Source organism: Denitraticella aggregata (assembly GCF_048158365.1).
Lineage (GTDB): Bacteria > Pseudomonadota > Gammaproteobacteria > Burkholderiales > Rhodocyclaceae > Azoarcus_F.
The window spans coordinates 1-56,755 of the sequence record NZ_JBLLNL010000002.1 but is presented as its reverse complement, the minus strand read 5'-3'; the positions used below and the strand labels follow the sequence as shown (position 1 = coordinate 56,755).

The following is a 56,755-nucleotide window of genomic DNA, read 5'->3' as shown; positions in this document are numbered from 1 at the left end:
ACCGGGCGGACGTCACCCACGACGGCTCAATGGCCGGGCATACTGGTCCATCCCGATGTCAATCCCAGCATTTCCGCAGCATGCCTGCGCGTGGTATCGGTGATATTGACGCCCCCCAGCATGCGGGCGATCTCCTCGACCCTTCCGTCGCGATCGAGCGTGGTCACGGTGCTCAGCACCTCGTCGCCATCGCGGGTCTTGGCAATGTTCCACTGCCAGTCGGCACAGGCGGCGACCTGGGGAAGGTGTGTCACGCACAGCACCTGGCGGTGCTGCCCGAGCTTGTGCAGGAGCTTACCGACGATCTCGGCGACCCCCCCGCCGATACCGACATCGACCTCGTCGAAGATGAGCGTCGGTGTGGCCGAATCGCGACTGGTCATCACCTGGATCGCGAGGCCGATACGCGACAGTTCGCCGCCCGACGCGACCCGGGCCAGCGACCGCGGTGACTGGTTCGGATTCGCGGCAACCCTGAACTCGACCTGCTCGAGTCCGTGCGCGCTGCCCTCGGCGAGCGGTTCCAGCGCCACCTCGAAGCGTCCGCCCGACATCGCGAGCGCCTGCATCGCGTCGGACACCTCGCGCGACAAGGCCAGCGCCGCCGGGCGACGCATGTCGGACAAGCTTCCGGCCGATTCGAGATAGACCTTCCGCGCCCGCGCTTCCTGCTCGGCAAGGCGCACCGGATCGGCCCGTTCGACCAGTTCCGCCAGGGTTCGCTCGCAGGTTTCACGCAGATCGACCAGTTCCTGAGGGTTCACCCGATATTTGCGCGCCACATCGGTCACGGCGCCGATGCGTCTATCCACAGCGGCCAGTCGCGCCGGATCGAGGTCGAGTCGGTCACGATAGCGCCGCAGCGCATGCAGCGCTTCGTTCGCCTGGATCGCGGCGCTGGCCAGCAACTCCGCGGCATCGGCGATCGTGTGGTCGATCTCGGCCATCTCCTCGACCCTGCCCGACACCTGACGGAGCTGCGATATCACGGCGAAATCGCCTTCGCCCAGCATCGCCAGCGCCGCCTCGGCGCCGTCGATCAGGCTTGCCGCATGCGCGAGCCGACTCTGCTCGGCGTTGATTGCCGACCATTCGTCGTTGTCGAACGCCAGTTCGTCGAGTTCCTTGAGCTGCCATTCGAGCAGGTCGCGCTCGCGCTCTGAGGCGGCCGAATCACGGTCCGCCTCGCGCCGCAACTGGACCAGTCGTTGCCAGTCGCGATAGTGATCGGCGACCTGCGCCGCAAGGCGCTGCGCGCCGGCATGCGTGTCGAGCAGCGCGCGCTGAGCCTCTGTGCGCAACAGGGCATGATGGGCATGCTGGCCATGAATGTCGGCCAAGCGTTCGCCGGCCTCACGCAATTGTCCGAGACTGACTGGCACACCGTTGATCCAAGCACGCGAGCGCCCGCCCGCCTCGACCACGCGGCGCAGCAGCACCAAGCCTTCCTCGAGCGGAATGTCCTGAGCAGACAACACCCCCACCAGAGGGCTGCCCGCGGCGAGATCAAACTCGGCCGCGATATCGGCCTTGCCCCGTCCGCTGCGCACACTGGCGAAGTCGGCGCGCCCACCGAGCGCCAGACCGAGCGCATCCAGCATGATCGACTTGCCGGCGCCGGTCTCGCCCGTAAGCGCGCCGAAGCCAGGCCGAAACTCGAGTTCCAGCCGGTCGACGATCACGAAATCTCGAATGGTCAGACGTCTGAGCATGGGATGGGTCTGGTCGGAAAGAAGTGCGAAGCTGCGGCGTGACTCAGGGCAGGCGGGGCACCGCGCTCCAGTGCAGCTTTTCGCGCAGCATCGCGAAATAGCTGTAACTGTCGGGGTGGAGCAGGCGCACGTAATGCGGTGCCCGGGTGATACGGACACGGTCGCCAGCGCGCGCATCGAAACGGGTCTGGCCGTCGAAGTGCACCCGTGCATCATGTGGCGGGAGCAGGTCGATGTCTATGCAGCAGGTGTCGGGCAGCGTGATCGGCCGCGCGGTCAGTGCATGCGGACACAGCGGCACGATCGCGATTCCACCGACCTTGGGGTGAAGAATCGGCCCGTTCGAGGACAATGCGTAGGCGGTGGAGCCGGTCGGCGTGGACACGATCATGCCGTCGGAACGTTGCGTGTAGACGAACTCGTCGTCGATACGCAGACCGAATTCGATCATGCGTCCGATGTCGCCCTTGTTGACGACGACGTCGTTGAGCGCGAGCGTCTGGAACACCCTGTTGCCGCCACGCAGCACTTCGGCAGCGAGCATGACGCGACACTCCTCGACGTAAGCGCCATCGAGCATCGCGGACACACCGTCGATCGCGTCGTCGCGCGCGACATCGGTCAGGAATCCGACCCGCCCCTGATTGACGCCCACCAGCGGCACGCCATGTTCGGCGAGTCGCCTGGCGGTATTGAGCATCGTGCCGTCGCCGCCCAGCACGATTGCGAGGTCCGCGCCCTCCCCGATCTCGTCATAGGTTGCCACCCGAAAACCGCCGGCCATACCGATGGAACTCGAGGTACCCTGTTCGATCCATACCGTGTGAGCGCGACCGCGCAGAAAATCGGCGATGCGAAGCACCGCCTCGGCGACATCCGGGCTCTGGAACTTACCGACCAGCGCGATAATCTGGAATTTATGACCCATGGACCCGATTAAACCATAATGATCGCTCGTCATCGACGAAGCGCTTCTCGCACCCTGATTGCCCGCGTTTGTGAATCGGCCCGGCTCCTATAGAATCCGTGATGAAATGACGCCCCTCGACGCACGATCACAGATTCTGCTCAAGACGCTCATCGAGCGATATATCGCCGAAGGTCAGCCTGTCGGCTCGCGCGCACTGTCCCGTCATTCCGGTCTGGAGCTTTCGCCGGCCACGGTGCGCAACGTGATGAGCGACCTCGAGGAAATGGGCTACATCGCAAGCCCGCATACGTCGGCGGGCCGAATGCCGACCGCGCAGGGCTACCGGTTCTTCATCGACTCTCTGCTGACGGTCCAGCCGCTCGAACGATCGCGAATCCGGACCCTGCGCGGCCAGTTGCAGCCGGATCAACCCCAGCGGCTGATCAGCACCGCCTCGCATCTGCTGTCGGATCTCACCCACTTCGCCGGTATCGTGGTCACGCCTCGCCATGACAGTGTGCGCATCCGCCAGATCGAGTTCATCAGCCTGTCCGATACGCGCATCCTTCTGATCATCGTCACGACCACCGGCGATGTCCAGAACCGCATCCTGATGGCGCGTCGCAAGTATTCGCCGTCCGAGCTGACCGAAGCCGCGAACTACCTGACCGCGCATTTCGCCGGCTATGCGCTGGACGAAATGCACACCCGCCTGCAGTCGGAACTGCAGCAGCTGCGCAGTGACATCACCGAGCTGATGACCGCAGCGGTCGAGGCCAGCAACGACGCGCTCCAGGCGCGCGACGACCAGTACGTGCTGTCCGGCGAGACCAACCTGCTCGACGTCGAGGACCTGTCGTCGAACATGACCCGTATCCGGGAACTGTTCAAGCTGTTCGAACGCAAGACCGGTCTGATGCAATTGCTCGAACTGTCGAATCGGGCCCAGGGTGTCCAGATCTACATCGGTGGCGAATCCGGTCTGGCCGAACTGGACGGATGCAGCGTCATCACCGCCGGCTACGAGGTCAACGGCAAGGTCGTGGGCTCGGTCGGCGTCATCGGCCCGACCCGAATGGCTTACGACCAGGTCATCCCGATCGTGGACATCACCGCCCGCTTGCTTTCCAACGCGCTGTCCAGCAAGGACTGACCGAAGCGCTGCAAACCTCTCTCGCAAAAGGATGCCCATGGCCCGATTCCGGCCCGAACCCCAATACACGCATGGCACAGCACCCCGAACCGGGATCCTGCTGGCCAACCTCGGCACCCCCGCGGCACCGACCGCGTCAGCGCTGCGCCCCTATCTGAAGCAATTCCTGTCCGATCCGAGGGTGGTGGAAATTCCGCGTCTGGTGTGGTGGCCGATCCTGAACGGCATCATCCTGAATACCCGGCCACGCAAGTCGGCCGAAAAGTACGCCAGCATCTGGACCGATGACGGATCGCCGCTGAAGGTGCACACCGAGAAGCAGGCCAAGCTGGTCGCCGGCTATCTGCACAAGGACGGCCTGCCCGACCTACGCGTAGAGTGGGCGATGCGCTATGGCGCACCATCCATCCCCGACACCCTCGAGAAGATGAAGCGCGAGGGCTGCACCCGCATCCTAGTCGTGCCGCTCTATCCGCAGTTCGCAGCCAGCACCACCGCGAGCGTGATGGACGAGGTTGCCGACTGCATGCTTCATTGGCGCAACTTGCCCGAGATCCGCTTCGTGCGCAATTTCCACGACGATGCCGGTTATATCGCTGCGCTGGCTCAGAGCGTGCGCGACCACTGGAAGGAGAATGGCGAGGGCGACAAACTGGTGATGAGTTTTCACGGCGTGCCGCGACGATCCCTGGATCTCGGCGACCCCTATCATTGCGAGTGCTACAAGACGGCGCGTCTGGTCGCGGAGAAGCTGCAACTGCCGGCAGAGCGTTGGCAGCTCACCTTCCAGTCCCGCTTCGGCAAGGCGGAATGGCTCAAGCCCTACACCGAGCCCACGCTGGAAGCCTTGGCGCGTCAGGGTCTGAAGCGGGTCGATCTGATCTGCCCGGGCTTCGTGTCGGATTGCCTCGAGACGCTCGAGGAAATCGCACTAGAGTGCAAGGCGGCCTTTCTCGGCGCGGGCGGCGAGACCTTTCACTATATTCCGTGTCTGAACGAGCGTCATGACTGGATCAGCGCCCTGACCGGCATCGCACGCGCTCACCTGGGAAACTGGCTGGACATCCCGAAACCTTCCGCCAGCGAACTCGAGTCGGCACGCCACCGCGCGCGGGAGCTCGGCGCCACATCATGACCGATATGCTTCACGCCGTCTGTCCGCATTGTGATGCGGACTAGGCGGCTGGCGGGCGATCCTGAAGCACGGGCGCGAAGTCGCGCGACAGGGCCGGTGCGATGGACACCGGTCGTCTGCGGGGCTGGATGGAGTGGTCGCTGTGAGCTTCGGCGATCCATCGCAAAGCCGCTAAAGTCCGGGCGAACGCTGCCGTTATCACGCGAGAAGACTGGCAGTCCGTCCGAGCGGTGACTGGCCGCTCTCCCCAGCATGCGCTCGCGTCGCGAGCGCGCTTCCCGCCGCAGAGCCCCGGTCATGATCATCGCTTCGTCCGAAATCCAGATGCAGTCGTCCCACCTCAGTTTCAGTCGGACCGAGGTCTCGGAGCGGCTGGAGATGTGGTTCGGCGAGCGTCCTGGCGGAAACAGGTCTGACGGTCCGCAGGCCTCTCCATCCGCCCGGGTCACGATCTCGCCCGAAGCCTTGGCGGAGAGCGCTACCGGCACCGTGACGGACGAGGTCGATCCGCTCGACACGGATCCGCACCTGAGGTTGATGGCGACGATGATCGCGATGCTCACCGGTCGGCCCGTGCGCCTGCTGCGGCTGGACGATCGGGCCGACCCTACCCTTCCCGCTGATGGCCAGCCGGCGGCGGCACGCGATACCCGTCGCGGCCCCGGGTTCAGTATCGAGTACGAATTGAGCGCGACCCGCATCGAGTTCGAGCAGACGACCTTCCAGGCGAGTGGCGTCGTTCGCACCGACGACGGCCGCGAGATCCGCTTCGACGTCGGTTTCATGATGGCGCGCAGCTACATGGAGTCGGTCAATGTGAGCTTCCGGGCCGGCGAAGCACGCCTGAAGGATCCGCTGGTTCTCGATTTCGGCGGACCGGCAGCCAGCCTCCAGGACACCCGCTTCGCCTTCGATCTCGATGCCGACGGTGAGCTCGACCGGATTCCGCTGCTCGGCGGCGGTCGCGGTTTTCTGGCGTTCGACCGCAACGACGACGGACGCGAACTGTTCGGTCCGACCACAGGCAATGGATTCGCCGAGCTGTCGGCACTCGACTCGGACGGCAACGGCTGGATCGACGAGGCCGATCCGGCCTACACGCAGCTCAGGTTGTGGCGACCATCGGCCGACGGACAGGGCGTGCTTCAGACCTTGAGCGAAGCCGGCGTCGGGGCCCTGTATCTCGGCCGGGTGGCCACCCCGTTCGACCTGCGCAACCCGGCCAACCAAGCACTGGGGGTGATGCGCAGCAGCGGCGTCTATGTCGGGCAGGATGGCCGCGTCGGCACGGTCCGCCAGATCGACCTGAGCGTCTGAGCGACCGCTCCTCAGTCATCCATAAGGCGCAGGTCGATGCCATCGGTCTGGGCATGGTCCGCTTCGATCGCGGCCGCGCCGGCACGCGCGAGCTGGCGGGATACCGCGCCGAGTCGTTTCGCGACCGTGGTCGCGACCCGCTCCCGAAACAGCGCCTGCACCTCCTCGGTCGCGAGCGCCAGCGCCGACGGGCTGACCTCGAGATAAGTCGTCGCCGTCGTGGACACGACTGTGCCCATGTGGCGATGATCGTCCGCATCCAGCCAGGCAAGTTCGCCAAAAAGTTCGCCGTCACCCAGCGTGCAGACCCGCCTGCCCTCGACCGAGATCTCGACCTCGCCGTCGAGAAGCACACCGAAACGCTGGTCGGCATGATTCTCGAGAAAGATCAGCGTTCTCGCCTCCACCTTGCGCCACGACGAGATCCGTAGCACTTCCCACAGTTCGATGTCGTCGAATTCGGTGAAGAAGGCATGCTTGCGCAGGCTGGCGAATCGACTCGTGTCCGGTGGCACGTAGCTATCGTCGACGATCTTGTAGCGAACTGCGGACAGGTCCTTGGCGAACTCCGCCCCGTTCTTGTAGCGCGAGTACAAGTCCTTCTCGAGCGCCTTGCGAATCACCGCATCCATCTGCGCCGGCACGTCGGGGTTCAGCATCGAGATCGATGGTGGGTCGGCATTCAGGATCTTGTAGATCAGCTGCGCCGGATTGGTCGCACGGAAGGGCAGGCGTCCGGCCAGCAGATGGAACAGCACGACCCCGAGCGAATACAGGTCGGTCTTCTGGTTCAGCGGGTAGCTCTTGATCTGCTCGGGGCTCATGTAGGCCGGCGAGCCGACGCCCATGATGAAGGTCGAATCGGTATCGATCTTCTTGTTGATGTTCAGTGCGAGACCGAAGTCCGTGATCTTCACGTTGTCGTCGTCATCGACCAGGATGTTGGCCGGTTTGATGTCGCGATGCACGACGCCCTGCCGATAGGCGTGATCCAGCGCCATGCAGCACTTGAAGACGATGCCTATGGTTCGATGGATAGGCAGCAGCCGCTCGAAGCTGCAATAGCGCTCGAGCGACTGACCGGGGAAGTACTCCATCGCCACATAGGCTTCCTCCGGGTCCAGAACCGCCTCGAAGATCCGGATGATGCCCGGATGATGGAGACGTCTCGCGACCGCCTCCTCCGCCTTCAGCAGTTTCAGCAACCGCCGATTCCACTTTGCTTCGTCCTTGGACTTGTCCTTGAACCGGACATGCTTGATCGCGACCGGATCCCTGTGGTCCGGATGCTCGGCCAGATACACGATCGCAGTGGCACCGCGCCCGACTTCCCGGATGATGCGGTACTTCCCAATTTTTTCCGGGATGTCAGTCATGCTGCGATCGAATGTCTCCGGACGCACGGGATGCCGCTTTTACACGGACGATGCCGAATGTTAGCGCCTAAGTCGATCGGATGACCACAGGCCGCTCGCGCGGACGCCAAAAAAATGCGTATGCGCTCTTGAAAATCGTCAACCTGGCCCCAATATCCACCCAAATTCAGAGATACAAGGAGTTGCAAACCGATGCAGGACAAGGACCAGGCGGCGACGCCGCAAGACGAACTCGAAAACCAGTCCGCCCGCTCCGGCGACGACGGCGCGATCTCCGCCGACCCGACCGTTACGGAAGGTCCGGACGTTTCGCCGAGCCTCGCCGAATCGCTGCGCATCGCCGAGCTCAGGGCGGCAGAGCACCACGACGCATGGCTGCGTGCGAAAGCCGAGACCGAGAATGTGCGCCGCCGCGCGCAGGATGACATCGCCAAGGCTTCGAAATTTGCCGGTGAGAAATTCGCCGGGGCGATGCTGCCAGTGAAGGACAGCCTCGAGGCGGCACTGGCGGTCGACAATCAGACGGTCGAAAAGCTCAAGGAAGGTGTCGAACTCACGCTCAGGCAGCTCGTCGCGGCGTTCGAGAGTCAGGGACTGGCCGAGGAGAATCCGATGAATCAGCGCTTCGATCCGAATCGCCACCAGGCAATCAGCGCGATCGAAGCCGACGCGGAGCCGAACACCGTCATCAACGTACTGCAAAAGGGTTATCTGTTGCATGAACGGGTGATCCGCCCAGCGATGGTCGTCGTATCCAAGGCGCGGTCGGGCTGACCAGCTTCGTGACCGAGGCTTGAACTGAGGCTTTCACACCCCATATTCGGAACAGTAACGGGTCGGCACGGCATGCGGCCCACGACAGACTTCAGCGGAATCGACAAGAGGAATTCATATCATGGCAAAAATCATCGGGATCGACCTGGGCACCACCAATAGCTGCGTGTCCGTGATGGAAGGCGGCAAGCCCAAGGTCATCGAAAACTCCGAGGGCACCCGTACGACACCGTCGGTCGTCGCCTATGCCGAGGACGGCGAGATCCTGGTCGGCGCCCCGGCCAAGCGCCAGGCCGTCACCAACGCCAGGAACACGCTATTCGCGGTCAAGCGCCTGATCGGCCGCCGCTTCGAAGAGAAGGAAGTGCAGAAGGACATCGCGATGATGCCCTTCACCATCGTCAAGGCCGACAATGGCGACGCGTGGGTCGAGGTTCGCGGCAAGAAGATCGCGCCGCCTCAGGTGTCCGCCGAAACCCTGCGCAAGATGAAGAAGACCGCCGAGGACTACCTCGGCGAACCGGTCACCGAGGCAGTCATCACGGTGCCCGCGTATTTCAACGACAGCCAGCGTCAGGCCACCAAGGACGCCGGCCGCATAGCCGGTCTGGAGGTCAAGCGCATCATCAACGAGCCGACCGCGGCCGCGCTCGCCTTCGGCATGGACAAGAAGCCGGGCGACAGCAAGATCGCGGTGTTCGACCTCGGCGGTGGCACCTTCGACATCTCCATCATCGAGATCGCCGACATCGACGGTGAACACCAGTTCGAAGTGCTGGCGACCAATGGCGACACCTTCCTGGGTGGAGAGGATTTCGACCAGCGCATAATCGATTACGTGGTCACCGAGTTCAAGAAGGAACAGGGCGTCGATCTGAAGAACGACGTGCTGGCACTGCAGCGCCTGAAGGAAGCGGCCGAGAAGGCCAAGATCGAGCTGTCCTCCGGCAGCCAGACCGAGATCAACCTGCCCTACATCACCGCCGACGCTTCCGGTCCGAAGCACCTCGCGATCAAGATTACGCGTGCCAAGTTCGAGTCGATGGTCGAGGACCTGATCGAGCGCACCATCGAACCCTGCCGCGTCGCGATCAAGGATGCCGGCATCAAGGTCAGCGAAATCGACGACGTGATCCTGGTCGGCGGCCAGACCCGCATGCCCAAGGTGCAGGACAAGGTCAAGGAGTTCTTCGGCAAGGAGCCGCGCAAGGACGTGAACCCGGATGAAGCGGTCGCGATCGGCGCGTCCATCCAGGGCGGCGTGCTGCAGGGCGAGGTCAAGGACGTACTGCTGCTCGACGTCACGCCGCTGTCGCTGGGCATCGAGACGCTGGGCGGCGTGATGACCAAGCTGATCCAGAAGAACACCACCATCCCGACCAAGGCGAGCCAGGTGTTCTCGACCGCGGACGACAACCAGAGCGCGGTGACCATCCATGTGCTGCAGGGTGAGCGCGAGATGGCGTCCGGCAACAAGAGTCTGGGTCAGTTCAATCTTTCGGACATCCCGCCCGCACCGCGCGGCATGCCGCAGATCGAGGTCACCTTCGACATCGACGCCAACGGCATCCTGCACGTGTCCGCCAAGGACAAGGCCACCGGCAAGGAGAACAAGATCCAGATCAAGGCCAACTCGGGCCTGTCGGATGCGGAAGTCGAGCGCATGGTTCAGGACGCCGCGGCCCACGCCGAGGAGGACAAGAAGCTCCATGAACTGGTCAACGCGCGCAATCAGTGCGACGCCCTGATCCACTCGGTGAAGAAGGCGATGACCGATTACGGCGACAAGGTCGATGCCGGCGAGAAGGAGGCGATCGAGAACGCCCTCAAGGCGGCCGAAGAAGCGCTGAAGAGTAACGACAAGGCCGAGATCGACGCGAAGAGCGAGGCGCTCGCAACCGCGAGCCAGAAGCTGGGCGAGAAGATGTACGCTCAGAGCCAGGCCGAAGCGCAGGCAGGCACGGCAGGCGCCGGCAGTGCGGACACATCGGGCGCGCAGGCCGCCGACGCGGATGTGGTCGACGCCGAGTTCACCGAGGTGAAGGACAACAAGTAACCGGCAGACCGGGGCTTGTCAGAGTCGGGGGTTGCGCCGGATGGCGCACTCCCGACTTTTTGCCGATGGTGATTCGACCGTCCCGATTCGGGATTCTCAGGACTGACAGATGGCGAAACGAGATTATTACGAAGTACTGGGCATCAATCGCGATGCAGGCACAGACGACATCAAGAAGGCCTACCGCAAGCTCGCGATGAAGCATCACCCGGACCGGAATCCGGACAGCAAGGAAGCCGAAGGGAAGTTCAAGGAGCTCAGCGAAGCCTACGAGGCCCTGTCGGACCCGCAAAAGAAGGCCGCCTATGACCGCTACGGTCATGCCGGCGTAGAACAGAGCATGGGCGGCGGCGGTCCCGGTGCGCAGGGATTCGACGGTTTCGCGGACGCCTTCTCGGACATCTTCGGCGACATCTTCGGCGGAGGTGGTCGAGGCGGCCGATCCAACGTTTACCGCGGTGCCGACCTGCGCTACAACCTCGAGATCTCGCTCGAGGAGGCCGCGCGCGGATCGGAGAAGACAATCCGCATTCCGACCGTCGAGGAGTGCGACACGTGTCACGGCAGCGGAGCCAAACCCGGCACCCAGCCGCAAACCTGCTCGACCTGCGGCGGCGCGGGCCAGGTCAGGATCCAGCAGGGTTTCTTCTCGATCCAGCAGACCTGCCCGAAGTGCCACGGAACGGGTCGCATCATTCCCGACCCGTGCAGCAGCTGCGGCGGCGCCGGCCGCGTGAAGAGCCATAAGACGCTGGAAGTAAAGATTCCGGCCGGCATCGACGAGGGCATGCGCCTGCGTCATGCGGGGCATGGCGAACCCGGCGTCAATGGCGGCCCGCCCGGCGACCTCTATGTCGAGATCCGGATTCGCTCGCATGCGGTCTTCAAGCGCGATGGAGATGATCTGCACTGCGAAATGCCGATCAGCTTCACCACCGCCGCGCTCGGCGGCGAGATCGAGATTCCGACGCTGGACGGCATGGCGAGGCTGAAGATCCCGGCCGAGACACAGAGCGGACGGGCATTCCGTCTGCGCGGCAAGGGCATCCGCAATGTTCGCTCCCACACACATGGCGACCTGATGTGCCATGTCGTGGTCGAAACGCCGGTCAAACTGACCGAGCGTCAGAAGGAGCTGCTGCGCGAGTTCGAGGAGGTATCCAGCTCGAACGTCGACCGCCACAATCCCAAGGCCAAGTCCTGGATGGACAAGGTCAAGGACTTCTTCTCGGCCTGAACCCGGGTCCGGTCCGGTGCGCCGAACGTGCGGACCGGACCCCTTAGCCGCTCAGTGCTTCCGGTGCGCCGCCAGCTTCAACCAGGTGTCGACCACGGTGTCCGGATTCAGCGATATCGTCTGAATCCCCTCGTCCATCAGCCATTCGGCGAAATCGGAATGGTCGGATGGCCCCTGCCCGCATATGCCCACATACTTGCCGAGGCGATTGGCAGAGCTGATCGCCATGGACAGCAGCAGCTTGACCGCCGGGTCGCGCTCGTCGAACGCATGCGCGACCAGGCCGGAATCACGGTCCAGACCGAGTGTCAGCTGGGTGAGATCATTGGACCCGATCGAGAAACCGTCGAAATGCTCCAGAAAGGCATCGGCCAGCAGCGCGTTCGAGGGGATCTCGCACATCATGATCAGCTTGAGTTCGTTCTCGCCGCGGCGCAGCCCGTGCTGGCTCAGCAGTTCGACCACGCCCTCCGCCTCTTCGACGTTGCGCACGAACGGGATCATGATCTGCACATTGGTCAGTCCGAGCTCGTTGCGAACCTTGCGCATCGCCGCGCACTCCATCTCGAAGCAGTCGCGGAAGCTGTGCGCGATATAGCGTGACGCGCCGCGGAATCCCAGCATCGGGTTCTCTTCCTCGGGTTCGTAGATCTCGCCGCCGAGCAGCTTGCGATATTCGTTCGACTTGAAATCGGACATGCGCACGATGACCGGTTTCGGGTAGAAGGCCGCACCGATCGTTGCGATGCCCTCGACCAGTTTCTCGATGAAGAACTGCTTCGGCGTCGCATAGCCGCGCGATCGCCGCAGGATCTCCTCGCGCAGGCTGGCCGGTACCTGGCCCAGTTCCAGGATCGCCTTCGGATGGATGCCGATCATGTTGTTGATGACGAACTCCAGGCGTGCCAGACCCACGCCGCCATTCGGAATCTGCGCGAATTCGAACGCGAGCTCGGGATTGCCGACGTTCATCATCACCTTGACCGGAATCTCCGGGAGATTACCCATGTCGGTGGTGATGACCTCGTAGTCCAGCTTGCCGCGATACACGTAGCCGGTGTCACCCTCGGCGCAAGACACCGTTGCCGAATCGCCCTCCTCCAACACCTCGGTCGCATTGCCGCAGCCGACGATCGCCGGGATACCGAGTTCGCGCGCGATGATCGCCGCATGGCAGGTGCGTCCGCCGCGGTTGGTCACGATCGCACTCGCACGCTTCATCACCGGCTCCCAGTTAGGATCGGTCATGTCGGTCACGAGCACGTCGCCGGCGTGCACCCGGTTCATCTCGGACGCATTCGACACCACACGCACCGTGCCGACCCCGATCTTCTGGCCGATCGCGCGACCGTGGGTCAGCGCCTTGCTGTACTGCTTGAGCCGGTACTTCTCCATCACATGTCCGCTGGACTGGCTCTTCACCGTCTCGGGACGGGCCTGCAGGATGTAGAGCTTGCCGTCGACGCCGTCCTTGCCCCACTCGATGTCCATCGGTCGTCCGTAGTGCTGCTCGATGATGACCGCGTAGCGCGCGAGCTCGAGCACATCGGCATCGGTCAGCGAGAACCGGTTGCGATCGGCCTCGTCCACATCGACGGTGCGCACCGACTTGCCCGCTTCACGCTTGTCCGCGAACACCATCTTGATCAGCTTCGAACCGAGATTGCGCCGGATCAAGGCCGGTTTGCCGCGTGCCAGCGTCGGCTTATGCACATAGAACTCGTCCGGGTTCACCGCGCCCTGCACGACCGTTTCGCCCAGACCATAGGACGCGGTGATGAACACGACCTGGTCGAAACCGGATTCGGTATCGATCGTGAACATCACGCCGGACGCACCGGTGTCCGAGCGCACCATTCGCTGCACGCCGGCCGACAGCGCGACCTCGGCATGCGTGAAGCCCTTGTGAACCCGGTACGCAATCGCCCGGTCGTTGTAAAGCGACGCGAACACCTCTTTCATCGCATGCAGGATGTGCTCGTAACCATGGATGTTCAGGAAGGTTTCCTGCTGCCCGGCAAAGGACGCATCGGGCAGATCCTCGGCGGTGGCCGACGAGCGCACCGCGAAGCTCCCTTCGCCTTCGGCCGTCAGCGCGTTGTAGGCGGCATGGATCTCTTCCTCGAGCCGGGACGGGAAAGGCGTGTCGACGATCCATTGGCGGATCTCCGCACCCATGCGGGCCAGTGTCACGACGTCATCCACATCCAGCGTCGCGAGGGCCTTCTCGATGCGGTCGGCCAAGCCCTGGTGCGCGAGAAAATCCCGATACGCGTCCGCAGTCGTAGCAAAGCCGCCGGGCACCCGCACGCTGGACGGCAACTGGCTGATCATCTCGCCGAGCGAGGCATTCTTGCCGCCGACCAGTTCGACGTCGGTCATGCGCAGCTCGGTGAAGGGAATCACGTAACGAGTCATGAATTAGCTTCCGGAAATGTTGGAGACGACGCAAAATGCCATTTTACGGTTTTTGCTGCCCTGCCGCACGAATCGAATTGTCTGGAAACCAGTATTTTCACCGGAAATACGAAAACCCGATCATGCGCACCGCGTTCTTCATCTCCGACGGGACCGGCATCACCGCCGAAACCCTCGGTCACAGCCTGCTCACCCAGTTTCCCGCACTGAAGGCCCACCAGGTCCGCATCCCGTTCGTGGACGACCTCGACAAGGCCATCGACTGCGCCCGGCAGATTCGCGAGGCCTTCGTGCGCGACGGCGAACGGCCGATCGTGTTCAGTACGCTGGTCAACCCCGAGACCGTCGCCGGCCTGCGCCAGGCCGACGCCTTGTTCATCGACCTGTTCGAGCAATTCATCGGCCCGCTCGAGGACGAACTGGACATACGCTCCAACCATGCGGTCGGCCGCTTTCATGGCGTCGCCGAGAGCAGCGACTACAAGGCGCGCATCGAGGCGATCAACTTCGCGATGGCGCATGACGACGGCGTCTCCTCCGATGGCGAACTCGCCGATGCAGACGTAATCCTGGTCGGCGTATCCCGCTCGGGCAAGACACCGACCAGCCTTTATCTCGCCATGCAGTTCGGCGTTAAGGCCGCCAACTACCCGCTGATCCCGGAAGACTTCGAGCGCAACAAGCTGCCCGGCGAGCTGCACAAGCACCGGCGCAAGCTGTTCGGACTGACGATCTCGCCGGAGCGCCTCGCGCAGATCCGCCGGGAGCGCCGTCCCGACAGTCGTTATGCGTCGCTCGGAAACTGCCTTTACGAGATCGACGCCGCCCAGAAGCTGATGCGTCGGGAGAACATTCCGTGGCTGGACTCGACCGCGAAATCGATCGAAGAGATTTCGGCTACCATCATGCAGGCGATCCGGCTCGACAAGCCGGCCTATTGAAGCTTCGTCCGGATGGTTCCGGATACGCATGCAGGGACCCGGGCGACCTCGTTCGCCGCGCCCTCCCCAAAAAGGACGACCATGAAAAGAATCCGTCAGAAACGTCGCAGCGGAGTGAACCGCGAAACCGAACAAATCATCCGCATGGCGGTCGGCCTGAGCGAATCGGGCAGCCGCGCCGAAGACGCATTCTGGGACCGCCAGCTGTCCGCAACGATCGACCTGATGCTGCAGGAACAGGACGAGGAAGGACTCAATGCGGCACTGGACGCACTGCACGGCAGCAACCCGGGAGCATACGAGGAACTGGCCGACTTCATAGAATCGCGCGCCGAGAACGCGTCGGCCCTGTCGACGACACATGACGTGCTTTTGATCGGGGCGCCGGTGCTGGCCTGGTCGCGCTACCAGATTCCGGCGAACAGCATCCCGCCGGCCGTAATGTCCAATCTGCGCGTTCATCTGCAGGCACACATCTTCGCCGATGATGCCCGGATCGCGCTGGCTGATTACCTGTTCAGCCCCGATCAGCTTCCACAGGGCTATTGCGCGACCGCCGACTTCGCACAGGCGCTCGGTCGCGCCGCACTCGACAATCACGACCTGCAGCTCGAAACCCGCGGGATGCCGGAAACCGCGCATTTCCTGTCCGACACCCGCTATCTGCTGGCGGCCGTTGCGGTTCCGAAGGGGCATGCCCTGTTCACCTGGCAGCAAGAGGGGGGCAGCCGGGAACAGGCACTGATCCAGTGGCGCAATCAGGGCGGTGCCTGCCTCGGACCCATCCTGCCAGGCGCCACGATCGAGGTCGTTCTGCCCGAGACCTATTTCGCCGCGAGCCGCCAATCCGATCGGAGCAGCCGTCCCTATGCGGTCCGGGCATCAGTGGCCTTTCTCGGCGTCGAACTCGAAACCCCGGCGGCCAGCCTCCGCGCGGTCATCGCCCCGTTTCACGATCGCGAGCTGGAAGAATACCGGATCGGCTTCTCGGTCAATGGCGGCGACCAGATCGTGCATGGCGTCGTCTGGCCCCTGCTCGGCCCGGAGGACGAACACAGCGACATTCCCGCGCAGATCGAGGCCGTCCTGCGCGACTGCGGCGTCACCGACATCGTGAACCTCGAGCACCGTTTTCCGCTCGAATACTGCGACGATTGCGGCGCACCGATGTATCCAACCGCCGATGGTGCAACCGCGCATGCCGAGATGCCGGAATCGCCCGGCGAGCACGCACCCCGGCATCTGCACTGAGGTCCAGCCTGATGACACGCAAGATCGACAAACCGGACGCGCAGTGGCGCACTGCGCTCACGCCCGAGCAATTTCACGTGACCCGCGAGAAAGGCACCGAGCGGGCCTTCAGCGGGGAGTACTGGAACACCTGGGACCCGGGCGAGTACCGCTGCCGATGCTGTGGTGCGCCGCTGTTTCATTCCGAGCACAAGTTCGACGCGGGCTGCGGTTGGCCCAGTTTCTGGACCGCCGCCGCAGCCGAAAACGTCGAGACCGCAGAGGACCGCAGCCACTTCATGCGACGCATCGAAGTGCTGTGCCAGCAATGCGGTGCGCACCTCGGTCATGTCTTCGAGGACGGTCCCCAGCCCACCGGCCTGCGCTACTGCATCAATTCGGCTTCGATCAAGTTCTTGCCGCAGGACGACGCCTGAGCCCGGCACACGATCACGATGCCAGCAGGAAGTCTCGCACGATACGGGTCTGCGACTCGTCCATGAACATCGGCGCATGCCCGACGCCCGGGATTTCGACGATCTGGGCGCAGGGTCCGGTTTCGGCCATCTTCAACAGCGTCGAATGCTCGAGAAGGTCCGATTCGGCACCCCGGATCGCCAGGGTGGGGCAACGGATGGCCTTGTAGGCATCCCATAGCTCGTAGTCCCCGAGTATGGGCGTGCTGCGGAATACATCGCCGATCCCGGGGTCATAGACCATCACGAATCCGCCTTCGACCGGACGCACCGAGTAACAGGTGAGGTGCTGCCACTGCGCGTCGGTCAAGGGTCCGAACGGCGCACTGACCTCGCGGATCCAGGCCTCGGCCGCGGCCATCGTCGGAAACTTGGGCGCACGACCGACGTACTCCGCGATCCGGCGCAGCGATGTCGCGGTGATCACCGGCCCCAGGTCGTTCAGCACCAGCCTGGACACCGGTGTATGCGGCAAGCCCGCCAGCATCATGCCGATGATCCCGCCCATCGACGTGCCGACCCAATGCACGGTTTCGGCATTGAGTCGCGCGATCAGCGTCACCATGTCCGACACGTAGAGCGCGGGGTTGTAGTCGGCCTTGACTCCGAGCCAGTCGCTCCTGCCGCGTCCGACCACGTCGGGACAGACCACCCGGTATTCGTCCATCAATGCCTGGGCGAGAAAGTCGAAATCACGACCGTTTCGGGTCAAGCCATGCACGCAGATCAGGACCTTGCGGTTTTCCGGATCGCCCCATTCCGTATAGGCCATACGATGCAGTCCGTGCGGCCCGATGCACTGCACCGAGCGTTCGCGCACGCCGGCATGGCGTCGTTGCACAGCGTTTGGCGGTTCAAAGAAACTGCGCACTGCGTCGAGCAAACTCATTCCCGGTCCTCGCAAGTCAAGCCAGTCTGCGCGCGAGTGTAACCCGCTTTTCCGCCGACTCTGCGAACCGGAGGGTCGATGAATCTGGAATTTGCCGGGAGGCGCAACGGTTCAGCGTCCGTGCCAGTAGCGCGGCGCGCGCGTGCGCTGCGACGCGACCTTGAGGCCGCCCTCGCCAACATCCACCGTGATCGCGCCCTGTGCATCGGTGCGCCAGTTGCGCGCACCGGCGACCGCCCAACGCGCCCACACCTCCGGGTGCGGGTGCCGGAAGGGATTCAGATTGCCGACCACGTGAATCGCGTGGCGCGCAGACACCGCTGCCACGAAGGGCGCGGTCGAAGAGCTTCGACTGCCATGATGCGGAACCAGCACGACATCGCTGGCCAACGCCGGCCCCCACCTCGCAACGAGCGCCTGTTCGGCCGGCGACTCGATGTCACCGGCCAGCAGGACCGAGCCTGCAGCAGTCGAGATGCGGATCACGCAGGAGTTGTCGTTCGGCTTGCGAAACGGCGGTGTGTCCCGAGACGGATGCAAGACCTCGAACCGCACACCGTCCCACGCCCAGTCCCTGCCCGCGACACACGACACCGCATCCTCGGCCGCGGCGGCCAGGGCCGCGTGATCCTCAGCCGGTGTCGTCATTAGTCGCGAGACCGGCATGCCGGCCAGCAGGGTCGCCGCGCCGCCGGCATGATCGCCGTCTCCGTGAGAGATCACCAGCTTGTGCAGCCGCGATACGCCCGTCGCCACGAAGTACGGCAACAGCACCCGACCCCCGGCATCGGCCGAACGACCGAAGGATGGACCTGCATCGAAGAGCAGATCGTGCGTCGCGGTCTGCACGTGAACCGCAAGCCCATGTCCTACATCGAGCGCCACCACGCGAAACTGCCCGAGCTCGGGTCGGGGCGGTGACCACCACAGCAGGGGCAGCATCGCCAGCATCGCGACATGGCGGGCTGGTTGCCCCCGCGGCAACAGCAGCCAAGCGACCGCGACCACGGCGCACAGCGTCAGCAGCGGCGGTTGCGCCGCCTGCTGCCACATCGCGTGCGGTGACGCGGCGAGCCAATCCAGCCATCGCATCATCCATTCGGTCACCCAGTGCGCGATGTGCAGCACGGCCGGGGCCGGCACGACGATCGCGAGCAGGCTCAGCGGCGCAATCACGAAGCTGACCATCGGAATCGCCAGCGCATTCGCGAACGGGGCCACCAGCGAGAAGGCGTTGAACAGGACCAGCAGCGCGGGAACCGTCGCAAACGTGATCGCAAGCTGGATCCTGACCGCCGTCGCCCACGCCGAAGGCCGTCCCAGCCGTCCGCTCATGACGAAGATGATGACCCCCACCGCACCGAAGGACAGCCAGAAGCCGGCCGACAGAACCGCCCACGGGTCAAGCACCAGCACCCCGAGCAGCGCCAGTGCGAGCACCCGACCCGGACGCGCTTCACGGCCCGACAGGATCGCGAACCCAGCCACCGCCAGCATGATCAGCGCGCGCAGGGTCGGCAATCCGAGCCCGGCGAGCAGCGCATAGACCGTCGCGAACAGCAGACCGGCCAGTATGGCAGCCTTCTGGGTCGGCATCGCCAGCGCAAGCCGGGGCACCCGTCGCCAGACCGCACCCACCAGCCCTCCGGCCAGCACGGCCACCAGCGATACGTGCAGACCCGAAATGCTGACCAGATGCGCGACTGCGGTCCGGCGAAAGACCTCCCAGTGAGCGGCTGGGATCGCACGCTGGTCGCCGATCGCCAATGCGATCGGAATGCCGGCATGCTCTTCGTCAGCCAGCGTATCGGCGAAGCGGCCGCGAATCGCGTCTCGCGCGCGGTGCACGAGGTTCATCGGCGCCAACACGAATGCCGCCAGGCGCCGATTTTCGCCGTGCTCCCGGACATAGCCGGTGGCCCGGATGTTGCGTTCCAGCAACCATGCCTCGTAGTCGAACCCATGGGGATTGACGAGTCCATGCGGACGCTTCAGGCGCACCGTCAACCGCCAGCGCTCACCCGGCCGAAGATTCGGCAACACCGGTGCGTCCGCACGCCTGGGCAGGTACCAGGACAGCTGGATGCGTCGCGGTACCGGTGCCGTCGCGGCATCCACCAACAGCTCGAACCGGACCGACCGCTCCAGATATCGAGGCAAGCCGCTGATCACGCCGGTGACCTCGAGGTCGCGCGACTCCCACTGCATCGGCAACGCGTCTGCCAGCCGCCATTGCGCGCGCCATGCCGACCACGCAAATCCGGATACAACGGCGATCAGCACGATTGCGATGCGATAGCCAGCGCCGACTCGGGCATCGCGCGTTGTGCCGGCGATCGACCCGATGGCCAGAAGGGTCACCAGGAGTAGAATCGTTCCCCCGAGCAACAGGGGCCTGCCCGGTAGCGCTGGAAGCATCTGCATCGCAGCGACGCCGCAGGCGAATCCGATTATTGGCATCGACATGATATCTGCATAATGCCTAATGCATAATGCGGTGACAAGCGAACCGATCGGGTAACCCTCCGCTCAGATGAACTACGTTCTCGATTCAGGATCACTTCGTGCATGCGTAACAGACTGCGACGCTTTCTCCCGGACCATGAAGCCGTGCACTCCAATCGCTGGCTACGTCCGTTCGCGAATACGCTGCTCCATCCGCGCCTGTGGCACCTGAACCGGCATTCGGTCGCCGGCGGGATCGCGACCGGCCTGTTCTGCGGTCTGATCCCTGGACCCTTTCAGATGCTCAGTACCGCGATCGCGTGCGTCGTGTTTCGCGTCAATCTGCCGCTGGCGCTGATCACCACGCTGTATTCCAACCCCTTGACCATCGTTCCGCTGTATCTGGCAGCCTATGCGATGGGCGCGCTCGTGCTGGGCGAGAGCCCGACCAGCTTCGTGCCCCCGCCGGACCTGGAAGGGGTCGGGCTTTTCGAGTGGGCGCACTTGCTGCTGCCCTGGGTGCTGGATCTCGGCAAACCGCTTGCGGTCGGACTGGTGCTGCTCGCCGGGGCACTGGCGCTCACGGGCTACTTCAGCGTGCGCGCCGCATGGCGGGTCTGGTTGATCCGCGCCTGGCGCGCCCGGGCCGTCAAACGCGCCAACCGGCCGTGACGCCGGATCGGGCAGTCGATCGCCTGCAAGGCCGACATGGGGGCGCACCTGCGCGTTGCCCTGCCCCGGGCTCGCCTGATGCTCCGGAGCGTCGCGCCGCCGGGCCCGGTCCGGCTGACAAGTGACTCAGGAAAGCAGCATGCCATCCTCGATTCGCACGGTGCGCATCACGCGCCGTCCGATGGTCTCGTCATGGGTAACGATGACGAAGCTGGTGTGGAGCCGCTCGTTCAGGCTCAGCATCAGGTCGAACACGCCGTCGGCGGTGCGGCGGTCCAGATTGCCGGTCGGCTCGTCGGCCAGCACGCAGGCCGGTTCGGTCACCAGCGCCCGCGCGATCGCGGCCCGCTGACGTTCCCCGCCCGACATCTCTCCGGGCGCGTGGTCGAGCCTGTGAGCCAGGCCCACTTCGGCCAGCATCGCCGACGCCCGCTCATCGGCCTGCGCCTTGTCCATACGGCGGATGTACAGCGGCATCGCAACGTTCTCGAGCGCGCTGAATTCCGGCAGCAGGTGGTGGAACTGATAGACGAAACCCAGCGCCACGTTGCGCAGTCGCCCGCGCTCCGCGTCCGACATGCGCGAGAAGTCCCTGCCCTGCAGCGCGACCGTACCCGACGTCGGCACGTCCAGCCCACCCAGCAGATGCAGCAGGGTGCTCTTGCCCGACCCCGACGCGCCGACGATCGCGAGCCGTTCGCCGCGCTCGACGACGAGCGTCACATCCTTGAGCACGGTCAGTGCGTCCGGCCCCTCGCGAAAGATCTTGGTCAGTGCGCGGCACGCGAGCACCGGCGTTTCGACGACGTCATTCATAGCGCAGGGCCTCGGCGGGATTCACGCGGGACGCGCGCCAGCTCGGATACAGCGTCGCCAGCAGCGTGAGCACGAAGGACAGTGACGTAATCGTGATCACGTCGCTCGCCAGCACCTGCGACGGCAACTCGCTGATGTAATAGACCTCCTTGTTCCACAACGTCGCGCCGGTGAGCGCCTCGATCGCCGGAATCACGACATCCAGGTTGCTCGCGAGCAGCAGGCCGCCGACCACCCCGGCCACCAGGCCCACCATGCCGATTATCGCGCCCTGAAGCACGAATACCGTCATGATCGAGCTCGGACTCGCACCCAGGGTGCGCAAAATCGCGATGTCGGCGTATTTCTCCTGCACCGCCATGACCAGCGTGGACACGATGTTGAACGCCGCCACCGCGACGATCAGGAACAGGATGATGGTCATCATCGTCTTCTCGAGCTGCACCGCCCGGAAGAAATTGGCGTGACTGCGGGTCCAGTCGGTGACCAGCGCCGGCACGTCGATCATGCCCGCCAGCTCGCGCGCGACGCGCGGCGCTGCGAACAGGTCCTCGAGCTTGAGCCGAACGCCGGTCACCAGGTCGCCCATGCGGTACAGGACCTGAGCGTCCCGCATGTGGATCAGCGCCAGACCGGAGTCGTACTCGAACATGCCCGCCTCGAAGATGCCGACCACTTCGAACTGCTTCACGCGCGGGATCACCGCAGCCGGCGTCACCAGACCCTGCGGCGCGATCAGCGTGACCTTGTCGCCCATGCCCACCCGCAGCGCGAACGCGAGATCGCGCCCCAGCACGATGCCGAATCCACCCTGGCGCAACGCGTCCAGCGAACCGGCCTTCATGTAGGCGGCAAAATCGGCGACCTGCTCCTCCTCGGCGGGCAGCACTCCGCGCACGATCGTGCCGCGCACATTCTGATCGAAGGAGAGCATGCCCTGCTCCTGCACATACGGTGCGCTCGCCACCACATTGCGGTGCTGGGCCGCCTGCCCCGCTACCCGCTGCCAGGCATCGAGCTCGCCTTCGTAACCCGACACCTGGATGTGCGAGGCCACGCCCAGGATGCGGGTGCGCAACTCCTCCTGAAAACCGTTCATCACCGACAACACCACGATCAGCGCAGCCACGCCGAGCGCCGTTCCGAGCATGGAGACGAGCGAGATGAAGGAGATGAATCGGTTGCGCCCCTGCGCACGCTTGCGCGAGCGGGTGTAGCGCAGACCGACCAGGAATTCGTAGCGCATCGGCTGGCGTGATGACGAAAAGCCGACATTCTGCCGCAAGCGTGCCGACAACGCGATCCCGCTGGCTGCGCTCGCGTTCGTCGACCGGCAGGCCGCGGCCGCTCGCCCGGGCGGCGTCAGCGGGTCCATGCCCCTCCGGGATCGGCTGGTCCGGACCCGCCCCTGCTGTTAGACTCGACACGCCCGACGAACCGTCGCACCCATGCTGCACCCATTTCCACGACGCCCCTCCCGATGAATCTCCAGCTTGTCCTGCCCGGCCTGATCTGGCCGAGCCCGAATGCGGTCGGCCTGACGAGCGGCCTGCAGCTTCCCGCCCTCGAGCGACTGATCGGTCTCGCGCACGTCAGGGCCGGCCCGCAGACGACCCTGTTCCATTGCCTGCAGCGGATCTTCAGGCTCGATAAAGACTGCCCGGTCGCCGCGCTGCGACGCCTGGGAGAGACCGACGGTGCCGATCGTGTCGAGGATGGTGCCATCTGGCTGTGCGCCGACCCGGTTCATCTGCACTTCGCGCGCGAGCACATGCTGCTGTCCGACGCATCGGGACTAGGCATCACCGAGCCGGAAGCGACCGAGCTGAGCGCGACGATCAACGCATTCCTGGCCGAATCCGAACCCGCGCTCGGCCGCATCGAGGCGGCCACGTCGCAGCGGTGGTACCTGCATCTGGCCGAACCGACCGCAACGCGCTTTCATGCGCTGGATGACGTGGTCGGACGACCGATATCGCATTTCATGCCCGAAGGCGACGACGCCCGCTCCTGGCGACGCGTCGCGAACGAGATTCAGGTGCTGCTACATGCGCATCCGGTCAATCAGGCGCGCGAAGCCGACGGCCGCCCTGCGATCAACAGCGTCTGGTTCTGGGGCGCAGGGCAGCTTCCGGTCGACCGATCGGCACGCATCACGGCGCCCGCGCCGCTGGTCTGCGCAGACGACCCGATCGTCCTCGGACTGGCTCGGGCCGCCGGCGTGCAGACACGGGCATGCGCGGAGCTGCCGTCACAGGATGCGTTGGTGGTACTTGACCGTCTGCATCGGGCCGCGCTCCAGCTCGACCTGGATCGATGGCGCGACATCCTGGCGGAACTCGAGCGAGATTGGTTCGGCCCCCTGCTTGCGATGCTGAAATCCGGACGCTTGCGTGAGCTGCAACTCGTGTTGCCGGGCGACCGATTGAGCCTGGACATCGCCGTGACCCGCAGCGACACGTGGAAGTTCTGGCGACGCCCCCGCACGCTCGACTCCTTCACGCAGGCACCGGCATGACCCGAATCCTGACCCGCCCGACCCCGCCTCGCGCGGTGCAGGCCCTGATCGACAGCGGCGTGCATCCGCTGCTCGCGCGCATCTACGCCGCACGCGGCATTCGGCGCCGCGACGAACTCGACTATGCGCTGAAGACGCTGCTGCCGCCGGACGCGCTGCGCGGCACGCGCGAGGCCGCCACGCTGCTGGCCGATGCGATCGGGGCCGGCGCGCGCATGGTGATCGTCGCCGACTACGACTGCGACGGCGCCACCGCCTGCGCGGTCGGCATCCGCGCGCTGCGCGCCTTCGGTGCGGACGTCGGCTATCTGGTACCGAACCGCTTCGAGTACGGCTACGGGCTGACCCCGGCCATCGTGGAGCTGGCCGCGCGCATGGAGCCGGACCTGCTGATAACCGTCGACAACGGCATCGCCAGCGTGGAGGGGGTCGCGGCCGCGCGCAGCCATGGCATGGCCACGCTGATCACCGACCATCACTTGCCCGGCGACACACTGCCCGAAGCGGACGTGATCGTGAACCCGAATCAGCCGGGCTGCGACTTCCCGAGCAAGGCACTGGCAGGTGTGGGCGTGATGTTCTACACGATGCTGGCGCTGCGCGCCGAACTGCGCGAACGCGGCATGTTCTCGGAACGGCCGGAACCCAGGCTCGGGGATCTGCTCGATCTGGTCGCGCTCGGCACGGTCGCCGACGTGGTCAAGCTCGACCACAACAACCGCATCCTGGTGTCGCAGGGGCTCGCGCGCATTCGCGCCGGACGCATGCAGGCCGGCGTGCGCGCCCTGTTCGCCGCCGCCGCGCGCGAAGCCGCCCGCGCCAGTACCTTCGATCTCGGCTTCGGACTCGGCCCGCGTCTGAACGCAGCCGGTCGGCTGTCGGACATGAGCCTCGGCATCGAATGCCTGATCACCGACGACCCGGGGCGTGCGCTGAACATCGCTCAAGAACTCGACAAGCTCAATCGCGAGCGGCGTGGCATCGAACAGGAGATGCAGCAGGATGCCTTGGAGCGCCTGGCCGGCTTCGATCCGGGCAACACCGCCAGCGTGAGCCTGTTCGAACCAGACTGGCATCAGGGCGTGATCGGCATCGTGGCGGGTCGCATCAAGGAGAAGCTCCACCGGCCCGTGGTCGCGTTCGCACGCGGCCAGGACGGGGAGTTGAAGGGCTCGGGTCGCTCCATCGCCAGTCTCCACCTTCGCGATGCGCTGGACCTGGTCAGCAAGCAACAACCCGATCTGATTCTGCGCTTCGGCGGGCACGCGATGGCCGCCGGCCTGAGCATCCGCGAGGAAGACTACCCGCGCTTTCAGTCCGCCTTCGAGGACGTGGTCCGCGCGCTGGTCGATCCGGCCGAGCTGACCCGCAGCATCGAGACCGACGGCACGCTGGAGGGCGGCTGGATGAGCCTGGACTCGGCCCGTCTGATCGAACAGGACATCTGGGGCCAGGGTTTCCCTGCGCCGGTCTTCGACGATCGCTTCCGCGTGGAGCGCCAGCGCCTGCTGAAGGACCGCCACCTGAAGCTGCAGCTTTCGAAGAACGGCGTGCGCTACAACGCCATCCAGTTCAACTTCGCCGAAGGCGCACCGACCGAGATTCATGCTGCGTACAGGCTGGCACCGAACGAGTTCAACGGCGTCACCAGCCTGCAGCTGATGCTGGAGCATTTCGAACCGGCCTGATCCGGGGCCGGCTCAAACTGCGCCCCGACGTAAACGCAGCGTGTATACTTTCGGGTTTTCCGAACTTTGCCGGAGCAGTTCCATGGAAGCCGAACGCCTCAACAGCCTGTCCGAAAAACTCGACGACCTGCGCGCCCGCGCTCGTGAACTGCGGAGGTATCTTTGACTACGCTGAAAAGGCCAGCAAACTTCAGGAATTGAACCTCGCGCTGGAGGATCCGGCGATCTGGAACGACGCCGAGCGCGCGCAGGAGATCGGCAAGGAGAAGCGTCAGCTCGAGAATGTCGTGGACGCACTCGATGACATCGAGCAATTATCCAACGACCTCAAGGACTTGTTCGATCTGGCCGAGGCCGAAGCCGACGAGGACACGCTTGTCGCGGTCGAGACCGACGTGACGGTGCTCGAAGAGAAGGTGCATCAACTCGAATTCCGGCGCATGTTCTCGCACCCGATGGATCCGAGCCACTGCTTCATCGAGATCCAGGCTGGCGCCGGCGGCACCGAGGCCCAGGACTGGGCAGGCATGCTCGAGCGCATGTATCTGCGCTATTGCGAGCGCAAGGGCTTCGACGTCGAGATCATGGAAGAATCCGAGGGCGACGTCGCCGGCATCAAGGGCGCGACGATCAAGGTCAATGGCGACTATGCCTACGGCTTTCTGCGCACCGAGACCGGCATCCATCGCCTGGTGCGCAAGAGCCCGTTCGACTCCAACGCACGCCGCCACACCAGCTTCTGCTCGGTGTTCGTGTATCCGGAAGTGGACGATTCGATCGAGATCGAGATCAACCCGGCTGATCTGCGCGTCGACACCTATCGCGCGTCCGGCGCCGGCGGCCAGCACATCAACAAGACCGATTCCGCGGTGCGGATCACGCATGAGCCCAGCGGCATCGTCGTGCAGTGCCAGAACGACCGCTCGCAGCACAAGAACCGTGCCGAAGCCATGTCCATGCTGAAGGCCCGGCTGTACGAGATGGAACTGCGCAAGCGCCAGAGCGAGCAGCAGGTCCTGGAAGACAGCAAGAGCGACATCGGCTGGGGCCACCAGATCCGCTCCTACGTGCTCGACCAGTCCCGCATCAAGGACCTGCGCACCAACCACGAGGTGGGTAACACGCAGGCGGTGCTGGACGGCGACCTGGACGATTTCATCGCGGCGAGTTTGAAACAGGGAGTTTGAACGCTGACATGTACGTACTATACTTTTTAACGTACATAAGCTGTTCACCGGATTCGCCATGGAACACATCACGCTGACTGCGCTCAGGCAGAACATATTCCAGATCGCCGACCGCGTGCTCGCCACCGGCGAGCCGGTCTTGATCGAGCGTGATGGCCAACGACTGGTGCTCGCACCGGAACCGATGCCCGCCCGCCTGGACCGTCTGCCGAAACGAACGGCGATCGCTGGCGATCCGGAAGAACTTGTCGATGTGTCGCCCTGGGACGAACGCGAATGGCGCAAAAACCAGTCGCTCCGCTGATCCACCTCGATACCCATGTCGTGTGCTGGCTCTACGCGGGCGACGTCGAACGGCTCAGCGTAGATGCCCATTCGGCGATAGAAGGCGGACGGCTGGGGATTTCACCGATGGTGGAACTCGAGCTGGAATACCTGCGCGAAATCGGGCGTCTGCTCGTTGACCCGGCGATCGTGGTCGGCTCGCTCGCGAACGAACTCGGACTCGCGGTCAGTCAGACCTCGTTCCCGGCCGTGGTCGCCAGGGCGCGCGAGATCGACTGGACCCGCGACCCCTTCGATCGCCTGATCGCCGCCCAGGCGCAGGCCGACGGCGCCCGGCTCGTCACCAAAGACAAGCACGTCCGCGAGTGCTTTGCCGCGGCATTGTGGTAATCCCGGGCAATCCAGGACGCCTTAACGAATCTTGAACCCAGCGCCAAACGACTTCGCGGAGTTTCTCGCCCCGGGCGTCGCCGCCGACGACGTGCTCGAGCTGGCACCGTTGGTGGCGGCGCGGCCGATACTCGACGCGTTCATCACTCTGTTTCGTGGCTCCGAGGCCGAGGTATTACTACGCCTGCTGGTGCTGCGCGAGATCGGCCGCGAGTCGGAGAGTCCGCGCTTCACGCCCGAGGCGCTGCGCGCGCGTTTCACCTATGTCGAGCCGGTCAAGCTCGAGACGGTGCTGAAGCGCCTGCGCGACAACACGCTGCTCACTTTCGCCGAGGACGGCCACTATCACCTGTCGGACATGGGACGCAACGCGGTCGCGGCGATCTCGATGCTGCTGCGCTTCAGCGAGGAAGAGGACGCCGAACTCGGCTTCCTGACCGCCCAGCTCGCCGGCCTGCAGGCGGTCGGCAGCATCACGTCGGACGCGCTCGGCCACCTGCTGTCCAAGCTCAACGACCTGACCTGGCATTTCGAGCAGGCGATCGCGTCGGGTTCGGAGTTCAACATCGTCGCGTCGCGCCGCCGCCTGTCGGCCAACGAACGCTGGCTCGCACGCGGCACCGACATCATGAACCAGTTGCTGTCCGACCCGGATGTCGATTTCGACATCGCACGCATCGCGCAGCGCATCGGCCTCGCGCAATCCCGCCTGGCGCGGGTGGACGCGAGCTTCCAGCGCGCGCTGAACAAGATCGAGGCGCAGCGTGTCACGCTCGGCGCCTCCGGCATTTCGTCGTCCGATGTGGCGGCCTGGCTGCGTGGGTTCGATATCGACCAGCTCGCGGACATGGCCGTTGACGCCGTCGCCGCGGTGCCCGACCTTCCGCTGCTCGCCGGCGGCCATGAACTGCTCGACCGCGCCGAGGTGGTGCTCAGCGAGGAGTTCCGCGCCCGCGAGGCCGACCAGGCCCTGCCACCTCCGAGCGATGCGGATGTCGATACCCGTGCCGAACATGAGGACCTCGCGCTGCTCGAACACTTCACCCGCCGCATCGAAGCCCTGCCCGAACCGGCGCCGCTCGCGAGGGTCGTCGCCGGCGGCGGCTTCGCACCGGCCTCCTATCGCCTGTCCATGCTCGCGCTGCTTGCCGACGGCGGCGAAGGGCCCGCCGAAGGGCCGGTCGGCGCCTTCATGCGCCTGCCAGTCGAGGTGCGGTTCGGCGACGAGCTCATGCCAGTCGGCGACGACGACATCGCGCTGATCAGCCACGGCGAAGTCGCTCCGCACGCATCCGGTCCGACTGCCACGGAGAATCCCCGATGATCGAACACGACGTCAAGGCACTCACCGCACGCCTGATCGCACAACGCTGGCTGCCTCGCAGCGACCGTCTGGTGCGCCGCGCTTTGGTCGACGAGGCCTTCCGCATCGACCTCGACCACCGCCTCGCCGCGGTCGGCCTGCAACTGCAGGACAACCCCTATGCCGGCCATGTCGCGGTAGCGCTGGCACCCAACATGATGGAGCCAGTCTTCGGCGCCCGCCGCGAATACGCCGCGAGCAACGTCGGCCTCAACCGCGACGAAATCGCACTGCTGGTCGTGATCTGGTCGCTGATCGTGCTGCCCAAACGCGAGCGGCAGGTCACCCGCCGCGAGGTTGCAGACGACGGTCAGACCGACCTGTTCGGTGGCGACAAGCCGGTCGCGCACGACGCCACGGTGTCCGCCGGCCTGTCCGAAGCCTCGCTGATCGCCGACTTTGGCCCCAAGCTGGGCGGGCGCAGCCGGGTCAAGGCCTTCATGCTCGGCAAGCTCGCGCGCCTCGGCTTCATCGAGCGGCGCAACGGCATGATCCTCGAGGGCCCGCTGCTGGACGTCGCGCTCGACTACCGCGTCATGGCCGACCGCATCATCCACGGCACGCTGGCCGACGTACTCGCGGGCGCCGGCCATCCGGTGCCCGAGGCCAACGCCTTCGAGCAGGCCGACCGCCTGCCGGACCACGATCCCGACGAAGAAGAAGCCTGATGTTCCACATCAAACGACTCGAACTGGTCCACTGGGACTACTGGCGCCGCTTCTCGCTGCCGCTGGACGCGCAGATCATCACCATCGTCGGCCCGAACGGATCGGGCAAGACCACGCTGCTGGACGCGCTGCGCACGCTGTTCGCGCTGCGATGCTCCGGCAAGCGCGACTTCCGCCGCTACGTGCGCCGTGCCGATCGCAGCTTCGCGTGGATTCGCGCAGTGGTCGCCAACCAGCCGGGCAACACCGGGCGGCGCCCTTTCTTTCCGTGCCTGGCCGACGAGGTCACGCTGGCCTGCCGCATACGCCGTGCCGGCGGCGAATGGACCCGCGACTACACCATCATCGACGGCGATCTCGAGATCGAGGCGCTGGAGCGGTCCGAGGACTGGATCGGCCTACGCGACTACCAGAACCGGCTCGCGTGGGGCGGCCTGACACCGGCCATCGCCAAGGTGCTGGCGCTCGAGCAGGGCGATACCGACAAGCTGTGCGAATATTCTCCGCGCGCGCTGCTGGAGCTGGTGTTCGACGTGTTCGGCGACAAGGAAGTGCTCGACAACTACCAGGCCGCCCGGGAGGAACAGCGCAATACCGAGCGCGAACTCGACGATCTCGGCCTGGATCTCGACCGCCTGCGTGCCCAGGCCGAGGCCCGACGCCTGGAAGCCGACAACTATCTGCAGTGGAAGCAGATCGCCGACGAGGCGCGGGCGCTGGAAGCCGAGATAGTGCCGCGGCTCGAAGCCGCCGAGCTGACCCGCGACATCGACGACGAGCGCGCACGGCTGGCCGCCGAGCGAGGCGAGCGCGCCGCTCGCCTCAACGCACGCCGCGACGCGTCGAGCCGTCTCGAGACCGTCGAAGCCGAGAAGGCCGCCGCCGAGGCCAAGCGTACCGCCCTCGCCGCCTTCGCAACCGACACCGAAGCCCGTCATCTCGCCGCCCACGATCGGTTGCGCGACCTCGAGAAGCTGCTGCAAGAGCGCGACCTGCTGCGCGCCCAGCTGGCTGCCGAACACGGCGCCGACGCGGTCGCCCTCGAGACCGAGCACGAGGCGGCCGAGGCCGAACTCACCCGTCTGCGTGCCGCCGAGCGCGATTGCGTGGCTCACCTCGAAGACAAGACCCAGAGTCTGCGCAACGCGAAGGCCTGCAGCGGCCCACCGAGCGCCCCGGAGGTCGCCCGCTTCCGCACACTGCTTGCCGACGAAGGCATCGCCCACTGCGGCCTCGCCGACATCGTCGAGGTCACCGACCCGCTGTGGCAGACCGCAGTCGAGGCGGTGCTCAGACCCTACCGCCACATCGTGTTACTGGAGCGCGAAGGGGACCGTCATGCCGCGTGGGCACTGGGCGAACGCGAACGCTTCCGCCACTTCGTCGTACCCGAGCGAGAGGAAGCCGCCCCCGTTCGCCCGCAAAGCCTCGCCGAAGTCGTGCGTTTCTCCGCCCCTGTTCCGCGCTGGCTCGCGGACCTGCTCAATCGCATCCGACGGGTCGACAGCGTCGAATTCGCGCGCAAGCTGGATCGCGACGTCGAATGGATCACGCGCGACGCCTACCATCGCGAGCGCCGCGGGGCGCGCCACCTCGGCCGGCCCACCGAGTTCCACTTCGGCGAACTTGCCCGCCAGGCCCGCATCGCACAGCTCGAGGAAGACATCGGCACGCTCGACGCCGAACTGCTCAGGCTGCGACCCACGGTCGCGCAGGCGGCCGAACGCCTGACCGCGCTGCGCCAGCGCCTGCTCGGCCTGCAATCGGCACAATTGCTCGCCGCCAAGGCTGCACAATACGCCGAAGCCGAGACCAGGCTACCCGAAGCGCGCAGGATGCTGGCCGACGCGACCGCCGAACGTCACAGCGCCCGCGCGGCCTCCGACGCGCTCGCTGGCAGGCTTTCCGGCATCGCGATCGAGATCGACCGCCGCAGGCGCGAACTCGGCGCCATCAACACCCGCCTGGCCGAACTCGAACGCGAGACCGGTCCGCGCCGCCACGCCCAGGCCCAGCGCATCCTGCGCCTGCGCGCGCTGCGCCGCGGCATGCCAACGCAGTGGCGCGACCCGGCGGACATCGCATTGCTCGCCGAGCGCTATGAGTCCGCCGCCGGTGCGCGCCGCGAGCGCGACCGCCTGCGCACACGACTCGCAGAGGGCGACTGGATCACGGACGCATCGGTGCTGACCCTGTCCGAACGCCTGAAGGCGGATGTCGCCAAACGCGAGCAGGACTACGGCGACCGCCAGGGCTATTGCGCAACCGCCCGGCGCCTCACCGAGGACGCACGCAACGCGTACATCGCCAAGCTGCGTGCCACCGTGCGCCAGTACGGCAAGAACCTGAAGGCGCTCGGTGATCTGGCCGGCGTCGGCGTGGACTGCCCGCCGCCCGCCCTCGGCCATGATGATGTGTCGCTCGCCCAGGCCGGACTTGAAGTGCGCTTCGACTTCGACCGCAAGGGCGCGGTCGGCCTAAACGACGGCGAGGCCTCCGGCGGCCAGCAGGTCATGAAATCGCTGATCCTGCTCATCGCACTGCTGATGGACGAAGCCCGTCCCGGAGGGTTCGTGTTCATCGACGAACCGTTCGCCCACCTCGACGTCGCCAACATCGACCGTGTCGGCACCTTCCTGCGCGCCACCCGCGCCCAGTACCTGATCACCACCCCGGTCACCCACAACGCCAACGTCTTCGCGCCGGCCCAGCTCACGCTGGTCACGCGCAAGAAGAAACCCGGCGACGACTGGGCGCCGACCATCGGCGTGCTGGCGCGCGCGGTCTGAGCCAGGCAGATCGTCCGAATGAGCGCACCAACGCCTGAGTGGTAGCCGCCGGACGCGGACGGAATCTCCATCGCCTGGCCCACCGACCCCGCGCGCTCCAGTCTTCGCGGCAAGCATGTTGGCACAGGGGAACAGGAAAGCCTGTTCTGGGCCGAAGCCTGAGCCCCGGGTCGGCCCGTTCGAACGAACTCAGGCGCCGTGCGGCAGGCCCATCCGCTCCATCAGGTAGCACAGGCAGTCCTGACGGATCACGGTCTCGTCCAGTGTCAGCATGGAGGGCATCACGCTGCGCTTCAGGCGCACGCAGCCGTGCTCGAACGTGAGGTAGGCATCGCTGACGTCGCGACCGCCATCGTCCATCGCGAGCAGTCGAGGCGGCTGGCCGGCAGGAAAGAAACCGAGGATGGTGCCGGCCGGCATTTCGCGGAAGTTCATGCGTTCGAGGTCCGGCAACAGGTCGAGCATCAGGTCGTTGCGCCCGAACCCGAAACTGATGTCGTCCGGCACGCGCACCTGTACCACGGTGTGGAACAGGTGAAGGTCACTGTCCCGGACCTCATGGCGGGGAATGTCCGTCAGGTGCAGGCACGCGTCGAGGAACTCGGCCGAGTGCTCGATGCCGTGCTCGTCGCCGGGTTTGCCGCATTCGAGCGTCACCGCCGGACACAAGCGCGCCATCGCCGCGCTCTGGGTGCCGCACGGCGTCTCGAAGAACACCGCGGTACGTCCGAACAGCGCCGCGAGCTGCAGGCACGCGGTATCGAGCACATTCACGCACGCGTAATGCGGATTCAGGCCGGTGTTGTTGTGCACATCGATGCTGGCGAACAAGGCCCGGCCCTTCATCTCGTCGAACACCGCCTGCATCAGATCCGTCTCGGCACAGGATGCGATGGTCGTGCCCGGCCACACCCGGTTGTAGTCCGGTTGCCCGGCCAGGCGCCGCATGCCGACGCGCGCGGCATCGATGTTGCCCACGAACAGGCTCAGCTGGCGCGGCAGAGGTTGGTCCCGATACCTGCGCAACAGCCGCTGTGCGGCGAGCAGCCCGGTGGTTTCGTTGCCGTGCAACATGACGCTGACGAACAGCGTGTCCGGCCGGCGCCCTCGCAGATGGATCAGGGTCGGAGCAGGCAGAATCCGATGCAGGTCCTGGGCAGAGACATCGAGAAACGCGGCAGGCAATGCGTCGAGCTGATGCAGTCGGGGCAAGTCATCACTCCCATAGATGGACCGGTATGTCGTGGCGCTGATAGTCGAGCATCGCGGCGGTGAGCGCAGCGAACGCGCCCGGGTACCGTGCGATGAAACGACGCTGCCACACGGCTCCATTCTGCCCGCTCTCGAGCCGACGTTCCAACACGCCCAGATAACGGTCGGCATCGCCGCGATTCACGCCCAAGGCTTCGAGCCCTGTCACAGCGTGGGGTAACAAGGTCTTCAGCAACAGTCGCCCGAGCGACTGTCTTTGTCCGTCCAGCCAGTCGACGCGCGCAGCAAGGCCGAGACGCGCCGCCTCGTAGAAGTTGCTGCGGCTTCGGGCAAACTCCAGCGATTCCACTGGTTGGTCCATGTAATGACGGACCAGCCCGAGGAAGAGCGCCGTGTTCGCGACCATGTCCGCCAGCGTCGGCCCCGCCGGAAGCGTGCGGTGCTCGAGCCGGATGTGCACGCCGCCTCCATCGTCGAAACCGACGATCGGTCGGTTCCAGCGCCAGATCGTGCCATTGTGCAGCCGCAGATGGGCGAGGCGGCCGTGCGCATCGTCCAGGATCGGCAGCAGCACCGGAAAATGGATCAGGTTCTCCTCGAAGCATTCGAGGATGCTGCGACGGGCGTAGCCCGACCCGAACGAGACCCGGCGCAGCGGGCCACGGCACGCGCCCGCGATACCGCCCAGGCCGACCGCCTGTTCGAACAGCGGTATCCGGGTCTCGTCCCACAACTCGTGTCCAAACAGGAACGGCGCGTTCGCGCACGCGGCCACCATCGGCGCCGACACCAGGATGGCCGCATTGTAGGCGCGTCTGATCAGGTGGGCCGGCAGGCGTAGATGAATCTGCAGCGACGTGGCGGCCGCCTCGGGCATCACGCTGTCCAGATCCTGGATCAGGTGCTCGCGCCCCTTGATGTCGAGCCTGAACGGCGCACCCCGATGCGCACGCATGACCTGCCGGTTCAGCGCCAGGTATCGGTTCAGCGGCGAGATGTTCGCAAGCGACAGCGCCGCGCGGTCCAGCGTGGGCAGGATGCCGAACAGTCCGATGCGCAAGCCCAGCGAAGCGGCCACCCGCTGCGCATGCGCCCACTGCTTATCGAGGGCAGCATGCAGGCTGGACAGCACATCGTCACGGATTGGCAGCGGCTCGAAGTTGAACTCGACGTTATGCTGCGCCAGTTCGGCCGACGCGAGCGGGGAGTCCATCGCGACCAGGAAAGCCTGATTGCGCATGGCCGGCGCGAGACTGTCGGAGTCGACCAGACAGGTTTCGAGCTCCAGACCGAGCAGCGCGGTGTCATCGGTCGTCCCACGCGCGGTGAAGTCGGCGACCAGCGACGTCGTCTCGTCGGCCAGCCGCCGGGCGAACTCGTCGAAGTCGCGGGCGGTGAATACGACATGGTCGATCTCCTGGCCCATCGCGTCCTCCCGGCAGCTGACATGCGCTCGATTCTAGCAGCGAGTGCCGGTCGCTGCGCTGCAGCGCGAACGGCAAATTGTCGCAAGCGGCCGCCGGTGCAGTCGCTACAATGCGTACCTTGCCGTATTCACCACCACAGGTCCGCCCCCGCCAGCGGCACTCGCGTGACAAAGGACGATTGAATGAGCGGTTTCGGACACTTCGACCGCAACGCGGACGATATCGAGCACGAGATCTTCAAACGCGGTATCGCGCTGGGTATCGACTGGAGCGATCACGCCAGGATGCATGCGTTGGCACGCCGGGCGCTCAGTTGCACGCCGTCCTGCATGATGGGCATGTTGCGCAGCCCGATCCGCAGCGAAAAACTGACCGGCGAGTTCTTCATGCTGTCCGGGCTCATGCTGGACAACATGCGCCAGAGCGCCGAGATCGGCGTGCATACGCACGGGGGTCCTGCGTGGAAGGCCTTTGGCCACGCGCTTTACGAGGAATATGAAGCCGGCGTGCGGCCGACCGAGAAGGAAACGCCCTGATCGACGCATTCGAGAGATTGTCGCCCCGCGCATCTCAGGAGCACGGACAGGTCTCGGCGATGTATCGGGACAAGGTCTCGACGGCCGGTTCCTGCATTTGCTGCGGGTGAGTCCTCGGCCCAGCGCACGAAGTCGTTCATGACATCGCTGCCGCTCGGAGCGGGATCCGGTGCGCAGGTAAAGCGCGACTGTTCCGGCACTGCGGCGTAGTAGTAATGCACCGCACCCGCCAGAAAACCATGGCAGGATGCCAGCGCGGTCGGGGCGTCGGGAGCGGCGCTCGACTCACAGACGGCAACCAGGTCTCCCGTTTCCCGAATCTGATATTTCACATCCGCATGGGAAACTGTGGGGGCCAGCATCACAATGGCTGCGGCAGCTAACAATGAGCGCATGAGCAATCCTCCAGTGCTTGGGGTCGCCTGGCCGGTCCGCGTCAATGACGTGCTTAAGACCCTGGCCGGACACGAATGCTCATGAACCTTGTGATCACTTGAAACTTTCCCGCTCCGGCCCCATCATAGGTACATGGTTGTAATTCCGGCAACCCGGAGGCGTTCTGGACAGGGGTTCGATTCCCCTCACCTCCACCTAAGCGTATCGGGATGCGCTTAGGTGGGGGTGTCCCGGTTTCGACAGGGCGATTGAAGGTGAGCAGGCAACCCGAGAGGCGACGGACGTAATCCGCGCAAAACCACAAACGCCAACGATGAGCGTTTCGCACTGGCCGCTTAAGGCCTATGCCGAGGCTGCTTGAGCCTTGTTACCAAAGAAAAGCCGGCGGGGACTTCGGTCCCCGTCGTCATTTCCGGTTCCGCTTTCCGAACGAGGGCGCACACTGACATGCAGATCTGGGTCGACGCCGATGCCTGTCCGGGCGTGATCAAGGACATCCTGTTTCGCGCGGCCGAGCGCGGCGAGATCATCACAACGCTGCTGGCGAACCACTTCGTGCGCGTGCCGCCGTCACGCTTCATCCGTTCGATACAGGTGCTGCAGGGCTTCGATGTCGCCGACAACGAGATCGTCAGGAGGCTGGCCCCCGGGGATCTCGTGATCACGGCCGACATTCCGCTCGCGGCCGAGGTCATCGCCAAGGGTGGGCATGCGCTGAACCCGCGCGGGGAAACCTACTCCAGCGAGAACATCCGCTCGCTGCTCAGCATGCGCGATTTCATGGACACGCTTCGATCGACCGGCATCGACACTGGAGGCCCGCCCGCGCTGAGCCAGGGCGAACGCAAGGCCTTCGCGGCGGCGCTCGATCGGTTCCTGAGAAGGAGACCGACATGAAGTTCATCTTTCAGGTGCGCATGAAACCCGGCTACACCGTCGAGCAGTATGCCGAGGCGTGGGTCGAGGCCAGCGAGATCATCCAGCACACGCCCGGCGCACTCGGCACCTATCTGCATCGCAAGATCGGCGAGCCCGAAACGCTGCTCGCGATCGCGCACTGGCAGTCCAAGGCGCATCGGGACGCCAAGGACGACGACAGCCACGAGACCGTGCGTCGCATCCTTGCGCGGCATGCCGAAAAATGCGAGATCAGCGTGATCGGCGAATTCGACGAGCCCGACTGGTCGGTGATTCCATCCCGGTCTACTTCCCCATGAGTCGGGAGGCGTCCATGGAGGCGCTGTTCCGCGCGTGAGCCAAGGCAGTTTCAGAAAACGCCGCTACTCCGGCAGAGCGTTCAGTTCGTAGCTGGTGCTGCGCCCGCCCGCACCCAATTTCCGCAGCATGCCCCGCGCAAGCAGGCCGTTGATGTCGCGCAGGGCCGTGTCCGGCGAGCACTTGGCGATGGCCGCCCACTTGCTGGTGGTGAGCTTGCCTTCGAAGCCGTCGAGCAGCTTGTTCAGCAACTTCACCTGTCGCTCGTTGAGTGGGGTGGTCGCCCAGCGCTGCCAGAACCGCGCCTTGGTCAATACGGCATCGAGGGTGTGCTGTGCCTGATCGACGGCGCGATGGAGGGTATCGAAGAACCAGGTAAGCCACTCGGTAACATCCATCGACCGGTTCTGCGTCCGCTCCAGGATGTCGTAGTAGGCCTTGCGGTCGCGCTGGATCTGCGCCGACAAGCTGAAGAAGCGTTGAGGGCTGCCATCGACGCGGGCCAGCAGCAGATCGCCGATGGCCCGAGCGATACGGCCATTGCCATCGTCGAACGGGTGCAGAGTGACGAACCACAGATGGCCGAGCCCCGCTTTGATCAGTGGCGGCTCGTTTGATGCACCATTGAGCCAGTCAAGGAAGCTGCTGGTTTCCGCCTCCAGACGCTCAGCCGGCGGTGCCTCGAAATGTACCCGCTGGCGGCCGATCGGACCGGACACCACCCGCATCGGTCCGCTGGCATCGTCGCGCCAGCTTCCGACCTTGATTTTGGAGAGCCCGGAGTAGCCGGTGGGAAACAGTGCGGCATGCCAGCCGAACAGACGCTCCCGTGTTACCGGTGCCTGGCAGTTGGCCGTGGCATCCAGCACCATCTCGACCACGCCCTCGACGTGCCGATCGACCGGCTCAAGCGCGCCGATGTCCACGCCCAGCCTGAGCGCGATGCTCGAACGCACCGATTCGACCTCGAGCTGCTCGCCCTCGATCTCGCTGGTCTTGACAACGTCTTCGGTGAGCGCGGCCAGGCTGGCCTGATCTCGCAGCACCATGGCCACGTCAGCCAGCCGGCCCATTAAAAACCCGTGGGCGCGACTGACCTCAGCCATAGGCGTAACCAGTGCCGCCAGGTCGAAGTGCCAGTTCGGCCAGTCGTTGAACTGCCAGATGTACTTGTAATCGCCGCTTTTCATGCGGAGATTATGGGATGAATTCTTCGAATGCGTAAGTTATTCGCCGCACATCCTGCGGCGTTAGAGACTGCGATTCGCCGCATAACGCCCTGCCGCACCCAGGAATGGGTGTAAGTGACACTGGTTCGCAGCAGCCCGCAGCGCTTCGATTTCGTACTTTCAATAGTCGATTGATGCGCGGTACCATCCCATCGGCAAGACGTATCGGGATGAATTCAGGTTGAGGGGGCATTCCGGTCCCGCTTGCCGGACGCTTAATCCTCCCGACGCGTTCGCAGAGATGGTCTATGAACAAGCGACTAAGCGCAAGGCGCGCGGACATCACCACGCTGAACGTGGATGCGATCGTAAATGCGGCCAAGTCGTCGCTGCTGGGCGGCGGCGGCGTGGACGGGGCGATCCACCGTGCAGCCGGCCCGGCGTTGCTGGCCGAATGCCGAACGCTGGGCGGCTGTCGGACCGGAGATGCGAAGCTGACCGGCGGCCACGGCTTGCCGGCGAGATTCGTGATCCACACGGTAGGACCGGTGTGGCATGGCGGGGACAGGGGCGAAGCAGCGGCGCTGGCTTCATGCTATCGCCGCAGCCTCGAACTGGCGGCCGAGGCCGGCGCACGTACGATCGCGTTTCCGGGCATCAGCACCGGCGTCTATGGCTACCCTTTCGAAGCGGCGGTTCGCATCGCGATTGGGACGGTACGCGAAGCCCTCCGCCGGCTCCCGCAGATCGAGCAGGTCGTGTTCTGTTGCTTCTCGGACACCGATCTCGACACCTGCCGCCGCCTGCTCGCGGAGGAAGAGTGATCGACAATGCCTGGAGGCCCGGGTCGGCACAGGCCATGAGACTGCAGCTCGTCGACTGCACGCATGATGCGCATGCGCAGCAGATCCTGTTCATGCTGAATCACGCGATCGCACATTCGACCGCGATCTACGACTACTACCCTCGCCCGCTGTCGGCCATGCAGGCGTGGTTCGAGGCCAAGGCCTCCCATGGCCATCCGGTCATCGGCGCGGTATCACCCCAGGGCAAGCTGCTCGGCTTCGCGAGCTGGAGCGCCTTTCGGCCCTTCGCCGCCTTCAAGTACAGCGTGGAACATTCGGTCTATGTGCACCCGGAACATGCCGGCAAGGGCATCGGCAGCCTGTTGCTGCAGACCCTGGTCGAGCGCGCGCTCAAACACGACCTGCATGCACTGATCGGCGCGATCGACGCGGACAACGCAGCAAGCATCCGAATGCACGAACGGCTGGGATTCACGCATGCGGGCACGATCCGGCAGGCCGGTTACAAGTTCGGGCGCTGGCTGGATCTGGCCTGGTATCAGCGCATTCTGGATACGCCCGCACACCCGCAGGACGGCTGAGGCGGGTAGGATATGAATTCGATCGGGGTTTGACGGGTGGATGATGAGCAAGCAGCACAGGAAGCACAAACTGGCGACAGATGCAAAACAGGCCCACGCCGAACGCATTCGGCGTCGTGACCGCCGCTTGCTGATCCGCGGCGGACTCGCGCTCGCGGTCGCGGTGCCGCTGGCCGCGGTCGGCGTCATAGCCTACGAACGACGCGCCAGCGCACGCCAGGATCTGTCCGTGATCGGCAACGGCAAGCCTACGGTCGTGCAGGTATTCGACTATGGTTGCGCCGAATGCCGGCAACTGCGCGACAACGTGGCACCGCTGCAGCGCGAGTTCGCCGAGCGGGTGCAGTTTCGCCTGGCGGTGCGTTCGCAGGCGGACGGCGGACTTCTGGCGTCGCGATACAACGCCGAACACACGACGCTGCTGATGTTCGGTCCAGACGGACAACTGCGAAACACGCTGACCGGCGTGCAGGACACCGCGACCATTCGCACCGCGATCTCGTCGTCTTTCCCGGGGCTCAGGGCGTCGAACTGAACCGGGTCACGTTTCGCGTAGACCGGTCGCCTCTGCCCTCACCCGAATCGAACTCGGCGCGATAAATGAAGTCACAGGCCTGTCCCCTGGAGGAGTTGCCATGTACCGCGCCCTGATTCTGAGTGCCGCCCTGTTGGTCGCACTGCCCCAAGCCACCGTCGCTGCAGACGACACCACCGCGCAGTTGTTCGACCATGAACTGCGTCGCCTACATTCGAGTGAAGTCGTGAATCTGCGCGAGCAGTTCGCCGGCCATCCGCTGCTGGTGGTCAACACCGCCAGCCACTGCGGTTTCACCGGACAGTTCGAGGGCCTGGAAGCACTGCACCAGCAGTACCGAATTGCGGGACTGAAGGTCGTCGGTTTCCCGTCCAACGATTTCCGCCAGGAAGCCGCAGACGAAAGCGAAACCGCCGAGGTCTGCTTCGTCAATTACGGCGTGACCTTCGACATGTTCACGCCGATCAGCGTGCGTGGAGCGGACGCACATCCGATCTTCCGCGAGATTGCCCGACAGTCCGAAGCCCCGCGCTGGAACTTCCACAAGTACGTGGTTGACCGGGATGGACGGGTCGTGGCCGCGTTTCCGAGCCGAATCGCACCCGATGCCGCCGAACTGCGCGAAGCGATCGAACGCGTGCTTTAGCTGCAAGGCGCGTCGCGGATGCCGGTGAAAATGCGGTGTCGGCGCAGTCCTGATCCGCCCGTTCCCTTCGAACTACTCCCTCCTTCGGCACATCCTCGGCCTCCGAGTCTGACCGGAACTTCGGCCCAGATGTGTCCGGCGTTTCGTCGCCGAGACCACGAACCGGTCATTGCGCATGCAGTTTAGAATGGGAAAAATGGTTCAAGCTGAACTGAACCATCGACCGCTTGCGGCCGAACCATGTTCTCCGCGTTCAATTTCTCCCATCGCCAGGAACAGCCGATGACCATCAAATCCCGTGCAGCGGTCGCTTTCGCGGCCAATCAACCACTTCAGATCGTCGAGGTCGACGTCGAACCCCCCAGGGCCGGCGAGGTGCTGGTGCGCATCGTCGCCAGCGGTGTCTGCCATACCGACGCGTTCACATTGTCCGGCGAGGATCCGGAAGGCATCTTCCCCGCCATTCTCGGCCATGAGGGCGGCGGCATCGTCGAGGCCGTCGGCGAGGGCGTGACCTCGCTGGAAGTCGGCGACCATGTGATCCCGCTTTATACCGCCGAATGCCGCGAATGCAAGTTCTGCAAGTCGGGCAAGACCAACCTGTGCCAGGCGGTGCGCGCGACCCAGGGCAAGGGTCTGATGCCCGACGGCACCAGCCGCTTCTCCTACCAGGGGCAGCCGATCTTCCACTACATGGGCACCTCGACCTTCTCCGAATACACCGTCGTGCCCGAGATCTCCCTGGCGAAGATCGCCAAGGACGCGCCGCTGGAGAAGGTCTGTCTGCTCGGCTGCGGCGTCACCACCGGTATCGGCGCGGTGCTCAACACCGCCAAAGTCGAGCCCGGCGCGACCGTCGCGGTCTTCGGGCTGGGGGGCATCGGCCTGGCTGCGATCATCGGCGCCACGATGGCCAAGGCTTCGCGCATCATCGCGATCGACATCAATCCGTCCAAATTCGACATCGCCAAAGGCCTGGGGGCGACCGACTGCGTCAACCCGAACGACTACGACAAGCCGATCCAGGACGTGATCGTCGAACTGACCGACGGCGGCGTAGACTACTCGTTCGAGTGCGTCGGCAACGTCAAACTCATGCGCGCCGCCCTGGAATGCTGCCACAAGGGCTGGGGCGAATCGACCATCATCGGCGTGGCCGGCGCCGGCCAGGAGATCAGCACGCGCCCGTTCCAGCTGGTGACCGGCCGGGTGTGGCGCGGCAGCGCCTTCGGTGGCGTCAAGGGCCGGACCGAGTTGCCGAGCTATGTGCAGAAGGCGCAGCGGGGCGAGATTCCGCTCGACACCTTCATCACACACACGATGCCGCTCGAAGACATCAACCGGGCCTTCGACCTGATGCACGAAGGCAAGAGCATCCGCACCGTCATTCACTTCTGATGCACCCCGGCGAACCGGATCCAGGAGAACCGCCCATGTCCCTCGAGACCCTGTCCAGCCAGAAGAGCTTCGGCGGCTGGCACAAACGCCTCCGCCACCGTTCGGAGACGCTGGACTGCGACATGGTGTTCGCCGTGTATATTCCACCGCAGGCGGAGTCAGGCAGGAAACTGCCGGTCGTGTATTGGCTGTCGGGTCTGACCTGCACCGACGAGAACTTCATGCAGAAGGCCGGCGCGCACCGCATGGCGGCCGAGTTGGGGCTGATCATCGTCGCGCCCGACACCAGTCCGCGCGGCCCGGACGTCCCGGGCGACCCGGACGGCGCCTGGGATTTCGGCCACGGCGCCGGCTTCTACCTCAACGCCACCCAGGCGCCGTGGTCGCGCCACTACCGCATGCACGACTACGTGGTCGACGAGTTGCCGGCGCTGATCGAAGCCCATTTCCCCGCGTCCGGCGCACGCGGCATCAGCGGTCATTCGATGGGCGGCCATGGCGCACTGGTGTGCGCGCTGCGCAATCCCGGCCGTTATCGTTCGGTGTCGGCTTTCGCGCCGATAACCCATCCGATGGACTGCCCGTGGGGCGAGAAGGCTTTTTCGCGTTACCTGGGCGAGGACCGGGCACAGTGGCGCGCGTGGGACAGTTGCTCGCTGCTTGCCGACGCGCCGGAGCGACTGCCGCTGCTGGTCGATCAGGGCGGGGCCGATGGCTTCCTGGCCGAGCAACTCAAGCCCGAAGCGCTTCAGGCCGCTGCCAGCGCCGCAAACCACACGCTGACACTGCGTGTGCAAACAGGTTACGACCACAGTTATTACTTCATCGCCAGTTTCATCGACGACCACTTGCGTCATCATGCGCAGGCGCTCACGCGCCTGCCGGACGACCGCTGAACGTCGCGTCGGGGCGCCCGCGACAGTGTGGCGCCCCACATTCAGGCCTTCAAGCCGACGCGAACGGCGATTTCCCGACAATATTCGCGTTCCGGTCCATGCAATCAGGCAACCCGGCGCGCGTATTCGGTAGCATAGCGACTTGCCGAAGCCTGACCGCTTCCCGCTTGCCCTTCCCTCTTCCCTTCTCGCGGAAGATGCGCGTTCCGACCGGATGCGCCGTGTTGACCGCCTAGACGATGACGCCCCATGGACAGTTTCCAGCAACTCGACCTCGCCCCAGCGATTCTCGAAGCCCTCGCCGATGTCGGTTACGAGACCCCCTCGCCGATCCAGGCCGCCTGCATCCCGCATCTGCTGGACGGGCATGACATTATCGGCGAGGCCCAGACCGGCACCGGCAAGACCGCCGCGTTTGCGCTGCCGTTGCTCAGCCGGCTCGATCTCAGCGTCAAGAACCCGCAGGTGCTGGTGCTGACACCCACCCGCGAACTCGCGATCCAGGTCGCCGAGGCCTTTCTGCGCTACGCGAAGTACCTGCCCGGTTTCAATGTGCTGCCGGTCTACGGCGGGCAGAGCATGGTGGTGCAGCTGCGCCAGCTCAAGCGCGGCGCCCATGTGGTCGTCGGCACGCCCGGACGGATCATGGACCATCTCGAGCGCAAGAGCCTCGAGCTGGGCAGCCTGCAGGCGATGGTGCTGGACGAGGCCGACGAGATGTTGCGCATGGGCTTCATCGACGACGTCGAATGGATCCTGGAACACACGCCCGCCACCCGGCAGACCGCGCTGTTCTCGGCGACCATGCCCGATCCGATCCGGCGCGTCGCGCATCGCTATCTGCGAGATCCTCACGAAATCAAGATCAAGAGCAGCACCTCGACGGTTGCCACCACGCACCAGCGTTTCTGCCAGGTCAATGTCGCGCACAAGCTCGACGCGCTGACCCGCATCCTCGAGATCGAGGCGGATTTCGACGCGGCGATCGTGTTCGTGCGCACCAAGACCGCCACGGTGGAACTGGCCGACAAGCTCGAGGCGCGCGGTTACGCCGTCGCGGCGCTCAATGGCGACATGACCCAGCAACTGCGCGAGCGCGTGGTCGAGCAGCTCAAGCGCGGCGCGCTGGACATCGTGGTCGCCACCGATGTCGCGGCCCGCGGTCTGGATGTGGCCCGCATCACGCATGTGATCAACTACGATGTCCCGTACGACACCGAAGCCTATGTTCACCGCATCGGCCGCACCGGCCGCGCCGGTCGTGCCGGAACCGCGATCCTGTTCGTGACGCCGCGCGAGATGCGCATGCTCAAGGTCATCGAGCGCGCCACCCGACAGAAGATCGAAGCCCTGCCCTTGCCGTCCCGGCAGGCGGTCGCCGACCGCAGGGTGGCCCTGTTCCGCGAACAGGTCGAGTCGGTGCTCGCGTCCGAGGATCTCGATTTCTTCGCCGACGTGGTCGCCAGCCTGGAGGCCGACAGCCAGGCAGAACTGCACGAGATCGCGGCCGCGCTCGCGTTTCTCGCGCAGCGCGAACGGCCGCTGCAGGTGGCCTCGGCAGGGCCGGACATCGCCGATCTTCAGTCTCCGCGGGCGGAGCGCCCCCAGCGCGGCGATCGATTCGAGCGCGCCGCGCGACCGGAACGCACCGATCACCCCGAGCGTCCGGGTCGTCCCGAGCGACAGGATCGCGGGGAACGCCCGCCGCGCGAAAACCGCCCGCAGATCCTCGAGCGACGCCGCGACTACGCCGAAGGCAAGCTGGCGCGCTACCGCATCGAGGTCGGCCGCAATCAGGAGGTGTCCCCCAAGGACATCGTCGGCGCGATTGCCAACGAAGCCGGCATCGATAGTCGCTACATCGGTCAGATCAACCTGTACGAGGACTACTCCACCGTGGAACTGCCGGCCGACCTGCCGAACGAGATCCTGGCGGTACTGCGCAAGGTGCGCGTGCGCCAGTGCAAGCTCGAGATCCGCCTGCTCGATACCGATGAGGCCCGACAGGACGCGGCACGTCGGCCGGGCGGCAAACCGCCGTCACGCAAACCAGCCGAAGCCAGGGCCCGACAGCCCTACGCAGGTGACGAACGGGCCGGCAGCACCTTTTCGCGCGCGAAACCGAAACCCGATCGCAAGCGCTGATGGCCACGGCGTATCGATGAAAACGGACCCAGGCCCGACCAGACCAGGAATCGTGAGACGCGCGGCCTGGCGGGTACGGTAGAATGCGCGGCCAATCCGTGTTCGACGCAATCGGACCTGCCGGGGTGGTGAAACTGGTAAACACAGTGGACTTAAAATCCACCGGCGAAAGCCTTACGGGTTCGATTCCCGTCCTCGGCACCATTCATTATCCAAGACTTGCGGGGCATCATTCGGCGGTCGGTCCGGGTGGATGGGTTTTCCGGCATCAGCCTCGAATGGGCGCCTCGGCTCATTGATTCAGGATGCGGCGCCCATACGTGCCACGCAGGCACTCAGCGCGCTCGAATCGGTAACCGGGGCTGCCAGGCGGCAACGCCCGGTCTCCACCAGACGCCCGTTTTCCAGCGTGATCGCAACGACGCTGGTGCGTCGCAGATCCGGTACCAGGAGCTGCATCCGGCCACCGATGGTCGCGGGGCGCGACAGATCCAGCTCGGGCGATCCATACACGTGGTTGGAGAAACCGGACAGCGAGGCGAGCTCGGTCAAACGTTCCCCGACACGACGATAGACCCTGAGCACGCCACCGATGTGCGGCGTGGTGACCGCAGCCACCTCGGCCACGCCGTCGCCGTTCAGATCGGCGACACCCACCGGGTTGAGCCAGCGATTCGGAGTACCGATCGGCGCAGACTGCGCGACGATCCGAAGCGCGCCATCGTCGAGCCCGATCAGAGCCAGGCGCGCGCCCGTGCCGCGCGCACTCACGATCACCAGCAACTCGGTCGGTCCATCAGTCGTGAACCCGACCAGACGCGGCACGAGGTCCTCGAAGACCTCGTCCGCCGGCAGTTCCAACGCCAGCTCACGCCCGGCATCGGTCGTCGCAACCACGCGTGCGTACTCATGCGGCCGGCCCAGCGCAAAATGCCCGTAACGCTGCACCGGCTCGACGTAGCGCGCTTCGACGATCCGCTCAGCCCATGCCGGCGCAACCAGCGCCGCGACAAGCGCAGCGAACACTACGATGAATCGCATGATTCCGATCTCCCAAACATGCAGCATATCCTGATGATCGAACGGCGACCCCTCACCTGCCCGGCAATCGGACCCGAACCGACGCGCCTCCGTAGCCCGCCTTCTGGTCGCGCCCCTGAACCACGACGTGGGTCACGTCGCGCGGAATCGTCACCGAGTAGAGGTCACGCGTGAAAGGCTGTTCGTACTGGTGATCGTGCCAGAGCGTGCGCTCGCCGAGCACCTCACCCGATTCGGCCACGACACGAAAGCCGTCCGCGTAACGTGCCGGCGTATCGTATGACGAAGAAACCGTGACGTCGAAGTCGAACGTGTCCGCACCCGAGGCGCGCACCTGCACGGACACGATGTCCGGAAACATCGGATCTTCATTGCCATGGACGAGACTCGTGCCGGCGAACCACAGGACGAAAGGTGCGAACACCAGGGTTCGCCTCAGAATACGATCAAAACGAGACATCCTGCCCTCCCCTGACTCGGCCACGGTTGAAATAACCACCTTACGACCCAACTGGCTACAGACAGTTCAACCCGCCTCCACAGTCGATTAGGCGGTTCCCCGACCAGGCTGTAGACTCTTCGGCATGAGCGGTAACAGCTCGATGTTTTAGCGCCGGCACCCGCCGTGACTTGGCTGCGCGCAACCGCGAGCAAAACCGCCTTCGAGGCGGTCCAATACCGTATTGATATCCACATCCGAAAGGGTTCGACGTGATCGTTCTGAATCTCAGCTGCGACGAGGAACACCTCTTCGAGGGCTGGTTCGCTTCGGCGAGCGCCTTCGAGGATCAGTGCGCGCAACGGCAGGTGGAATGTCCGGTATGCGGTTCGACCGACATCGCGCGGCGTCCGACCGCACCCTATGTAAAGACCGGTGTCGCCACCGGCGCGGACGACCGAACGAAGGCGCCGTCCGGTGCCAAACCGCAAATTTCTGCCGACGCGGTCGCCACCGCGATTTCGATGTTGCGCATCGCGGCGAAGAAGTCCGAGGACGTCGGCGAGCGCTTTGCCGAGGAGGCGCGCCGGATCCATTACGGGGAAACCGATGCGCGCAGCATCAAGGGCAAGGCATCGCCGGACGACGTCGGCGAAATGCTCGAAGAAGGCATTCTGGTGCTGCCGGTTCCGCCGGACGAGAGCGATCTGCACTGACCCCGGTTCAACGCAAGACCGGTCGGCCGTTCAGCAACGCGCGTGGATCAGCGGCACCCACATCTCGTCTGCACTCAAACCGCCATGCACGCCCAGCATGCAGTGCTGGTGTTCGTCCGGGCGCGGATCCCACACCGTCCAGCCGGGTTGCATCAACAGTGCGTGCGTGCCGACCCGCTCGCGCAGGCGTGGATGACGCTCACCCGGTCCGAACACATCATGCTCGACCAATGCGTCGGAGCGCACCACGACAGTTGACGCCGACAGCACCTCGGCGACGAATCGCTCGAACTCGGTCTGCGCCCCGGGCCGGACCTCGCAGAAGGCCGCCCGCCGTTCGCCCCATAGCGGTTCGGCCAGCATCGCCAGCACGTCGGGCCATGCGTCGAGCCGCACGAATTTTTCCTCCGGTGAGTCGATGAAGCCATGGTCCGCACACACCACGACATCGGCCCCGGTGCCGGCGAGCCGATCCACAACCTGTCCGAACGCGTCGTCGACACGCCGAAACTCGGCGATCGCTTGCGCGGAACTCGCGCCAAAATCGTGGCTCAGCGCATCGAACTCGGGGTAGTACGCATGGACAAAACCGCCACCGGAGCGTTCGAGCCAGTTTGCAGCGGATACGACCGCGTCGGCGAAGCCGGCGAGATCGTGATACGCGATCAGGCCCGCGCCCCGGCCGTGCCGGCGCGAGAACGGCGAATGCGCGATCTCTGCCGGCGACACCAGCATGGACTGGCGCTTTCTCCGCTCGAACAGCGTGTGATACGGAAACAGACGGCGCGTCGGGAACATCCCACCCAGCGCCTCGCCGGTACGAGCGCACAATGGCAACGGCGCGACGACGCCACCGAAGCGTCGATCGAAGATGTACCAACCAGTCAGGCCGTGTGCGGCCGGCGCGAGGCCGGTCAGCGTCGTCGTGACCGCACTCGCGGTGGTAGAGGGAAAGACCGACGTGATCCGCCCGCGGCGATGCGCGAGCAGCCGGCTGCCGGCACCATGACGGGACAGAAAGGCATCGCCGAGCCCGTCGATCAGCATGAACACGAGCACCGGTGACGAAGATGGCGCGTTCGGCAGGGTCTCTTCGGCCACCCACGGTGCCCAGGCTCCGCCGTCCAGAAAGCCGGCGATCGACCGGATCAGACCCAACAGGCCGCCGTTGCCGTAGTCGGGCAGCACCGCGTCGCGCGGCAACATGGATGGCGGGAGTGCGGTACCGGGCATCCGCATCAGTTCCGGACGACAAAAAGGGAAGGTGACGGACACCTTCCCTTTTTGCTGCAACTGGAGCGGGAAACGAGTCTCGAACTCGCGACCTCAACCTTGGCAAGGTTGCGCTCTACCAACTGAGCTATTCCCGCATATCCGTGGGCAGACAAGCTACGCAACGCAATTCGGCTTGACGGGACCGACTGGTCCATGCACACCGTCACTGCCCTCACCGGACCACCGGCCTCCGGAATCGCCACCTGTACGCCCCTCACGACGGGTGCGAAAGATACCGCACCCCGACGCGGGTGACAAGCCCATCGTCAGCCCGACCTACCGACCGACCGACCAGCCATTCATACAACTGCCCTCGGTTATGCCACCGCAAAGTCGGGCGCTTCTGCTATCTTCGGTGCGATGCACCCTATCATCTCCATTTCCGGCCTGGGCAAGTCTTATGCGTCCGGTTTCGTGGCGCTCCGCGACATCGACCTCGACATCCGCCGTGGCGAGATCTTCGCGCTGCTGGGCCCCAACGGCGCCGGCAAGACCACGCTGATCAGCATCGTCTGCGGCCTGGTCCGGCCCAGCGAAGGTCGGGTGAGCGTCGACGGCCACGACATCATCACCGACTTTCGCGCCGCACGCGCGCTGATCGGCTTGGTCCCGCAGGAACTGACCACCGATTCCTTCGAATCCGTATGGGGGACCGTTTCCTTCAGCCGAGGCCTGTTCGGCAAGCCCGCCGACCCCGCGCATATCGAAAAGGTGCTGAAGTCCCTGTCGCTGTGGGACAAGCGCAACAACCGCATCATGACGCTGTCCGGCGGCATGAAGCGCCGCGTGCTGATCGCCAAGGCCCTGTCGCACGAACCACGCATCCTGTTCCTCGACGAGCCGACCGCCGGCGTCGACGTCGAACTGCGCCAGGACATGTGGGAACTCGTGCGGGGCCTGCGCGAGACCGGGGTGACCATCATACTGACCACACATTACATCGATGAAGCCGAAGAGATGGCCGACCGGATCGGCGTGATCAGCAAGGGTCGCCTCATCCTGGTAGAGGACAAGGTCGAACTGATGCGCAAGCTCGGCAAGAAGCAACTCGCGCTGCACCTGGACGCGCGCCTGGAACACATCCCCGTCGCGCTCGCCCATTACGGGCTCGCCTTGTCCGAGGACGGCTGGGAGCTGATCTACACATACGATGCGAAGAACGAGCGCGCCGGCATCATCGCGCTGCTGCGCGACCTCGGTGAGGCGGGCATCGAGTTCAGGGATCTGCGCACGTCGCAGAGCTCGCTCGAGGACATCTTCGTCAGCCTGGTGAAGGAAGGACAATGAATTTTCATGCGATCCGCGCGATCTACGCGTTCGAGATGGCACGCACGCGCCGCACGCTGCTGCAGAGCATCGTATCGCCGGTGATCTCGACCTCGCTGTACTTCGTCGTGTTCGGCGCCGCGATCGGTTCGCGGATTCCCGAGATCGGCGGCGTCAGCTACGGCGCGTTCATCGTGCCAGGCCTGATCATGCTGTCGCTGCTCACGCAAAGCACGTCGAACGCGTCCTTCGCGATCTTCTTCCCACGCTTCGCCGGAACGATCTACGAACTGCTGTCGGCACCGGTCTCGTATGTCGAGATCGTGGTCAGCTACGTCGGCGCGGCCGCGACCAAGTCCATCATCGTCGGGCTGATCATCCTGGCCACCGCGACCCTGTTCGTGCCACTGCAGATCGCGCATCCGCTGTGGATGCTGCTGTTCCTGGTGCTCACCGCAATCACCTTCAGCCTGATCGGTTTCATCATCGGCATCTGGGCCGACAACTTCGAGAAGCTGCAACTGGTGCCGCTGCTGATCGTGACTCCGCTGGCCTTCCTGGGCGGAAGTTTCTATTCCATTGACATGCTGCCGCCGGTGTGGCAGACGGTCACGATGTTCAACCCGGTCGTGTATCTGATCAGCGGCTTCCGCTGGAGCTTCTTCGGCATCGCCGACGTCAGCGTCGCGCTGAGCCTGGGCATGACGCTGCTCTTCCTCGTCGTCGCACTGGCGATCGTTGCGTGGATTTTCAGGACCGGCTACCGGTTGAAGGCATAACGCCCAGGCGGTCGAAGAGGCAACCCATGAAGATCGTCATTGCCCCGGATTCCTACAAGGAGAGTCTGTCCGCACTCGAGGTCGCACACGCGATCGAAACCGGATTCCGGCAGGTCTTTCCGCACGCCGAGTATGTGCTTATGCCGGTGGCCGACGGGGGTGAAGGCACCGTCGACGCGATGGTCGCAGCTACCGGCGGTCGCCGTATCGAGGTCGCCGTGACCGGACCGCTGGGCGAGCAGGTCACCGGCTTCTACGGGCTCACCGGTGACGGCACGACCGCGGTGATCGAGATGGCCGCCGCCAGCGGGCTCGCCCTCGTCCCGTCGGCCCAACGCGATCCGCTGCGGGCGAGCTCGCGCGGCACCGGAGAGCTGATTCTCGCCGCACTGGATGCCGGCGCGCGCCGCTTCATCCTCGGCATCGGCGGCAGCGCCACAAACGACGGCGGCGCCGGCATGGCCCAGGCGTTGGGCGCTCGACTGCTCGACGGCGACGGCGCCGAACTCGTTGCAGGCGGGGGCGCGCTGGAACGCCTCGCCCGCATCGATCTCGGCACGCTGGACCCGCGTCTGGCCCACTGCACGATCGATGTCGCCTGCGATGTCGACAACCCGTTGACCGGGCCTCGCGGTGCGTCGGCGGTGTTCGGCCCGCAGAAGGGTGCCAACCCCGACATGGTCGAGCGGCTCGACACGGCACTCGCGCATTTCGCAAGAATCGTCGAGCGCGATACCGGCGTCGCGGTTGCCGAAGTGCCCGGCAGCGGTGCGGCCGGCGGCATGGGGGCCGCGATGCTGGCCTTCCTCGGTGCGCGGCTGCGGCCCGGCATCGACATCGTGACCGAGGCGGTCGGGCTCGATCATGCCGTAGGTGACGCCGACCTCGTCATCACCGGCGAGGGGCGCATCGACAGCCAGTCCATCCACGGCAAGACCCCGATCGGCGTCGCGCGGGTCGCGAAGCGCCACAGCGTGCCGGTCATCGGCATCGCCGGCAGCCTCGGCGCCGATGCCGCGGTCGTACACGCGCATGGGATCGACGCGGTGTTCAGCGTGCTGAACCGGCCCTGTACGCTCACGAAGGCCTTGCACGATGCCCGCGCCAACGTCGAGATCGCCGCACGCAACATCGCCGCGACACTCGCGCTTGGCCGCAGCATGGCGTGATGCTCGCCCAACCAACGAACAGGACGAAGAAATGGCAGACCATCAGCTGCAACCCAAGGATGAACCACTCAAGCACGACATCCGGGAACTCGGGCGGATACTCGGCGACACCGTCCGCGAGCAGGAGGGCGAAGCCGTTTTCGAGCAGATAGAACGTGTTCGCCAACTGGCGATCCGCTTTCACCGCGACCAGGATCCGGCCGCGCGCAACATGCTGGAAACGATGCTCAACGCCCTGTCACGCGAGGACACGCTGCACGTGGTCCGCGCCTTCAGCTACTTTTCGCACCTGGCCAATCTGGCCGAGGATCAGCATCACATCCGGCGCTCGCGGGCCCACCTGATCGCCGGTTCGGCGCCGCGCGAAGGGAGCCTCGCCCACGCCCTCGGGCGCGCCTTCGAGTCCGGGCTGGATTCAGCCGGCTTGCATGATTTCTTCTGCACCGCGCTGATCAGTCCTGTGCTCACCGCCCATCCGACCGAGGTTCAGCGCAAGAGCATCCTGAACTGCCAGACCAAGATTTCACGCCTGCTCGACGAGCGGGACCGCGTCATGCTGACCCCGGAAGAACGGGCCACCAGCGAGGAGTCGCTGCGCCGCGGGGTGTTGACGCTGTGGCAGACGCGCATGCTCCGTCCGGTCAAGCTGTCGGTCGCGGACGAGGTTGCCAACGGCCTGAGCCATTTCGACACCACCTTTCTGGCCGAGGTGCCGCGCCTCTATGGTGTGCTCGAGGACGCACTCGCGGCGCGTAGCGGCGATGGTGTTCCGCCGGAGTTGCCCGCCTTCCTGCAGGTGGGTAGCTGGATCGGTGGAGACCGCGACGGCAATCCCTTCGTGACCGCCGATGTCCTCGAGCGCACGATGTCCATGCAGAGCGAGCGTGCGCTCGGCCATTACCTCGACGAAGTCCATGCGCTGGGGGCCGAACTGTCGCTCGCGTCACTACTGGTGCGCGGCTCGGACGAGCTGCTGGCGCTGGCCGACGCATCGCCCGACGCGTCCCCGCATCGCAGCGACGAACCCTATAGGCGAGCGATTTCGGGCATCTATGCGCGACTCGCGGCAAGCTATGCGCAACTCACCGGCTTGGCCCCGACACGCCATCCGGTGGCGGCAGCGGCGCCCTATGACGCACCCGAGGCGTTTCGCGCGGATCTCGACGTTGTCCATCGTTCGCTGAGCGCACACGGCTCGACCGCGATCGCCCGCGGAAGACTGCACCGCCTGCGCCGGGCCGTGGGCGTGTTCGGCTTTCACCTGGCGCCCCTCGACCTGCGTCAGAACTCGGATGTCCACGAACGTGTCGTAGCCGACCTGCTCGAACTCGCACGCCCGGGCAGCAATTACCTGTCGCTCGACGAGGACGCGCGCATCGCGCTGCTGGCAGACGAGCTGGGCTCGCCCCGGCCCCTGCGCTCGCCCTGGCACCGCTACTCCGACGACACCTCCATCGAGCTGGCGATCTTTGACGCGGCGCGCGAAGCGCAGCGGCGCTATGGCGCGGCCGCGGTGCCGAACTACATCATCTCCAAGACCGACGGCGTGTCCGACCTGCTCGAGGTCGCGCTGCTGCTGAAGGAATCGGGCCTGCTCGACCCCTGCAGCGGCCGGCTCGCGATGAACATCATTCCATTGTTCGAGACCATCGGCGACCTGCAGGCAAGCGGTCCGGTCATGGACCGGGTGCTGGCGCTTCCGGTCTATCGCCACCTGCTCGCGTCGCGCGGCATGGAGCAGGAGGTCATGCTCGGTTACTCCGACTCCAACAAGGACGGCGGCTTCCTGACCTCGGGCTGGGAGCTCTACAAGGCCGAGATCGCGCTGATCGACGTGTTTCGGCGAAACGGCGTGCGCCTGCGCCTGTTCCACGGTCGCGGTGGATCGGTCGGGCGTGGTGGCGGACCGAGCTACCAGGCCATTCTCGCCCAGCCCGGCGGTGCAGTGCAGGGGCAGATCCGGCTGACCGAACAGGGCGAGGTCATCGCCGCCAAATATGGCAACCCCGAGGTGGGACGGCGCAACCTGGAGGTCCTGGTCGCGGCGACGCTAGAAGCAAGCTTGCTGGCCGAGTCCGACCCAGCGCCCGATCCAGCCTACCTCGCCGCGATGGACGAACTGTCGGCGACCGCGTTCGCCGCCTATCGCGACCTGGTCTATGGTACCGAGGGCTTCGAGCAGTATTTCCGTGAATCCACCGTCATCGACGAGATCGCGCACCTGAACATCGGTAGCCGGCCCGCCTCGCGCAAGAAGAGCACCGCCATCGAGGACCTGCGCGCGATTCCATGGGTGTTCAGCTGGGCGCAATGCCGGCTGATGCTGCCAGGCTGGTACGGCTTCGGATCGGCGCTGACCGCCTATGTCGCCAGACACGGCGAGACCGGCCTCGCGCGCCTGCAGGCCATGCATCGCGAATGGCCGTTCTTCGCCACGCTGCTGTCCAACATGGACATGGTGCTGGCCAAGAGCGACATCGCGATCGCCAGCCGTTACGCCGGCCTGGTGCGCGACCCCGAGCTGTGCACATCGATCTTCGGCCGCATCCGCGCCGAGCATGCGGCCACGATCGACGGCCTGTTGCGGATCACCGGCCAGGAGGCACTGCTCGACGCCAACCCGCTGCTCAAGCGCTCGATCCTGAACCGCTTTCCGTACATCGATCCGCTCAACCATGTACAGATCGAGCTGCTGCGCCGCCACCGCGACGGCAGCGACGACGAGCGCATCAAACGCGGCATCCACATGTCGATCAACGGGATTGCGGCCGGGCTGCGCAACAGCGGTTGAGTGGTGGATCGCGTGGCTTCAGGGCATCGTTCGGTCCACGAAGCAGCGGGGCACCCGTCCCCTCTGCTTTGATCTTGGTCACGTCCGCGCCGAATTCCGCAAGCGTCTTGCCGGCGAAGGGACCTGCGATGATTTGCCCCTGCTCGATGACCTTGATGCCATTCAATGCTTTCATGTGTGCCGTCCTCCATTGCGTGGGCCAACTGTAGGCCGCAACACGGCGGAACGGAAATTGCTCAGCGGTGACGGGACCTTCGCGTTTGGCGAAGTTGGGAAGAGTTCGCGTTTGTACGGCCAGGCTTGTCGAGCAGGCTGACGCCTGGTGTGATAAGGTAATACCCACAAGCTCACCTGGGGAAAAGTCTGATGCCATCCACTGCCGCCCGCCCGATGTCGGTCAAACTCGATCCCGATACGCGCGCCCGAATGGAACACATTGCGGAAGTGCGCCGCCGGACGACGCACTGGATCATGCGCGAGGCGATTCGAGAGTACGTCGAGCGTGAGGAGAAGCGCGAGAGTTTCCATCAGGATGCGCTCAGGGCCTGGGAGGAATACCAGGAGACCGGCCTGCACGCGACTGCCGATGAGGTGGAAGCGTGGCTTGACAGTTGGGGGACTGATACCGAACTGCCCGCGCCTGAATGCCACAAGTGAGATACGCACCCGGCGCGATACGCGACCTTCGACGGTTACGCGATTTCTTGCGATCCAAGAATCCTGCTGCGGCCCAGCGAGCGGCCGAAACGATCCTGAAAGTAGTCCGGATTCTCGGTCGACAACCACAGCTTGGCCGCCCCGTTGTGGATCTGCCGCCCGAGTATCGCGAGTGGGTCATCGAATTTGGCGATAGCGGTTACGTCGCCCGATACCGCACCAAGGACGACGTTGTGACGATTCTTGCGATCCGTCACCAAAAAGAAGCCGGGTCACAAGAATAGCCGAGCGGCGAACGCCGCGATCGACCCCACAACTTCGGCAGTCGGCTCAGGAGTTGCCGTTTTATGCGCTGTCGCGCGAGAACACCCTGCATGCGGTCCAGCGGTCCGCGCCTGCAGCTACTCTTAGTTGTGTCCTATGGGCGATGTGGCAGCACGTGCTAACTGGAAGTGTCAAACTCGGGCCGGGCGGCGATGAAGGAGAAGCCACATGAACACCGCAGTCAAGAACACGCCAGCCAAGAGCAAGAAGTCGTTGACCGAGTACTACAGTGCCCAGCAGGTGCGCACCGACCGCTGGACCGCACTGCGCATGGCCTGCGAGCAACTCACCCAGGCGCTTTCGAAGCGCCGGCACGGCGAGACCGTGCGCAAGGCCCGTGACGCGATCGAAGCGCTGCGGCCAGTCGATCACCCGCTCGCACTGGATCAAGGACATGGGTGATTTCTACGGCATGAACATCTTCCTGGCCGAATCCTCGGCCACCTCAAGCGGAATTGACAGCCTGCTCGAGCCCATCGGCCCGATCAACCGGGCGCAGGAGAAGGCGGCGCGGGCATTCGGATCCAAACAGACCTTTTTCGCCACCAACGGTACCTCCACCTGCAACAAGATCGTGGTTCAGGCGATCGCGCGACCGGGTGACATCGTGCTCGTCGAGCAGGCCTTTCACGAAGCCTGCATGACCCATACATCGACCTCTCCCAACTATCAGACCATCGCGTCGCTCGATGTCGGGCGACGCCAGGTCGAGGTGTTGGTCAGGATCGCGACCGAGCTCGACGAACGTCTCGAGGATGCGAGCGCAATGAAGCGGAAAATACACCAGCGCCGGGTCAAGTCCCTGCGTGAGGACTTACCGCCGCTGCCCGACTCAAGTGCCTTCCATAATGCGTTACGGCCGGATCCGGAGGGCGCCACGCCCGAGGGAGA

The 56,755-nt window shown here is 65.0% G+C and carries 51 protein-coding genes, 2 tRNA genes, 1 other RNA gene and 1 pseudogene; 39 read left to right on the top strand and 16 right to left on the bottom strand.

From position 1 onward, the window contains the following. Positions 1–26 precede the first annotated feature (26 nt). Positions 27–1,712: a DNA repair protein RecN gene (recN, locus tag ACKVEX_RS03630; protein WP_473214331.1), complete on the bottom strand. Its 1,686-nt coding sequence runs from the start codon at positions 1,710–1,712 to the stop codon at positions 27–29. Between the two features lie 43 nt (positions 1,713–1,755). Further along, on the bottom strand, positions 1,756–2,640 hold the full coding sequence (locus tag ACKVEX_RS03625) for an NAD kinase (RefSeq protein WP_473214330.1): 885 nt from the start codon (positions 2,638–2,640) through the stop codon (positions 1,756–1,758). 106 nt (positions 2,641–2,746) lie between these two features. On the opposite strand from ACKVEX_RS03625, the gene hrcA reads away from it, so the two are divergent. From hrcA to ACKVEX_RS03610, 3 genes are all read left to right on the top strand, one after another. Then, a complete protein-coding gene (gene hrcA, locus ACKVEX_RS03620) occupies positions 2,747–3,775 on the top strand; it encodes a heat-inducible transcriptional repressor HrcA (protein ID WP_473214329.1) in 1,029 nt (342 codons plus the stop codon). 37 nt (positions 3,776–3,812) lie between these two features. Continuing rightward, positions 3,813–4,910 carry a ferrochelatase gene (gene hemH, locus ACKVEX_RS03615; RefSeq protein ID WP_473214328.1) on the top strand — a complete coding sequence of 366 codons (1,098 nt, stop codon included), beginning with the start codon at positions 3,813–3,815 and terminating at the stop codon, positions 4,908–4,910. A 297-nt stretch (positions 4,911–5,207) separates the two neighbouring features. Beyond that, entirely contained in the window at positions 5,208–6,227 is a 1,020-nt protein-coding gene (locus tag ACKVEX_RS03610) for a hypothetical protein (RefSeq protein ID WP_473214327.1), read from the top strand. 11 nt (positions 6,228–6,238) lie between these two features. Here ACKVEX_RS03610 and ACKVEX_RS03605 read toward each other — a convergent pair whose 3' ends face one another. Then, entirely contained in the window at positions 6,239–7,603 is a 1,365-nt protein-coding gene (locus ACKVEX_RS03605) for a protein kinase domain-containing protein (protein ID WP_473214326.1), read from the bottom strand. 192 nt (positions 7,604–7,795) lie between these two features. On the opposite strand from ACKVEX_RS03605, the gene grpE reads away from it, so the two are divergent. The 3 genes from grpE to dnaJ all read left to right on the top strand — a co-directional run bounded on the left by grpE (position 7,796) and on the right by dnaJ (position 11,670). Beyond that, positions 7,796–8,377 carry a nucleotide exchange factor GrpE gene (gene grpE, locus ACKVEX_RS03600; RefSeq protein ID WP_473214325.1) on the top strand — a complete coding sequence of 194 codons (582 nt, stop codon included), beginning with the start codon at positions 7,796–7,798 and terminating at the stop codon, positions 8,375–8,377. A gap of 121 nt (positions 8,378–8,498) precedes the next feature. Further along, complete coding sequence (gene dnaK / locus ACKVEX_RS03595) at positions 8,499–10,433, top strand: molecular chaperone DnaK (RefSeq protein WP_473214324.1); 1,935 nt, start codon at positions 8,499–8,501, stop codon at positions 10,431–10,433. A 109-nt stretch (positions 10,434–10,542) separates the two neighbouring features. Beyond that, positions 10,543–11,670, top strand: coding sequence for a molecular chaperone DnaJ (gene dnaJ, locus ACKVEX_RS03590; RefSeq protein ID WP_473214323.1), 1,128 nt, complete (start codon positions 10,543–10,545; stop codon positions 11,668–11,670). Between the two features lie 51 nt (positions 11,671–11,721). Here the strand turns inward: dnaJ and ppsA are convergent, their stop codons facing one another. Then, on the bottom strand, positions 11,722–14,088 hold the full coding sequence (gene ppsA / locus ACKVEX_RS03585; RefSeq protein WP_473214322.1) for a phosphoenolpyruvate synthase: 2,367 nt from the start codon (positions 14,086–14,088) through the stop codon (positions 11,722–11,724). Between the two features lie 122 nt (positions 14,089–14,210). Here ppsA and ppsR point away from each other — a divergent pair, with 122 nt between their 5' ends. The 3 genes from ppsR (at position 14,211) to msrB (ending at position 16,696) form a co-directional block, all read left to right on the top strand. Beyond that, entirely contained in the window at positions 14,211–15,029 is an 819-nt protein-coding gene (gene ppsR, locus ACKVEX_RS03580; protein WP_473214321.1) for a posphoenolpyruvate synthetase regulatory kinase/phosphorylase PpsR, read from the top strand. A gap of 81 nt (positions 15,030–15,110) precedes the next feature. Next, complete coding sequence (locus tag ACKVEX_RS03575; protein WP_473214320.1) at positions 15,111–16,280, top strand: DUF2863 family protein; 1,170 nt, start codon at positions 15,111–15,113, stop codon at positions 16,278–16,280. Positions 16,281–16,291: 11 nt separating this feature from the next. Continuing rightward, on the top strand, positions 16,292–16,696 hold the full coding sequence (gene msrB / locus ACKVEX_RS03570) for a peptide-methionine (R)-S-oxide reductase MsrB (protein ID WP_473214319.1): 405 nt from the start codon (positions 16,292–16,294) through the stop codon (positions 16,694–16,696). A 13-nt stretch (positions 16,697–16,709) separates the two neighbouring features. Here the strand turns inward: msrB and ACKVEX_RS03565 are convergent, their stop codons facing one another. After that, positions 16,710–17,624, bottom strand: a complete 915-nt coding sequence (locus ACKVEX_RS03565) for an alpha/beta fold hydrolase (protein WP_473214318.1) — start codon at positions 17,622–17,624, stop codon at positions 16,710–16,712. Between the two features lie 111 nt (positions 17,625–17,735). Continuing rightward, positions 17,736–20,090: a DNA internalization-related competence protein ComEC/Rec2 gene (locus ACKVEX_RS03560; RefSeq protein ID WP_473214317.1), complete on the bottom strand. Its 2,355-nt coding sequence runs from the start codon at positions 20,088–20,090 to the stop codon at positions 17,736–17,738. A 102-nt stretch (positions 20,091–20,192) separates the two neighbouring features. Here ACKVEX_RS03560 and ACKVEX_RS03555 point away from each other — a divergent pair, with 102 nt between their 5' ends. Further along, a complete protein-coding gene (locus tag ACKVEX_RS03555; protein ID WP_473214316.1) occupies positions 20,193–20,741 on the top strand; it encodes a DUF2062 domain-containing protein in 549 nt (182 codons plus the stop codon). Between the two features lie 126 nt (positions 20,742–20,867). On the opposite strand, the gene lolD is transcribed toward ACKVEX_RS03555, so the two are convergent. Both lolD and ACKVEX_RS03545 read right to left on the bottom strand, forming a co-directional pair. Further along, positions 20,868–21,557, bottom strand: coding sequence for a lipoprotein-releasing ABC transporter ATP-binding protein LolD (lolD, locus tag ACKVEX_RS03550; protein WP_473214315.1), 690 nt, complete (start codon positions 21,555–21,557; stop codon positions 20,868–20,870). After that, positions 21,550–22,803 carry a lipoprotein-releasing ABC transporter permease subunit gene (locus ACKVEX_RS03545; RefSeq protein WP_473214568.1) on the bottom strand — a complete coding sequence of 418 codons (1,254 nt, stop codon included), beginning with the start codon at positions 22,801–22,803 and terminating at the stop codon, positions 21,550–21,552. The genes lolD and ACKVEX_RS03545 overlap by 8 nt, the downstream gene beginning before the upstream one ends. A gap of 234 nt (positions 22,804–23,037) precedes the next feature. On the opposite strand from ACKVEX_RS03545, the gene ACKVEX_RS03540 reads away from it, so the two are divergent. From ACKVEX_RS03540 to ACKVEX_RS03505, 8 genes are all read left to right on the top strand, one after another. Beyond that, on the top strand, positions 23,038–24,075 hold the full coding sequence (locus ACKVEX_RS03540; protein ID WP_473214314.1) for a hypothetical protein: 1,038 nt from the start codon (positions 23,038–23,040) through the stop codon (positions 24,073–24,075). Beyond that, the gene (gene recJ, locus ACKVEX_RS03535) at positions 24,072–25,763 is read left to right on the top strand and encodes a single-stranded-DNA-specific exonuclease RecJ (protein WP_473214313.1); all 1,692 of its coding nucleotides are present in this window, start codon (positions 24,072–24,074) and stop codon (positions 25,761–25,763) included. Before ACKVEX_RS03540 ends, recJ begins: the two co-directional genes overlap by 4 nt. 82 nt (positions 25,764–25,845) lie before the next feature. Continuing rightward, a protein-coding gene (gene prfB / locus ACKVEX_RS03530) for a peptide chain release factor 2 (RefSeq protein WP_473214312.1) occupies positions 25,846–26,950 on the top strand; the annotation gives its coding sequence in 2 pieces (ribosomal slippage) (positions 25,846–25,926 and positions 25,928–26,950; 1,104 coding nt in all). A gap of 58 nt (positions 26,951–27,008) precedes the next feature. Beyond that, a complete protein-coding gene (locus ACKVEX_RS03525) occupies positions 27,009–27,254 on the top strand; it encodes a hypothetical protein (protein ID WP_473214311.1) in 246 nt (81 codons plus the stop codon). After that, a complete protein-coding gene (locus tag ACKVEX_RS03520; RefSeq protein WP_473214310.1) occupies positions 27,227–27,625 on the top strand; it encodes a type II toxin-antitoxin system VapC family toxin in 399 nt (132 codons plus the stop codon). Before ACKVEX_RS03525 ends, ACKVEX_RS03520 begins: the two co-directional genes overlap by 28 nt. Before the next feature lie 31 nt (positions 27,626–27,656). Then, positions 27,657–28,949: a hypothetical protein gene (locus ACKVEX_RS03515; protein ID WP_473214309.1), complete on the top strand. Its 1,293-nt coding sequence runs from the start codon at positions 27,657–27,659 to the stop codon at positions 28,947–28,949. Further along, positions 28,949–29,656, top strand: a complete 708-nt coding sequence (locus ACKVEX_RS03510) for a hypothetical protein (protein ID WP_473214567.1) — start codon at positions 28,949–28,951, stop codon at positions 29,654–29,656. The genes ACKVEX_RS03515 and ACKVEX_RS03510 overlap by 1 nt, the downstream gene beginning before the upstream one ends. After that, positions 29,656–32,445: an AAA family ATPase gene (locus ACKVEX_RS03505; protein WP_473214308.1), complete on the top strand. Its 2,790-nt coding sequence runs from the start codon at positions 29,656–29,658 to the stop codon at positions 32,443–32,445. The genes ACKVEX_RS03510 and ACKVEX_RS03505 overlap by 1 nt, the downstream gene beginning before the upstream one ends. 189 nt (positions 32,446–32,634) lie before the next feature. Here the strand turns inward: ACKVEX_RS03505 and ACKVEX_RS03500 are convergent, their stop codons facing one another. Continuing rightward, positions 32,635–33,657 carry a M14 family metallopeptidase gene (locus tag ACKVEX_RS03500; protein WP_473214307.1) on the bottom strand — a complete coding sequence of 341 codons (1,023 nt, stop codon included), beginning with the start codon at positions 33,655–33,657 and terminating at the stop codon, positions 32,635–32,637. Positions 33,658–33,661: 4 nt separating this feature from the next. Further along, complete coding sequence (locus ACKVEX_RS03495; protein WP_473214306.1) at positions 33,662–35,083, bottom strand: glutamate-cysteine ligase family protein; 1,422 nt, start codon at positions 35,081–35,083, stop codon at positions 33,662–33,664. A 183-nt stretch (positions 35,084–35,266) separates the two neighbouring features. On the opposite strand from ACKVEX_RS03495, the gene ACKVEX_RS03490 reads away from it, so the two are divergent. From ACKVEX_RS03490 to ACKVEX_RS03475, 4 genes are all read left to right on the top strand, one after another. Beyond that, the gene (locus ACKVEX_RS03490; protein ID WP_473214305.1) at positions 35,267–35,620 is read left to right on the top strand and encodes a hypothetical protein; all 354 of its coding nucleotides are present in this window, start codon (positions 35,267–35,269) and stop codon (positions 35,618–35,620) included. A 479-nt stretch (positions 35,621–36,099) separates the two neighbouring features. Then, positions 36,100–36,425: a transfer-messenger RNA gene (gene ssrA / locus ACKVEX_RS03485) on the top strand. A gap of 38 nt (positions 36,426–36,463) precedes the next feature. Then, positions 36,464–36,913 (top strand): YaiI/YqxD family protein, encoded by a 450-nt coding sequence (locus ACKVEX_RS03480; RefSeq protein WP_473214304.1) that lies wholly within the window; start codon positions 36,464–36,466, stop codon positions 36,911–36,913. Then, positions 36,910–37,233, top strand: coding sequence for an antibiotic biosynthesis monooxygenase family protein (locus ACKVEX_RS03475; protein ID WP_473214303.1), 324 nt, complete (start codon positions 36,910–36,912; stop codon positions 37,231–37,233). The genes ACKVEX_RS03480 and ACKVEX_RS03475 overlap by 4 nt, the downstream gene beginning before the upstream one ends. Positions 37,234–37,296: 63 nt before the next feature. Here ACKVEX_RS03475 and ACKVEX_RS03470 read toward each other — a convergent pair whose 3' ends face one another. Next, complete coding sequence (locus ACKVEX_RS03470) at positions 37,297–38,421, bottom strand: Fic family protein (RefSeq protein ID WP_473214302.1); 1,125 nt, start codon at positions 38,419–38,421, stop codon at positions 37,297–37,299. A 287-nt stretch (positions 38,422–38,708) separates the two neighbouring features. Here ACKVEX_RS03470 and ACKVEX_RS03465 point away from each other — a divergent pair, with 287 nt between their 5' ends. From ACKVEX_RS03465 to ACKVEX_RS03430, 8 genes are all read left to right on the top strand, one after another. Continuing rightward, complete coding sequence (locus tag ACKVEX_RS03465; protein WP_473214301.1) at positions 38,709–39,224, top strand: O-acetyl-ADP-ribose deacetylase; 516 nt, start codon at positions 38,709–38,711, stop codon at positions 39,222–39,224. 35 nt (positions 39,225–39,259) lie between these two features. Beyond that, entirely contained in the window at positions 39,260–39,787 is a 528-nt protein-coding gene (locus ACKVEX_RS03460) for a GNAT family N-acetyltransferase (protein ID WP_473214300.1), read from the top strand. 40 nt (positions 39,788–39,827) lie between these two features. Continuing rightward, positions 39,828–40,322 (top strand): YbbN family protein, encoded by a 495-nt coding sequence (locus tag ACKVEX_RS03455; RefSeq protein WP_473214299.1) that lies wholly within the window; start codon positions 39,828–39,830, stop codon positions 40,320–40,322. A 100-nt stretch (positions 40,323–40,422) separates the two neighbouring features. After that, on the top strand, positions 40,423–40,968 hold the full coding sequence (locus ACKVEX_RS03450) for a glutathione peroxidase (RefSeq protein ID WP_473214298.1): 546 nt from the start codon (positions 40,423–40,425) through the stop codon (positions 40,966–40,968). 282 nt (positions 40,969–41,250) lie between these two features. Continuing rightward, complete coding sequence (locus ACKVEX_RS03445; RefSeq protein ID WP_473214297.1) at positions 41,251–42,366, top strand: S-(hydroxymethyl)glutathione dehydrogenase/class III alcohol dehydrogenase; 1,116 nt, start codon at positions 41,251–41,253, stop codon at positions 42,364–42,366. Between the two features lie 35 nt (positions 42,367–42,401). After that, complete coding sequence (fghA, locus tag ACKVEX_RS03440; protein WP_473214296.1) at positions 42,402–43,262, top strand: S-formylglutathione hydrolase; 861 nt, start codon at positions 42,402–42,404, stop codon at positions 43,260–43,262. A gap of 249 nt (positions 43,263–43,511) precedes the next feature. Beyond that, entirely contained in the window at positions 43,512–45,407 is a 1,896-nt protein-coding gene (locus ACKVEX_RS03435; protein ID WP_473214295.1) for a DEAD/DEAH box helicase, read from the top strand. 119 nt (positions 45,408–45,526) lie between these two features. Beyond that, positions 45,527–45,611: transfer RNA gene (locus ACKVEX_RS03430), tRNA-Leu, on the top strand. Positions 45,612–45,707: 96 nt separating this feature from the next. Here ACKVEX_RS03430 and ACKVEX_RS03425 read toward each other — a convergent pair. Beyond that, complete coding sequence (locus tag ACKVEX_RS03425; protein WP_473214294.1) at positions 45,708–46,448, bottom strand: hypothetical protein; 741 nt, start codon at positions 46,446–46,448, stop codon at positions 45,708–45,710. Positions 46,449–46,500: 52 nt separating this feature from the next. After that, positions 46,501–46,908 (bottom strand): hypothetical protein, encoded by a 408-nt coding sequence (locus tag ACKVEX_RS03420; protein ID WP_473214293.1) that lies wholly within the window; start codon positions 46,906–46,908, stop codon positions 46,501–46,503. 251 nt (positions 46,909–47,159) lie between these two features. Here ACKVEX_RS03420 and ACKVEX_RS03415 point away from each other — a divergent pair, with 251 nt between their 5' ends. After that, entirely contained in the window at positions 47,160–47,603 is a 444-nt protein-coding gene (locus tag ACKVEX_RS03415; protein WP_473214292.1) for a DUF1178 family protein, read from the top strand. A gap of 30 nt (positions 47,604–47,633) precedes the next feature. On the opposite strand, the gene ACKVEX_RS03410 is transcribed toward ACKVEX_RS03415, so the two are convergent. After that, positions 47,634–48,836, bottom strand: coding sequence for an alkaline phosphatase family protein (locus ACKVEX_RS03410; RefSeq protein ID WP_473214291.1), 1,203 nt, complete (start codon positions 48,834–48,836; stop codon positions 47,634–47,636). A 61-nt stretch (positions 48,837–48,897) separates the two neighbouring features. Then, positions 48,898–48,973: transfer RNA gene (locus ACKVEX_RS03405), tRNA-Gly, on the bottom strand. A gap of 265 nt (positions 48,974–49,238) precedes the next feature. Here ACKVEX_RS03405 and ACKVEX_RS03400 point away from each other — a divergent pair. Genes ACKVEX_RS03400 through ppc form a run of 4 tightly spaced genes read left to right on the top strand, consistent with a single transcriptional unit; the run spans position 49,239 to position 54,883 of the window. Further along, on the top strand, positions 49,239–50,165 hold the full coding sequence (locus ACKVEX_RS03400; protein ID WP_473214290.1) for an ABC transporter ATP-binding protein: 927 nt from the start codon (positions 49,239–49,241) through the stop codon (positions 50,163–50,165). Beyond that, the gene (locus ACKVEX_RS03395) at positions 50,162–50,923 is read left to right on the top strand and encodes an ABC transporter permease (protein ID WP_473214289.1); all 762 of its coding nucleotides are present in this window, start codon (positions 50,162–50,164) and stop codon (positions 50,921–50,923) included. Before ACKVEX_RS03400 ends, ACKVEX_RS03395 begins: the two co-directional genes overlap by 4 nt. A 26-nt stretch (positions 50,924–50,949) precedes the next feature. Then, positions 50,950–52,092: a glycerate kinase gene (locus tag ACKVEX_RS03390; RefSeq protein WP_473214288.1), complete on the top strand. Its 1,143-nt coding sequence runs from the start codon at positions 50,950–50,952 to the stop codon at positions 52,090–52,092. A 31-nt stretch (positions 52,093–52,123) separates the two neighbouring features. After that, positions 52,124–54,883, top strand: coding sequence for a phosphoenolpyruvate carboxylase (ppc, locus tag ACKVEX_RS03385; RefSeq protein ID WP_473214287.1), 2,760 nt, complete (start codon positions 52,124–52,126; stop codon positions 54,881–54,883). On the opposite strand, the gene ACKVEX_RS03380 is transcribed toward ppc, so the two are convergent. Beyond that, positions 54,846–55,058 (bottom strand): CoA transferase, encoded by a 213-nt coding sequence (locus ACKVEX_RS03380; RefSeq protein ID WP_473214286.1) that lies wholly within the window; start codon positions 55,056–55,058, stop codon positions 54,846–54,848. The two genes, ppc and ACKVEX_RS03380, sit on opposite strands and share 38 nt — an antisense overlap. Positions 55,059–55,249: 191 nt before the next feature. On the opposite strand from ACKVEX_RS03380, the gene ACKVEX_RS03375 reads away from it, so the two are divergent. From ACKVEX_RS03375 to ACKVEX_RS03360, 4 genes and pseudogenes are all read left to right on the top strand, one after another. After that, complete coding sequence (locus ACKVEX_RS03375) at positions 55,250–55,540, top strand: CopG family ribbon-helix-helix protein (protein ID WP_473214285.1); 291 nt, start codon at positions 55,250–55,252, stop codon at positions 55,538–55,540. After that, complete coding sequence (locus ACKVEX_RS03370) at positions 55,528–55,824, top strand: type II toxin-antitoxin system RelE/ParE family toxin (RefSeq protein WP_473214284.1); 297 nt, start codon at positions 55,528–55,530, stop codon at positions 55,822–55,824. The genes ACKVEX_RS03375 and ACKVEX_RS03370 overlap by 13 nt, the downstream gene beginning before the upstream one ends. A 208-nt stretch (positions 55,825–56,032) precedes the next feature. Beyond that, complete coding sequence (locus tag ACKVEX_RS03365) at positions 56,033–56,266, top strand: hypothetical protein (protein WP_473214283.1); 234 nt, start codon at positions 56,033–56,035, stop codon at positions 56,264–56,266. Next, positions 56,259–56,755: pseudogene (locus ACKVEX_RS03360) on the top strand (hypothetical protein); the annotation flags it as partial. The gene ACKVEX_RS03365 and the pseudogene ACKVEX_RS03360, both read left to right, overlap by 8 nt.

Coding starts and splice junctions, on each gene's coding strand:
- recN (WP_473214331.1), bottom strand. CDS start 1,712: ATGCTCAGACGTCTGACCATTCGAGATTTCGTGATCGTCGACCGGCTG.
- ACKVEX_RS03625 (WP_473214330.1), bottom strand. CDS start 2,640: ATGGGTCATAAATTCCAGATTATCGCGCTGGTCGGTAAGTTCCAGAGC.
- hrcA (WP_473214329.1), top strand. CDS start 2,747: ATGACGCCCCTCGACGCACGATCACAGATTCTGCTCAAGACGCTCATC.
- hemH (WP_473214328.1), top strand. CDS start 3,813: ATGGCCCGATTCCGGCCCGAACCCCAATACACGCATGGCACAGCACCC.
- ACKVEX_RS03610 (WP_473214327.1), top strand. CDS start 5,208: ATGATCATCGCTTCGTCCGAAATCCAGATGCAGTCGTCCCACCTCAGT.
- ACKVEX_RS03605 (WP_473214326.1), bottom strand. CDS start 7,603: ATGACTGACATCCCGGAAAAAATTGGGAAGTACCGCATCATCCGGGAA.
- grpE (WP_473214325.1), top strand. CDS start 7,796: ATGCAGGACAAGGACCAGGCGGCGACGCCGCAAGACGAACTCGAAAAC.
- dnaK (WP_473214324.1), top strand. CDS start 8,499: ATGGCAAAAATCATCGGGATCGACCTGGGCACCACCAATAGCTGCGTG.
- dnaJ (WP_473214323.1), top strand. CDS start 10,543: ATGGCGAAACGAGATTATTACGAAGTACTGGGCATCAATCGCGATGCA.
- ppsA (WP_473214322.1), bottom strand. CDS start 14,088: ATGACTCGTTACGTGATTCCCTTCACCGAGCTGCGCATGACCGACGTC.
- ppsR (WP_473214321.1), top strand. CDS start 14,211: ATGCGCACCGCGTTCTTCATCTCCGACGGGACCGGCATCACCGCCGAA.
- ACKVEX_RS03575 (WP_473214320.1), top strand. CDS start 15,111: ATGAAAAGAATCCGTCAGAAACGTCGCAGCGGAGTGAACCGCGAAACC.
- msrB (WP_473214319.1), top strand. CDS start 16,292: ATGACACGCAAGATCGACAAACCGGACGCGCAGTGGCGCACTGCGCTC.
- ACKVEX_RS03565 (WP_473214318.1), bottom strand. CDS start 17,624: ATGAGTTTGCTCGACGCAGTGCGCAGTTTCTTTGAACCGCCAAACGCT.
- ACKVEX_RS03560 (WP_473214317.1), bottom strand. CDS start 20,090: ATGTCGATGCCAATAATCGGATTCGCCTGCGGCGTCGCTGCGATGCAG.
- ACKVEX_RS03555 (WP_473214316.1), top strand. CDS start 20,193: ATGCGTAACAGACTGCGACGCTTTCTCCCGGACCATGAAGCCGTGCAC.
- lolD (WP_473214315.1), bottom strand. CDS start 21,557: ATGAATGACGTCGTCGAAACGCCGGTGCTCGCGTGCCGCGCACTGACC.
- ACKVEX_RS03545 (WP_473214568.1), bottom strand. CDS start 22,803: ATGCGCTACGAATTCCTGGTCGGTCTGCGCTACACCCGCTCGCGCAAG.
- ACKVEX_RS03540 (WP_473214314.1), top strand. CDS start 23,038: ATGAATCTCCAGCTTGTCCTGCCCGGCCTGATCTGGCCGAGCCCGAAT.
- recJ (WP_473214313.1), top strand. CDS start 24,072: ATGACCCGAATCCTGACCCGCCCGACCCCGCCTCGCGCGGTGCAGGCC.
- ACKVEX_RS03525 (WP_473214311.1), top strand. CDS start 27,009: ATGGAACACATCACGCTGACTGCGCTCAGGCAGAACATATTCCAGATC.
- ACKVEX_RS03520 (WP_473214310.1), top strand. CDS start 27,227: ATGGCGCAAAAACCAGTCGCTCCGCTGATCCACCTCGATACCCATGTC.
- ACKVEX_RS03505 (WP_473214308.1), top strand. CDS start 29,656: ATGTTCCACATCAAACGACTCGAACTGGTCCACTGGGACTACTGGCGC.
- ACKVEX_RS03495 (WP_473214306.1), bottom strand. CDS start 35,083: ATGGGCCAGGAGATCGACCATGTCGTATTCACCGCCCGCGACTTCGAC.
- ACKVEX_RS03490 (WP_473214305.1), top strand. CDS start 35,267: ATGAGCGGTTTCGGACACTTCGACCGCAACGCGGACGATATCGAGCAC.
- ACKVEX_RS03480 (WP_473214304.1), top strand. CDS start 36,464: ATGCAGATCTGGGTCGACGCCGATGCCTGTCCGGGCGTGATCAAGGAC.
- ACKVEX_RS03475 (WP_473214303.1), top strand. CDS start 36,910: ATGAAGTTCATCTTTCAGGTGCGCATGAAACCCGGCTACACCGTCGAG.
- ACKVEX_RS03470 (WP_473214302.1), bottom strand. CDS start 38,421: ATGAAAAGCGGCGATTACAAGTACATCTGGCAGTTCAACGACTGGCCG.
- ACKVEX_RS03465 (WP_473214301.1), top strand. CDS start 38,709: ATGAACAAGCGACTAAGCGCAAGGCGCGCGGACATCACCACGCTGAAC.
- ACKVEX_RS03460 (WP_473214300.1), top strand. CDS start 39,260: ATGAGACTGCAGCTCGTCGACTGCACGCATGATGCGCATGCGCAGCAG.
- ACKVEX_RS03455 (WP_473214299.1), top strand. CDS start 39,828: ATGATGAGCAAGCAGCACAGGAAGCACAAACTGGCGACAGATGCAAAA.
- ACKVEX_RS03450 (WP_473214298.1), top strand. CDS start 40,423: ATGTACCGCGCCCTGATTCTGAGTGCCGCCCTGTTGGTCGCACTGCCC.
- ACKVEX_RS03445 (WP_473214297.1), top strand. CDS start 41,251: ATGACCATCAAATCCCGTGCAGCGGTCGCTTTCGCGGCCAATCAACCA.
- fghA (WP_473214296.1), top strand. CDS start 42,402: ATGTCCCTCGAGACCCTGTCCAGCCAGAAGAGCTTCGGCGGCTGGCAC.
- ACKVEX_RS03435 (WP_473214295.1), top strand. CDS start 43,512: ATGGACAGTTTCCAGCAACTCGACCTCGCCCCAGCGATTCTCGAAGCC.
- ACKVEX_RS03425 (WP_473214294.1), bottom strand. CDS start 46,448: ATGCGATTCATCGTAGTGTTCGCTGCGCTTGTCGCGGCGCTGGTTGCG.
- ACKVEX_RS03420 (WP_473214293.1), bottom strand. CDS start 46,908: ATGTCTCGTTTTGATCGTATTCTGAGGCGAACCCTGGTGTTCGCACCT.
- ACKVEX_RS03410 (WP_473214291.1), bottom strand. CDS start 48,836: ATGCCCGGTACCGCACTCCCGCCATCCATGTTGCCGCGCGACGCGGTG.
- ACKVEX_RS03400 (WP_473214290.1), top strand. CDS start 49,239: ATGCACCCTATCATCTCCATTTCCGGCCTGGGCAAGTCTTATGCGTCC.
- ACKVEX_RS03395 (WP_473214289.1), top strand. CDS start 50,162: ATGAATTTTCATGCGATCCGCGCGATCTACGCGTTCGAGATGGCACGC.
- ACKVEX_RS03390 (WP_473214288.1), top strand. CDS start 50,950: ATGAAGATCGTCATTGCCCCGGATTCCTACAAGGAGAGTCTGTCCGCA.
- ppc (WP_473214287.1), top strand. CDS start 52,124: ATGGCAGACCATCAGCTGCAACCCAAGGATGAACCACTCAAGCACGAC.
- ACKVEX_RS03380 (WP_473214286.1), bottom strand. CDS start 55,058: ATGAAAGCATTGAATGGCATCAAGGTCATCGAGCAGGGGCAAATCATC.
- ACKVEX_RS03375 (WP_473214285.1), top strand. CDS start 55,250: ATGCCATCCACTGCCGCCCGCCCGATGTCGGTCAAACTCGATCCCGAT.
- ACKVEX_RS03370 (WP_473214284.1), top strand. CDS start 55,528: ATGCCACAAGTGAGATACGCACCCGGCGCGATACGCGACCTTCGACGG.
- ACKVEX_RS03365 (WP_473214283.1), top strand. CDS start 56,033: ATGAACACCGCAGTCAAGAACACGCCAGCCAAGAGCAAGAAGTCGTTG.